A 56,759-nucleotide genomic window follows, 5' to 3' on the forward strand; every position below is an offset into this window, starting at 1 on the left:
CGTGAACACACGTTAAGTGTGTTCACGAAAACTCCGCTTCACCCTACCGTCTCGACATCAGGCGCAAGGTAATCTTGTGAGTGCTCTTAATCAAAAGGAATGATTCATAACGGACGATGAACGGATGAAAGAAATTCTCTGGTACTTCCGTTCACGCGCCGCCGCCTTTACGCATGACGTGGCGATGGTTCCCATCGCCTGGTTCGGCGCCTACTGGCTTCGTTTCAATCTCGAACCGATTCCCGAAGGTTTTTTCAACCAGGCGCTGATATTGCTGCCGGTGGTGTGGAGCGTGCAGGGCGGAATGTTCTGGTATTTCGGACTCTACCGCGGCATCTGGCGGTTTGCCTCGATCCCGGACCTGGTGCGCATTATCAAGGCCGTCGCGGCAGGGGTGGCCGTGGCCGCGGCAGTCAGTTTCATTCTCACCCGTCTGCAAAGCGTTCCTCGTTCGGTTTTTATTCTGGATGGCATCCTGCTTGTGTTGCTATTGGGAGGGCCTAGGTTTGTATATCGCTGGTTCAAGGATCGGCATCTGCACGGTTCTGCCCATGCCTCCAGTCTTTATGCGAATGACGAAATCAAGAATGCGTTGATAGTCGGTGCCGGCAAGGCCGGTGAAATGCTGGTGCGTGATCTGCTCCGCGAGCAGAGTGGTCCTTACTACCCGGTCGCTTTTGTTGATGACGATACCAGCAAAATCGGCAAGGAAATTCATGGTATTCCCGTTACCGGAACCTGTGACGAGGTTCCCGGCATCGTCACGAAACTGGGTGTCGACCTGATTATTATCGCCTTGCCTTCGGCGACGTCACGTCAGATCCGTCGCATTGTCGAGATTTGCGAAACCACTAAGCTGCCTTTCCGCATCCTGCCGCAGCTACAGGATCTTGTCAGCGGCCGGGCGAGCCTCAAGGATTTGCGGGATGTAAAAATTGAGGATCTGCTGGGAAGGGAGCCGGTCAGCCTCGACTGGCGCGCCATTACCGACGCGACGCACGGCAAGACGATTCTTGTCACCGGCGGCGGCGGTTCCATCGGTGCCGAGCTTTGCCGTCAAATTGCCCGGCTCAAGCCAGGGAAACTCGTCATTCTTGAACGTAGCGAGTTCAATTTATACAACATTGATCTTGAATTACGGCGCGACATCCCGGACCTGCCCCTTGCCAGCCTGCTCGGCGATACCAATGATGTTGTGCAGGTGGAAAATATATTGCGCAATTATTCGCCCGCCGTAATTTATCATGCTGCCGCCTACAAACATGTCCCGATTCTCGAGGACCAGACACGCGCTGCCGTAACCAATAATATATTGGGAACGCGCGTGATGGCCGATCTCGCTGACAAATACGGATGCGAATCGTTTGTGATGGTATCCACGGATAAGGCGGTCAATCCCGCCAATGTCATGGGCGCCAGCAAACGTGTGGCCGAAATGTATTGCCAGGGTTTGAATGCCAGATCCAAGACACGCTTCATCACCGTGCGGTTTGGCAATGTCCTTGGTTCTTCCGGCAGTGTTATCCCCTTGTTTCAACAGCAGATTGTGCAAGGCGGCCCTGTCACGGTAACGCATCCGGAAATCTCGCGCTACTTCATGACTATCCCCGAGGCGAGTCAGCTCATTCTTCAGGCGGGTGTAATTGGAAAGGGGGGAGAAATCTTTGTGCTGGATATGGGAGAACCGGTTAAAATTTCCTATCTCGCCGAACAATTGATACGCCTGTCCGGAAAAATCCCCGGTGAGGATATCGAAATTGTCTATACCGGGTTGCGTCCGGGCGAGAAGCTTCACGAAGAACTTTTCCATGATGCGGAAGAACTGGCGGAAACCAGCCACCCCAAAATCCTGTTGGCGCACTGCCGTATGATGGATAAAGACTCGCTTGAGAAATCCTTCGATGTCATGCAGCAGGCTTGTGAGCAAGGAAATGATATCTCTTTGAGAGGCATGCTGGCGGAACTGGTTCCAGAGCATACCGGTCTGGTTGCTTCGCCAACGATTGGGGGCAAAACTGCCGTGGTGGTTCCCTTGAAACAGACAAATTCTCCCTGAGAGAGTCCAGAAACATATACAAATCATTTCGCGGGTAATTCATTCATGAAGTTAACGATCATCGGAACAGGCTACGTTGGCCTGGTAACGGGAGCCTGTTTCGCGGAAATGGGCAACACTGTTACTTGTGTTGACATCGACGAAAAAAAAATAGCTGGCCTCAAAAATGGCATTTTGCCGATATACGAACCGGGCCTGGAATCCATTGTAATAAACAATTACAAAAACGGCCGCCTGCAATTCTGCGCGTCGCTCGCAGATCCATCCGCGAAATCCAGTGTTTATTTTATAGCAGTGGGCACCCCGCCTGGCGAGGACGGTTCGGCGGACCTGCGATATGTTTTGACCGTTGCCCGTGAGATTGGACAGCACATTAACGATTACACCGTTGTGGTGGATAAATCGACCGTCCCGGTAGGCACGGCGGACAAAGTTAATGCTTCCATTCGCAATGAATTAACCAATAGGGGCGTAAAGGTGGCTTATGACGTTGTAAGTAATCCTGAATTTCTCAAAGAGGGTGCGGCGGTTGAGGATTTTATGCGCCCGGACCGCGTCATCATCGGCACCGACAGCGAACAAGTCCGAAAGGTTATGCGCGATCTCTATCTTCCATTCATGCGCAACCATGAGCGTCTGATCTTTATGGGTGTGCGCGATGCCGAGATGAGCAAGTACGCCGGCAATGCCATGCTCGCCACCAAGATCTCATTCATGAATGAGATTGCCAATCTTTGTGAGCGTATGGGGGTCGATATCGAGAACGTCCGCCAGGGCATCGGCTCAGATTCGCGGATTGGGCATTCATTCATCTATCCAGGTGCGGGGTATGGTGGGTCTTGCTTTCCGAAGGACGTCAAGGCGCTGATTCGGATGGCCAAAGATCAGAACTTTGAGCCTATGGTGCTTAATGCTGTGGAACAAAGAAATGAGACTCAAAAGCACGTGTTGTTTGAAAAAATCAGCCAGCGTTTTGGCGCTAAACTCAAAGGTCTGACATTTGGTCTCTGGGGCCTGGCATTCAAGCCAGGCACGGATGACATGCGCGAGGCCCCATCAGTGGTTTTGCTAGAGAAACTCATGAATGCTGGCGCTATCGTGAAGGCCTATGACCCGGTCGCGATGCCGACTGCCAAACGCGAACTACCCAATGAATGGTTTAAGACCGGACAGCTGAAGCTCGTCGATGAGCAATACAGCGCGCTCGATGGGACAGATGCCATGGTTCTTGTGACGGAATGGAAACCTTTCCGTCATCCTGATTTCAGCCGTATCAAGAAGATCATGAAAAACGCTGTGATATTCGACGGCCGCAATCAATATGATCCGACGCTTCTGCGAGAAGCTGGATTTGAGTACAGTGGCATCGGGCGCTGAGCGCTAACAAAATAAATTCACGGGCAGAAGAATGAAAAAAGTTACCAAGGCAGTATTTCCAGTCGCCGGTCTCGGCACACGTTTTCTGCCGGTCACCAAAGCGAGCCCCAAGGAAATGCTTCCCATCGTCGACAAACCGCTTATCCAGTATGCCGCGGAAGAAGCGATTGCTGCCGGTATTGATGAACTGATTTTTGTTACGGGACGAAACAAGCGCTCGATCGAAGATCATTTCGACAAGGCCTATGAATTGGAAGCCGAACTTCAGGCGGACGGTAAGCATGACTTGTTGTCCGTTGTGCAAAACGTTCTTCCCAACCGGGCCTCCTGTGTGTACATACGCCAGACTGAAGCCCTTGGGCTGGGCCATGCGGTCCTGCGCGCCAAGCAGGTAGTGGGTGATGATCCTTTCGCCGTCATACTCGCCGACGACCTCATCCGCAGTGAGCCCGGGACCCTCAAGCAAATGGTGGATCTGTATCAGTCCTGCCAGTGTTCTGTCATTGGGGTCCAGAATGTCTCGCGCGATGAGACTCAAAGTTACGGAATCGTAAAAGCGAAAGCTCAGGGGCCGCGTATTCATATCGTGGAGGGCATCGTGGAAAAACCTTCCCCTGAGAACGCCCCGTCTACGCTGGCGGTGGTTGGCCGGTATATCCTGACGCCACGAATTTTCAGCTTGCTTGAGGGCGTCACACCCGGCACAGGAGGGGAAATCCAACTAACGGACGGTATCGCGGCGCTGCTATCCCACGAGAAAGTGCTGGCCTATGAGTTCATCGGAAAACGTTATGATTGCGGTAGCAAATTCGGCTACCTGCAGGCGACGGTTGAATATGCGCTGGAACATCCCGAGCTCAAGGATAAATTCCATGCCTATCTTAAAAACCTAAAATTTTGATTTTGGTCAAGACTGTTTCCCTGGCTTGATGTAGGTTCCTGCTAGCTGTATGTCGTTGAAGGGCAGGTAGCTTTGGCAAGCGGGGGGCAGATATAATTCGCTGATCCCAGATACCAGCATATCGCCAGTATTCAGGAGAAACTCATGGCTGACAAATTGATGATTGTAATGGTGAACACCGACCCCTCGGACCCGTCCGAATTGGGGGCGCCGTTTTTTCAGGCGACAGTGGCGGCGGCCATGGAGTATGAAGTGGAGGTAATCCTCACCGGGCGCGCGGGTGAGCTGGCTATCAAGGGTGTGGCGGAGAAACTGCATGTACAGGAAGGCAGTCCGAAGTCCGTTTATGACTTCATCAAAGACGCCCATGAAGCGGGCGTGAAGTTCAAGGTATGCACACCGACCCTCGAGCTGTGGGGCAACGAGCTGATCCCCGAGATCGAGGAAACTGTGGGCGGCGCCTATGTCATCAGCCAGGCGATGGACGAGGACGTCGTTACCTTTACTTATTAATCACCTGATTAAAAAATCCAACGTTGAATCCCATTAACGCGCAGCAGGCATGGGAAGTGCTGCAGCGGGCGGACTGTCTCTATTCTCCCGAGAGAGTGGAAGCGGCGCTCGCGGACATGGCCGCGCGCATCAACCAGACCCTTGCCGGTACAGACCCCCTTGTGGTCTGTGTCATGACCGGCGGTGTGGTACCGTTCGGTCAGATCCTTCCCCGGCTGAAATTCCCACTTCAAATTGATTATGTTCATGCCACCCGCTATGGAAAAAAGTTACAAGGTGGCCAGTTGCAGTGGATATCCGGTCCGCATCAAGACCCGCGCGGCCGGGTCGTGCTGCTGATTGACGATATCCTCGATGAGGGCACGACGCTGGCCGGTATCGAGGCGCGCTACCGGGCCGAGGGCGCGCGTGAAGTTTACAAGGCGGCGCTGGTGGTGAAGAGTCGCCCGCGCCAGTATGACGTTAAGGTGGAATTTGCCGGGCTTGAAGTTCCGGATCGCTATGTGTTCGGTTGTGGCATGGACTACAAGGGTTATCTTCGCAACATTCCGGGAATTTACGCCGAGGGCGAGGCGGAGTCTTCGTGAATGTCCTGTGGGTGAGCTGGAAAATATGCGAGTGTCCAATGGACACTCGCATCCGGCGAACGGGCGGCATGGATGCCGCCCTGGAGGATGAGCGAAGCATGGAATGCGCAGCGAATCCTTCACGCCGTCGAGCGAGAGACAGGGACGTCGAACTGGGGGTGCGACAGGGATGTTACGCTGTAGGTAGACAAACGAAGAATAGTCGAAGGGACAATATATGACGGCAGTAGCAATCATCGGTGGCAGTGGCTTGACCAATCTCAAAAACCTGCGCATCACGCGGCGAGAGGTTATACGCACGCCCTATGGTGAGCCATCGGCACCCATGGTTTTCGGGCAACTGGGAGGGCAGGAAGCCGTATTCCTGCCCCGTCACGGGGCCGGGCACACGATCCCGCCGCATGAGGTTAATTACCGCGCCAACATTTGGGCAATCAAACAGACCGGTGTCGACAAGGTAATTGCCGTCAATGCCGTGGGCGGTATCTCACCCGACTATCTGGCTTCAGGTACCTTGGTGGTGCCTGACCAGATTATTGATTACACCTATGGGCGCGCCAATACGTTTTTCGGCAGTGAACACAAAAAGGTGACCCACGTTGATTTTACCTTTCCCTATTGTGAATCGCTGCGTCAGACTGTCATTCAGGCTGCGGCGCGCACCCAGTTCAAGGTGGTGGGGCGGGGAACCTATGGTGCAACCCAGGGCCCCCGCTTCGAAAGCGCGGCGGAAATTCGGCGCATGGAGCGTGACGGGGCAGATGTCGTTGGCATGACAGGCATGCCTGAGGCTGGCCTCGCACGTGAACTGGAGCTTTGTTACGTCTCTATTGCCCTGGTGGTAAACCCGGCGGCCGGCAAGGCCAAGGACACTATCAGCATCAAGGAAATTGAAAAGAATCTGGAAACGGGCATGGTGTCGGTACGTTCACTGTTGGAGCAGGTGATTCCCCTGATTGTTCAGGGCTGACCCGTTGCTTTAGCGGGCGAAACGCGCACCAGTGCGCCAAATTTTGGGTGATCAAAGTATTGGGTCTCCGAAACCTTAATGCGACGGGGCTCATTTAAACGGTACACCGTAGCGTCTTTCTCCGATACCCCGCTGAAAATTCCCCCACTTTGCATTTCACGCAAGCCCAGATTCAGGTCCAGAATCAGGAAACGGCTCAGATAGAACCGCAGCGATCCGTCGAGCCCGCCTTCCACATTGCTGATTTTCACCGGCTTTGACACAGACTTGGCTTCGGCGCTCTGTTGCCAGCGTAGATGCGCCAGGACGTGATGCCGGCCGGATTTTTCCAGCGCCGTTGACGCGGCTGACAAGGGAGAATCCGCCGGGGGTTTTTCGCCGGCGCCTACTGCTTCATTCTTTTGCGCGTTCGCCGGTTTTTCCATGCCACGCGTCCAAAGCTCGCCACCTTCCAGGTCAGACAGCCGATTCTCGAATACGACTATCTCGATCTCATACATATTGGTTGCCGCCGGCGCTGCTTGGAGCGTCGTGACGGGTGCGGTAATCAGAAAAATCATCAGGAATAGTCTTTTCACGGTATTTCCCTTGCTGTGATTAATTTATAGTATCTCTTATTCCCTGCACAATTTCGAGTGATGAGATGACCGTCAGACGCGTACTCAAGATGGGCGATCCGTTGTTGTACCAGAAGGCCGAGCCGGTGCAGCAGTTCAATACGCCGGAACTCGAAATACTCATTGCCGACATGTTTGACACCATGGCCGAGCTGAGCGGCGCGGGTCTCGCGGCGCCTCAGATTGGGGTTTCGCAACGCATAGTGATTTTCGGCGTAGAGGCCAATCCACGTTATCCCCACGTAGAACCGGTGCCGACGACCGTGCTGGTGAATCCGGTGCTGACACCCATCGGCAATGACATGGAAGACGGGTGGGAGGGTTGTCTTAGTGTCCCGGGTTTACGTGGGCTGGTAGCGCGCCATCTCAATCTGCGTTATACCGGCTTCGATCAGCACGGAAAGCCGATCGATCGCACGGTTTCCGGGTTCCACGCACGCGTCGTGCAGCATGAATGCGATCATCTCGACGGGGTCCTGTACCCTATGCGCCTACGCGACATTCGTCTATTGGGTTTTGAAGAGTCCCTGTTTCCCGATCTCTGAGTTATCCGGATTCCGTGGTTTGTGTTTCAGGCGTGAGCTCTGTCAGGAATCGGCTTACAGTGGTGATGCGTGACGTGATATCCGGCATCTCGCCGAGTATTCTGATTCTGTTTGGTCCGTCCAGTTTGTACCGGCGGGGCGCGGATTGGAGCAGGCGCAGAATGGAACCGGGGTCAATATCCGGTTTTTCGATGAAATCAATGCGCGCGCCGCGTGGTCCCGCGTCGATCTTCCGGATTCCCAGAGGCGTGGCCAGTATCTTGAGTTCGGTGGCGTGGAACAGGAGTTTCCCAGATTCGGGCAGTACACCGAAGCGATCGATGATTTCCTCTTTCATCTCCTGAAGCGCATCCAGCTTCCGTACGGCGGACAGGCGTTTGTAAAGCACCAGCCGCATGTGCACATCCGGTAAATAGTTCTCAGGGAAAAGCGCCGGTGCGTGCAAGTTGATTTCAGTTCCACTGTGCAGCGACGTATCCGTTCCCGGCAGTCTCCCGGCCTGCAGTGATTTCACCGCCCGGTTCAGCAGCTCTGAATAGAGCGTAAATCCCACCTCGTCGATCATCCCGCTCTGGGTCTCGCCCAGCAGCTCGCCCGCACCGCGTATCTCCAGATCGTGCGAGGCGAGCGTAAACCCCGCCCCCAGTTCCTCCAATGACTCGATGGCTTCGAGGCGCTTGCTCGCGTCCTCGGAAAGTGCGCGCCGGTCCGCCACCAGCAAGTAGGCATAGGCGCGATGATGCGAGCGACCGACACGACCGCGCAGCTGATGCAGCTGCGCCAGGCCAAATTTATCCGCGCGCTCCATGATAATGGTGTTGGCCGTCGGAACGTCAATACCGGACTCAATGATCGTGGAGCACACCAGCACATTGAAACGCTGATGATAGAAGTCGAGCATGATGTGTTCCAAATCATGTTCCGGCAGTTGACCGTGGCCAACACGGATATTTGCTTCAGGCACAAGCTCCTGAAGTTCTCTGGCGGCCTTGTCGATGGTGCGGACTTCGTTATGAAGGTAATACACCTGACCGCCGCGGCGGATTTCGCGCAGGCAGGCCTCGCGAATGACGGCTCGGTTTTTCTCGCTGATGAAGGTCTTGACCGACAAGCGGCCTTCCGGGGCCGTGGTGATCAGCGAGATATCGCGCAGGCCGGACAGTGACATATTCAGGGTGCGGGGTATGGGCGTGGCCGTCATGGCCAGGATATCGGCCTCGCTGCGCAGTTTTTTCAGGCGCTCCTTCTGGCGCACACCGAATCGGTGCTCCTCATCAAGAATGACAAGCCCCAGGTGCTTGAAACGGACATCGTCCTGCAACAAACGATGGGTGCCGATTACGATGTCCACGGACCCATCTGCGAGCGCGGCAAGTATTCCGCGCTGTTCGCTCTGGCTGCGGACCCGCGATAGCAGCTCGATGCGGAACGGCAGACCCGCGAACCGGTCCTGGAAATTCTGGTAATGCTGTTGCGCCAGCAGGGTGGTTGGCACCAGCACCGCGACTTGGGTCTTGCCCATGGCGGCCACGAAAGCAGCGCGCATGGCGACTTCGGTCTTGCCGAATCCGACGTCGCCACAGACCAGCCGGTCCATGGGTTTGGCGGTTTGCATGTCTTTCAGGACTTCCTGGATGGCGCGTTCCTGGTCGGGTGTTTCCTCAAAAGGGAAGGCGCTGGCGAAGGATTGGTAATGCTCGTCCGGCGGCGGGAAAGCATGGCCTTCACGCGCGGCGCGCAGGGCGTATATTTCCAGTAACTCCGCGGCGGCGTCATGCGCCTTTTCGAGGGCGCGGCGCTTGGCCTTTTCCCAGGCCTCGCCACCGAGCTTGTGCAGCGGGGCGTTTTCCGGGTCGGTGCCCGTATAACGGCTGATCAGGTGCAGCGCCAAAACCGGAATATAAAGTTTATCTTTGTCGGCGTATTCGAGCGCCAGGAATTCGGCAGGCCCGTCGCCGATATCGAGCGTCAGCAAGCCGAGATATCGGCCCACGCCATGATCCTCGTGCACCACTGGATCGCCATTTTTCAGCTCCGCCAGGCTGCGGATGATCGCCTCCGGCTCGCGCTCCGAACGACTCCGCCGGCGGCGCTGCGCAGCGCGTTCACCGTATAGCTGTGCCTCGGTTATGACGGATATTTCCGGCTCCTTGAGCAGCAGGCCTTTTTCCAGATCGGCTACCGTCAGCCCAAGTCTCATTCGCCCCTGAAGGAACATGCCCCATCCAGCGACATCTTCGAGCGGCAGGCTATTCTCCTGAAGCAGGCCTCTCAGCGTTTCGCGTCGGCCCGCGGATTCTGCCACCATCAATACGCGCCCCGGAAAAGTTCGCAAATGCTGAAACAGCGCGCCATAAGGTGAATGGGATTTGTGATCGGCCGGTAACAGCGTTGGCGGGCGTGTGTTGTATTGAGTTATGTTGTTGTTCTGTAATGCTTCTATTGGCTGGTTTTCATCCGTGATGTATTCCTGCATCTCGACTATTGGCCACGCGCTCATATTTCCAAAGAATTCATCCGTGGCAACGAATACCTCGGAGGGTTCCAGCAAGGGTCTTTCCCGGTCATGACGCATTTCGTTGTAGCGCTGACCGGTTTCGCGCTGAAAGTTTTCGGCGATTTCCGTGATCCCGGCTTCCATCAGGCACAGCGCAGACTTCGGAAGGTAATCGAAAATGCTGGCCATATCCGGGAAAAAAAGTGGCAGGTAATAATCCGCTCCCGGCGAGCTGATGCCCTTGCTGATATCGCGGTATAAGGTTACTTTCTGGGGATCACCTTCGAAACGCGCCCGGAAGGTTTGACGAAAGCGCTGGATGGATTCTTCCGTCAGCGGGTATTCACGCGCGGGCAGGAGGCGGATGGCATCGATGGATTTTTCCGAGCGCTGTGTGGCGGCGTCGAACTCGCGGATGGATTCCACCTGATCGCCGAACAGATCGAGGCGATAGGGCCGGTGGCTGCCCATGGGAAATATATCAACCAATCCGCCACGTACGGCAAACTCCCCGGCCTCCATGACCTGTGACACGCTGTGGTAGTTGACGCGCGTCAGCTGTTCGCGCAGTCGCTGAATATCAAGTTGATCACCGACCTTGAGCAGGAAGCTGTGGGCGCTGACGTAATCACGTGGCGAAAGGCGATGTAGCAGCGTGGCCACGGATGCCAGCACCACGCCTTGCCTCAGGTCCGGCAGCCGGTGCAGCGTCTCGAGCCGCTGCGAGATGATGTCCTGATGTGGAGAAAAGATGTCGTAAGGCAGACACTCCCAGTCGGGGAACGGCAGGATGGTCAATTCCGGGGCATAGAAACGAATCTCGTCTTCCAGCCGCTGGGCCGAGAAACTGCTGGCCGTGATGACCAGCACAGGACCACTGTGAGCGGTGGCCGCCGAGGCAATGGCCAGGCCGCGCCCACTACCTGTCAAGCCGCGCCAGCTGAGTCTGCCCCCGGACTCGGTGGGCAAAATTGGCTTCAGGGGCGATGCCAAACGGTTTTTATCGAGAATGGGCAAACGGGCAATCCGCGGACGTACCGCAAGGCCGGCAATTCTACCTCAAGAAGAGGCCAGGATGATCACAGGCCCAATACTCAAAAGTCTTGTCAGGGAGGGGGGTTACGTGCATAATTTAATCCAGCTTAAGAATAACTGTCCCTAAGTAACGGCAGTATATCAACTCAGGAGAATGGCTGAATGGCGACGAAACGTCCGCGCTTTAAGGTTGGTGAAACGGTTTTTTATCCTTCCGCAGGTGTAGGCGTGATTTTAGCAGTCGAAGACATTTATCTATCCGGCCAGGTCGAGTCCTGTTTTGTCATCCGCATTCAGGACACCCAGATGACCGTCAAAGTGCCAAAATCCAATCTCGAAAAAAGCGGCATCCGCCCATTGCTGGACGGGAAAAAGCTCAAGGAATTGTTCAAGATTCTCTCCGCCAAGGGCAAGCGCCGTGTCACCGGTGGCAACTGGGCCGAACGCTGCAAGGACATCGAGCGCCGCATTAACTCCGGCTCCTGCCTCGAGCTCGGCGAAGTGGTGCGTGATTTGACCCGTTGGAAAAAACAATCCGGCCTGTCGTTCGAGGAATCCATGCTGCTGGAAACTGCGAACAGCTATCTCGCGCGCGAAGTGGCCGCCGTGCAGGGCATCGCACCGGACGACGCCAGAGTTCGCATCCTGAGTTATATCGAAGAGCGCGCCTGATTTTTCTCGGGCCGTAATCCTGCTTGACTACTGTTGCCGGAATTTGGGCCCTCATCCCCGCGGGTGGGCAGGGCCGGCGGATGAACTCCTCGGTACCCAAACAGTATCTCCCGCTTCTCGGTCGTCCTGTCATACTGCATACCCTTGAGCGTCTGTGCGCGCATCCGTGCATTCAGGGTGTTCTTGTGGGTGTGGCGCCGGATGACCAGGATTGGCAAAAAATGACCCCCGATCTGAAGCGCTTGTCAAAATTTCTTGGCACCAGCGATGGCGGCGCGTCCCGCGCGCATACGGTATTGAATGGGCTTAAGGCATTGGCAAAACATTCCAAGCCTGATGACTGGGTGCTGGTGCACGATGCGGTGCGGCCGTGCGTACGCAATGGCGATATTGATAAACTGATCTCAGCCGTAAGCGAAGGGGAAGAGGGTGGCTTGCTCGCGTTCCCCGTAACCGACACGGTCAAGCGCGTGGATAATGCCGGGCAGGTGCTGGAAACGGTCAAACGCGACGGCCTCTGGCGCGCGGCCACGCCACAGATGTTCCGGATCAACAAACTGATACCAGCACTTGAGCAGGCCATGAAAACAGGAAAAAATATCACCGACGAAGCCTCGGCGATTGAAGCCGCTGGCGGCCATCCGCGCGTGGTAGTTTGTCACACCGACAATATTAAAATAACGCTCCCGGAAGATTTGGCGCTGGCAGAACTATATATGAAGCAACAGCAGGGAAACGCCTGATGCGTATCGGTCACGGTTACGATGTGCATCCGCTGGTCGCCGGACGAGATTTAGTCCTTGGCGGCGTAAAAATCCCACACAGCAAAGGATTGCAGGGTCATTCCGATGCGGATGTTTTGATCCACGCTATTTGCGACGCCTGCCTCGGCGCCGCCGGGCTCGGCGACATCGGCCGGCACTTTCCCGACACTGACCCGCAGTACAAGAATATTGACAGCCGCAAACTGCTGCGCAAGGTTAAAGAGGCGATCGCCGGACGTGGCTTGAAGGTTGGCAACATCGACAGCACGCTGGTGGCCCAGGCCCCGCGCCTGACCCCACACCTGTCGCAGATGATTCAGAACATCGCCGCGGATCTTGGCATCACGCCGGAGAGTGTGAACATCAAGGCCACTAGTACGGAAAAGCTCGGTTTTGCCGGGCGGGAAGAGGGCATCGGCGCCCATGCGGTTGTGCTTCTGATGACTAAATAATTAATAAATCAAACTCGTTTTAGAAGCACATACACCGCCCCCGTCCCACCGTCGTTGGCGCGGGCGGAGCAGAAGGCGAGGACCTCGCCTTTCTGACGCAGCCACGAGTTGACCTTGCCCTTCAACACCGGTATTTTGCCGATCGATGTGTTTCCCTTGCCGTGAATAATGCGCACCACGCGTTTTTCCTGGTCGCGCGCTTTCTTGAGAAAGGTATTCACGGCCTCGCGCGCCTGGACCGAGGTGGCGCCGTGCAGGTCGAGTTCGGCTTCGATGGCGTATTGGCCGCGGCGCAGTTTGCGGATAACGGAGTGTTGCAAGCCGGGGCGGACGAAGAGCGTTTCGTCGCCGGTTTCGATATCTTCTGCCGGTTCGTAGTCGTCCGACAGTAAACTTTGCATCACCTCGCGCTGATCGCGCAGGGTCTGGTCGGGAACCGGCTTGCGGCCTTTGCGGTGGGGATGAATCTTGTCCTGTTTGACCGGACGGATCTTGCCGACGGCCTTGCGGAACAGGTCGTGCTCGTCGTCATCCTGATGATCGGTAGACATGTGCCAGGCTCCGACTGGTATCCCTCACCCTCGATGCGTTGGGTTTGTGAAGTTCATCCCTGAACTTCACCCTGTGGGCCAGCCTTCGGCTGTCCAATCAGTTCCAAGCGTGGCTTTCCTGCCTCGCTAAGAACTCCAGGGCTTGCCATCCTTGGCAAGCCCGTTCGGCGAACCGCGATTCAATAAATCGCAAACGGTTCGCCTCACCCCGGCGATTTTGTCGTTGCGCTCAACTCAACCTATGAAGCTCATGGACTGGCTTGGCTGCTGGATTTTGGACTGTAAACTGTTTTTTGACAGGTGTCAACAAACAGGCTACAGTGCTTGTCATGATACGGAGCTTCCAGCACAAGGGATTGAAGGAGCTCTATGAGACCGGCCGCAGCGCCAAAGTGCGAGCCGACCTGCGGGAACGATGTTTGCGCCGGTTGGATGCGCTAAACGCGGCTAAGGATTTGAACAAGCTTAATGTGCCGGGCTTTGACTTTCACGGACTGGAAGGAAAACCCAAGCGATACAGTATCCATGTCAACGGCCCGTTCTGTATCACATTCGAGTGGATTGAAGGCGATGCCTGGCGCGTGGATTTGGAAAATTATCACTGAGGTGAACTATGGCTGAATACCTTGTCAAGAACAACCCCAAGCGGCGGCCCACACACCCCGGCGCGATTCTGCGCGAGGACGTATTGCCGGCAATGACGATTTCGGTGAGTGAATTCGCGCGCGGACTCGGCGTTTCGCGCCAGGTGTTGCACAGGATTCTGGCGGAGACACATGGTATCACGCCGGAAATGGCGCTACGCATCGGTGAGTTTCTCGGCAACGGAGCGGAGCTGTGGTTGCGCATGCAGCAGGATTACGATTTGTGGCAGGCACGGGACGCCATGAAACCGACACTCGACCGGATTCGTCGCAACAAGGCAGCGTAACAGCACGCTACTTCAGTTTCTGCAAATAACGATCCGCGTCCAGTGCCGCCATGCAACCGGTGCCGGCGGAGGTGACGGCCTGGCGGTAGACATGGTCCTGCACGTCGCCGGCGGCGAACACGCCGGGGATGCTGGTGGCCGTGGCATCGCCCTGGTCGCCGCACTTGGTCTTGATGTAGCCGCCTTTCATGTCCAGCTGACCTTCAAAAATCGCAGTGTTGGGCGCATGTCCGATGGCGATGAACACGCCTTGCACTTCCAGTTCCTTTTTCTTGCTATTCGAGTCCTTGATGCGCAATTTGGTGACGCCATTCTTTTCGCCGAGAATTTCATCGACCTCGTGATTCCATTCGACGGAGATGTTACCGCCCTTGGTTTTGGCCATGAGCTGGTCGATCAGGATGGCCTCAGCCTTGAATTTGTCGCGCCGGTGCACCACGGTGACATGGGAGGCAATGTTGGAGAGGTATATTGCTTCTTCCACGGCGGTGTTGCCGCCGCCGACCACGGCAACTTTTTGGCCCTTGAAAAAGAATCCGTCGCAAGTGGCGCAGCCGGATACGCCCTTGCCCTTGAAGGCCTCTTCCGAGGGAATGCCCAGGTATTTCGCCGAGGCGCCGGTGGCGACGATCAGGGCGTCGCAGGTGTAGACGCCGGAGTCGCCGGTCAGCCGGAAGGGCTTCTGCTTGAGCTCTACCTTATTAATATGGTCAAAGACGATCTCGGTCTTGAAGCGCTTGGCATGTTTCTGCATGCGTTCCATCAGCGCCGGGCCTTGCAGGCCCTCGACGTCGCCAGGCCAGTTGTCCACGTCGGTGGTGGTCATAAGCTGACCGCCTTGTTCGAGGCCGGTGATGAGGACAGGATTGAGATTGGCGCGCGCGGCATAAACCGCGGCCGCGTAACCGGCCGGACCGGAGCCGAGTATGAGCAGCCGGCAGTGTTTAACCTTATCCATTTTACGGTGACTCCGTTGAGAAACTGGGAAACATTTGATAGACAAACACGACGGAAGTTCTTATGGTGCAGCCTCGAAAAAGAGCCGTAATTTCAGCGTGTATGTTACGCCATTGATGCGACAGCGGTAAAGGAGAAGGCATGCGGATCGGCATCCCCAAGGAAGTAAAAGTGCGCGAAGGTCGCGTGGCCCTGATACCGTCCGCCGCGAGCGAGCTGGTGCGACATGGCCATGAGGTTTTTATTCAGTCGACCGCCGGTGTCGCGAGCGGGTATCCGGATGAGGATTATCAAAGCGCGGGCGCGCAGATCGCGCCGGATGCCGCGGCGCTTTACGGTGGCGTGCAAATGGTGCTCAAGGTCAAAGAACCGGTCGCCTCGGAATACCCGCTCCTGCGCAAAGACCATATTCTGTTTTCGTATCTACATCTTGCGGCCCTGCCGAAGCTGGCGCAGACGCTGAAGGAAAAGGGCCTGACGGCCGTGGCTTTTGAAACCGTCGAGGCCAATGGAAAACTGCCGCTGCTGGCCCCCATGAGCTATATCGCCGGACGTCTCTCGGTACATATCGGCACGACTTTGTTGCATGGCCACGCGGGTGGGCGGGGTGTCATGCTGGGCGGGTTGCCGTCCACCGAACGTGGACATGTCGTGATTCTCGGCGCGGGCGTGGCCGGCGGCAATGCCGCCGCAGTGGCGGCTGCGCTCGGCGCGCAGGTGACGGTGCTGGCACCCTATCGCGAGGAGCTGGAACGCATGCACGCACTCGGCCCGAATGTGACGGCGCTGCCATCCCATGCGCGACAGATACACGAAGCGGTGCTCAGCGCTGATTTACTGATTGGCGCGGTACTGATCCCCGGGGCGAAAGCGCCGAAGCTGGTGACAGCCGACATGGTGCGCCAGATGAAACCGGGCAGTGTGATCATAGACATCTCCGTGGATCAGGGCGGCTGTATCGAAACCATCCGTCCGACGGATTACGACCATCCGACCTATATAGAACATGGCGTGTTGCACTTTGGCGTGACCAACATGCCGGGTGCGGTGCCGCGTACGGCGTCACAAGCGCTGTCGACGGTGCTCACGCCTTACGCGTTGCGGCTCGCGACAGAAGGCGGCTTGAAAGATCCGGCCATTGCCAAAGGCATCAACGTTGCCGGCGGCAAGTTTGTCCACCCGGCGGTTGCCGCGGCGCTGTCCGGCTGAACTTTAATAATTGGCGCAGAACCCTGAAAAATGGGAAAATCCGCCATTCTCGACGGCACTCTAAGGAAGGTTGTGACGCAGGCTACCCGCAACAAGAACAGCCCACCGCTGACACCGCGTATCCTCCGCCTGTTGCGTGAAGCGTCCCTGTATGTCCTTGGGGCCATCGCCATCTATCTGCTGATTTCGCTGTGGACCTATACCACCTCGGACACGTCGTGGTCGCACCGGGGCTCTAATACAACCATTTATAATATCGGCGGTCGGGCCGGGGCCTGGCTTTCGGACGTGTTTTTCAACTTGTTTGGCTACGTGGCATACCTGCTGCCCATCATGATCGCCATTACCGGTTGGCGTATTTATTTACATCGCAAGGACCCGGCACCCACGGGTTTGAAGCATCGCCTTCTGATGACCAGTAGTTTTCTTGCCGCCGTGATCGGGGCCTGCGGGCTGGCCGGATTGCATTTCGCACAGGGCAAGACCGGCATGCCGTTCGCGAGCGGCGGCTGGCTGGGAAATGCCGTGGGACTCGGCATGGCCTCGACCTTCAGTTTCACCGGCGCCACGCTGTTCCTGCTGGCGCTATTTCTTTCAGGCGTGACGATGTTTACAGGCCTGTCCTGGCTCAAGCTGATGGACAGCGTCGGCCACGGAAGCTTTGTGTTTGCTGACTGGCTGTATGAATTCAGCTCCACCCAAATCGACCGCTTTATCGGCATGCGCGCCCGTCGTGCGCGGCGCGAAGTGGTCGCAGAAGATACGAAAGTGCTGGAAAAACATTCCCCGCCTCGCATTGAACCGGTGATTACCAAGCCGGCGCCGAGCCGGCGCGCCGAAAAGGAAAAACAGGTGCCGTTGTTCAATCTTCCGGCGCCGGGCGAGTTACCGCCATTGTCACTGCTTGATCCGGCGGAGAAGGACAAGGCCCCGCAGTTCTCCAAGCAGTCACTCGAAAGCATGGCGCGTTTGCTGGAGAAAAAGCTGCTCGATTTTGACATCGAGGCGCAGGTGGTGGCGGTACATCCGGGTCCGGTGATCACGCTTTTTGAAATTGAGCCGGCACCTGGCATCAAGGCGGCGCAGATCACCAACCTGCAGCGTGATCTGGCACGTTCACTGTCTGTCGTCAGCCTGCGCGTGGTGGAAAACATTCCAGGAAAGACTTCGGTGGGTATCGAGATACCCAATGAGTCTCGCGAAACCATCCGGCTTTCCGAAGTATTATCTTCGCAGGCCTATGAAGAATCGGTTTCGCCGCTGTCGCTGGCGCTGGGCAAGGACATCAGCGGCAATCCGGTGGTGGTGGATTTGTCCAAGATGCCGCATCTCATGATTGCCGGCACCACCGGGTCGGGGAAATCGGTGTGCATCAACTCGTTGATTCTGAGTCTGGTGTATAAATCCACACCGGAAAACGTGCGCATGATCATGATCGATCCCAAAATGCTGGAGCTCGCGGTGTACCAGGGCATCCCGCATTTGTTGGCACCCGTGGTGACGGACATGAAGCAGGCGGCCAATGCCTTCAAGTGGTCTATTGCCGAGATGGAACGGCGTTATCGCCTGATGGCCGCGCTCGGCGTGCGTAATCTTGCAGGCTACAACCGCAAGATTACGGATGCACAGGAGGCCGGCAAACCCATCATGGATCCGCTGGTGCAACCGGGCGAAGAAGCATCAGAACTCAAGCCATTGCCGCTGATCGTCATCATCGTGGACGAGCTGGCGGATATGATGATGGTCGTCGGCAAGAAAGTGGAAGAACTTATCACGCGTCTGGCGCAAAAGGCGCGCGCCGCCGGGTTGCACCTGGTTTTAGCGACGCAACGTCCGTCCGTCGACGTCATTACGGGGCTCATCAAAGCCAATATTCCTGCGCGTATTGCATTTCAGATGTCTGCGCGCGTGGATTCGCGCACCGTGCTCGACATGATGGGCGCTGAACAACTGCTTGGCACCGGAGACATGTTGTACTTGAGCGTGGGCCAACCGTTACAACGCGTGCACGGAGCCTTTGTGGCCGACCACGAGGTGCACAAGGTCGCCGCCTTTTTGAAGAAAAGTGGCGAGCCCGTTTACGATGAGCAGATTCTGGTTGGCGACACCGGCGTAAATGATCAGGGTTTTTTGCATGAAGGCGGCAATGGCAATGGCGGAGTGAATGGTGAGTCAGATCCGCTGTACGACGAAGCGCTCAAGATCGTGACCGAGACTCGGCGCGCCTCTATATCGGGCGTCCAGCGCCGTCTGCGCATCGGTTATAACCGTGCGGCACGGCTGATTGAGGATATGGAGCGCTCCGGTGTTGTCGGGCCGCTGCAACCCAATGGCAGCCGCGAAGTGCTGGCACCGCCACCGCCCCGCGTTGGTTGACTCAGGCCAATTCGCTACCGCATGAAGCGCTTTTTAATCCTGCTGCCCATCCTGTTTTTAACGGGTTTTGCCCAGGCGGCGAATAATCCCAAATCGGGCACGGACAGCCTGCGTCGGTTTTTTAATGAGGTAAACAGTTTCAGTGCCCGCTTCAGTCAGGTGGTGCTCGACGAGCGGCACAGCCCGATCCAGGAGTCCTCCGGTACGCTCTGGATAGAGAGACCGAATAAATTCCGCTGGGATTATGATAAGCCTTACAAGCAACAGATCGTGGCCGATGGCAAGCGCCTCTGGGTTTACGATGTTGGCCTGCAACAGGTGACCGTGCGAGCCCTGTCCAATGGTCTGGGCGATACGCCGGCCATGCTGCTTGCCGGCAAGGGCCGGCTGGATGACAATTTCAAAATCAAGGCGCTCAGCACGCAGAACGATCTCGAGTGGGTACAGTTGACGCCGAAACACAAGGACAGCGGCTATGAGGACATCCGTATTGGGTTCGCGCTGGGCAAGTTACGCGCGCTGGAAATGGTGGATGGTTTCGGGCACGTGACGCGCGTGACGCTCGAATCTCCCAGAGAAAATATACGGATTGAATCAACTCGTTTCAGTTTCACGCCACCCGAAGGCGTGGATGTGGTGGGCGAGTAGGCCATTCCATTCTGAAAGATTCTGATTTATGAGTTTTTGACGCAAAGGCGCAAAGACGCAAAGTTTTTTTGAGGCTTCATTCTCAAACTCTTTTCTTTGCGCCTTCGCGTCTTTGCGACAGACGATCATATAAATCATATATTCATCGTATGGCGATGCAGGACCTGTTTCCGGAAACCCAATCCATGCCGTGGCAACCGCTGGCGGACCGCATACGGCCGCAAAGCTTGGAGGATTTCTACGGTCAGTCGCATCTGCTCGCGCCGGGCAAACCGCTGCGACTGGCCATCGAGGCCGGCATCCTGCATTCGATGATATTTTGGGGCCCGCCCGGCACCGGCAAGACCACGCTGGCGCGCCTGATCGCGAGCCGCACCCAGGCGCATTTCATCGCCATCTCTGCCGTTTTTGCCGGCGTAAAAGAAATTCGCGCGGCTGTCGAAGCAGCCAGGCAAACACGGGCTGAAGGTCATCCAACCGTTCTGTTTGTGGACGAGGTGCATCGCTTCAACAAGGCGCAGCAGGATGGATTCTTGCCCTATGTAGAAGACGGCACGCTGACCTTCATTGGCGCCACCACGGAAAATCCCTCGTTTGAATTGAACAACGCGTTACTCTCGCGTGCGCGCGTCTATGTGCTCAAGGCCCTGACCGAGGACGAGATTCGTCAGGCTATCGACCGGGCGCTGACGGATGAAATTACCGGCCTGGGCGCACAGCATCTGGAAATGTCGACCGAGGCGCGCGATCTGCTGGCGCAGGCGGCCGACGGGGATGCGCGCCGGGCGCTGAATCTGCTCGAGATGGCCTCGGACCTCGCCACGAAACAGCATGACAAACCGACAGTTACCATCGACTTGATCAGGGAGGTGGTCTCAGGCGGTGTACGCCGTTTCGACAAGCAGGGCGAGGCGTTTTTCGATCAGATATCCGCGCTGCATAAATCCGTGCGCGGTTCTGATCCGGACGCTTCCTTATACTGGTTTGCGCGCATGCTTGATGGTGGTTGCGATCCTCTGTATATCGCGCGGCGCATCGTGCGTATGGCCTCGGAAGACATCGGAAATGCCGATCCACGGGCCTTGCAACTGGCCCTGAATGCCTGGGACGTGCAGGAGCGTTTGGGCAGCCCTGAAGGGGAACTCGCCATTGCCCAGGCTGTTGTTTACATGGCCTGTGCTCCCAAAAGCAATGCCGTGTACACAGCCATGGGTAGCGCCATGGACGACGCCAGAAAACAGGGTTCGCTTGAGGTGCCATTGCATCTGCGTAATGCCCCCACGCGTCTGATGAAGGAACTGGGCTACGCCAGGGGCTATCGCTATGCCCACGATGAGACCGAGGCATACGCCGCCGGTGAAAATTATTTTCCGGACAAGCTTGGCAGGCGCCAATATTATTTCCCCACTGAACAGGGATTAGAAGGTAAAATTGCGGAACGTTTGGCATACCTGAAGGGTCTTGACCGTAGCGCCCGCGGGCCAGATGGCATGAAGGAAAAAAAGAAACCGGGAATATAAGGCAAGTAATGAGATGAAAATGATGCACAGGGCTCAATAGTGAAAATTATTCTGATAATACATGGCGTTTACCTCTGGCTAGTAGCATTGCCGATCTTGGCTAACGGCTCAGACTCGACGCCTTCTGTGACACAGGCGCAGATATCAGCACCGAAAGCAGCTCAAAAACCATCCGGCGCTAACTACGAGGCTGGGTTGGCAGCTTATGATGCCGGCGACTACGGCAAGGCACGCCATATATGGAAGCCTCTGGCGGAAACAGGCGACGTGAGCGCGCAGCGTGGCATGGGAAAAATGTATTCAAAGGGGCAAGGTGTTGATCGCGATTTCACTGCGGCGCACAAGTGGTATCGCCCGGCGGCGGAAAAAGGTGATGCTGAGAGCCAATACCGTCTGGCCGTTGGTTATGCGTATGGTTTGGGGGTCAAGAAAGATGAGGCCGCCGCGGCCACGTGGTTGAAGAAAGCCGCCACCAACGGGCAGAAACGCGCGCAGAAGTCATTGGCCAAAGCCTACGAAGACGGTTTGTTCGGTCTGCCGCGCGACCCGGCCCAGGCGAAGTACTGGTACGACAAGGCCAATTCCGGTTCGTGAAAAAACATAGATATTTCCACCCGTGAGGTGCGCATTCCCATGAGACAAGTGCTGGCGATAGCCGCGGGCGGCGCTGTAGGGAGTCTGTTGCGCTTCTGGATGTCAAACTGGGTGCATTCATTTGCTGACCGATCGTTTCCTTATGGCACGCTGGTTGTAAACGTGCTGGGTTGTCTCCTGATGGGATTTTTGTTTGTGCTCTTCATCGATCGACTGAGCGACAACCCGGTGCTGCGTGCCGGCATCCTCATCGGTATCCTGGGCGGATTTACCACGTTCTCGGCGTTTTCCATCGAAACATTCAATCTCATTGATCAAGGTGCCTGGGCTAAAGCCGTGGCGAACATGAGCGGGAGCCTGGTGCTGTGTGTTGGAGCCACCTGGATTGGCGTGTTGCTGGGGAGGCAGGTATGAAGGTAAGCGATATCATCATGGTGCGAATCTATCTGACCGAAGCCGGCGAACTGCAGAAAACTCTGCTTGCCAAGCTGCACGATGAGGAAAAGGTGCGGGGCGTGACCGTGTTCCGCGGCATTTCCGGCTTCGGCCGTTCCGGCATAATGCATTCTTCATCATTACTGGATCTCTCGCTTGATCTGCCCCTGGTCATAGAGTTTTTCGATAAGCCAGAAAAGATAAAACGCATACTGACGCACCTCAGGGAAATCCTGCCTCCCGGACATGTCGTTTCGTGGTATGCGCATGTGAACGAAGGTTGATCAGACGCTCAACTCGGAAGCAACTTTACTGACATGCTAGATCCCAAATTACTCCGGACCAACCTCGATGAAGTGGCGCGCCAGCTTGGACGCCGCGGTTACCGGCTGGACACGCAGGCACTGGCCGTGCTCGAAGAAAAACGCAAGAAGGCGCAGGTGATCGCCCAGCAATTCCAGAATGAGCGCAACACAAAATCCAAAGCGATTGGCGTGGCAAAATTGAAAGGGGAGAACAGTTCACGCCTGATGCAGGAGGTAGCGGACATTGGCGCGGCACTCACGCAATCGGAGACTGAGCTCGAACAGATCCAGAATGACATCAACGAAATAGTGCTCGGTATACCCAACATACCCCATGCCAGCGTGCCGGACGGAAAGGATGAGAACGATAACAAGGAGATCCGGCGTTGGGGCGAGCCGCGCCAATTTGGCTTCACGCCAAGAGATCACGTCGATCTGGGCGCGGCGCTGGGCATGATGGATTTCGACGTGGCAACCAAGATCACCGGCACTCGTTTTGTCGTCATGAGCGGTGCTTTGGCGCGCCTGCACCGTGCGCTCATTCAGTTCATGCTCGACCTGCACACGCGCGAGCACGGCTATACCGAGACCTACGTACCCTACCTGGTGAATGCCAACAGCCTGCGTGGTACCGGCCAGCTACCGAAGTTCGAGCAGGATCTGTTTGCCCTGAACGGCGAGCAACGTTATTACCTGATTCCCACAGCGGAAGTGCCCGTGACCAATATTGTCCGCGATGTAATTGTCGAAGCGGGTCACATGCCCAGGAAATATGTTTGTCATACGCCGTGTTTTCGCAGTGAGGCAGGTTCATACGGGAAGGATACGCGCGGGATGATTCGCCAGCATCAGTTCGAAAAGGTGGAACTGGTACAGGTGGTGCGTCCGCAGGATTCCTATCAGGCGCTGGAAGACCTGACGAACCATGCTGAAACTGTTCTGCAACGTCTTGAGCTGCCGTATCGGACAGTGGCATTGTGCACTGGTGACATGGGTTTCTCGGCCGCCAAAACCTACGATATCGAAGTGTGGTTGCCGGGTCAGAAAAAATACCGCGAGATATCCTCGTGCAGCAACTTCGAGGATTTTCAGGCACGACGCATGCAGGCGCGCTGGCGCAATCCGCAGACCGGCAAGCCAGAACTGGTGCATACGCTCAATGGCTCCGCACTCGCGGTTGGGCGCACATTGGTGGCGATTTTGGAGAATTATCAAGATGATAAGGGCGCGATAAGGGTCCCAAGCGTCTTGCGTCCTTATATGGGTGCTATGGATAAAATCGAGACCGCTCAATGACGTCGTTTATCTGATGATATAATCAGCGGCAAAATTGGGGGAGAGTCTCTGTTCAGGAGACATAATAAAAGTGGTGCCGGATTCCAAACGAACAATAACCCGACTTAGGGCGCTCATTGTCCTTTCATTCATCGTCTATGCGCCTTATTACCTGATATGGCGTTTGGGCACGTTTAACCCGTCAGCCCCGTTTTTTTCATGGCTAATCTGGGGTGCTGAGGTATTCGGTTACCTGACAGCGGTCTTGCATGTTTTTATGGTCAGCCGTCTGACCTCGCCTGAGGCCACCCCCCCGCCGAAGGGCCTGACAGTCGATGTGTTCATCCCCACGTATAACGAGAGCGCCAACCTGCTGCGGCATACGCTGTTGGCCGCTACACGCATGGAATATCCGCATGAAACCTGGTTGCTGGATGACGGCAACCGTCCCGAGATGGCGGCCCTGGCCAAGGAACTGGGGTGTCGTTATCTGACGCGGACTGAAAATATCAATGCCAAGGCAGGTAATTTGAATAATGCGTTGACTCAGAGTCGGGCTGATTTCGTAGCGGTATTTGACGCCGACCATGTACCACACAAAGATTTTCTCAATAAGACATTAGGTTTCTTTCGCGACGAAAAGGTGTCGTTCGTTCAGACGCCGCAGGATTTCTACAACCTCGATTCGTACCAGCACCGACGTCACCGGCGGCTGAGTTATGTCTGGACAGAACAATCCCTGTTTTTCCGCGTGATACAGCGCGGGAAGGACTATTGGAACGCCGCTTACTTTTGTGGCAGCTGTGCCGTGCTGCGGCGCAGCGCCCTGGAAAGCATCGGTGGTTTTGCCACCGGTACCGTGACGGAGGATTTGCATACTTCCATTCGCCTCCACAAGAAAGGATACAAGGCGACCTATTACCCGGAGAGTCTGGCATTCGGACTGGCGCCGGATTCCGTACGCGCTTTTTTGTTGCAGAGACGACGGTGGGGGCAGGGCGCCATGCAGGTTTGGCGCAAGGAAGGTATTTTGTTTGCGCGTGGACTTACATTGCCACAGCGTCTGAATTATCTGGCGTCGGTATTAACCTATTTCGACGGCTGGCAAAAAGCCATATTTTACGCGGCGCCGGCGGTGGTGCTGATGACGGGGGTAATGCCGATCAGTGCGCTCGGAACAGATTTCTTGCTGCATTTCATCCCCTTTTATATCTTGTGTTTTTGGGCCTATGAAGAAGCGGGACGCGGTTATGGCGGCACTCTCCTGACAGAGCAATATAATATGGCGCGCTTTGCCACGTTTGCGCTGGCGACCATCAGTGGTTTTGGGCGACACCTGAAGTTCACCGTGACACAAAAAGTCAGTCTGGAGCAGGATAAGGCCCGCACCGTTATTCCGCAGCTATTCGTGTTGATGCTCAGTATCGCTGCGATAATCATCGGGGCAGTCTTGTGGTCGTCGCAGCAGTATCTGACTCCCGGAGCGTTTTGGGGCAATGTTATCTGGGCGAGCATTAACCTCGGGTTGGCCGGGTCGGTAGTACGCTTCACGTTGTTGCGCAAACACCGGAGACGTGAATATCGATTCCCGATCCCTTTGCCGGCCTTCATTGGCAAGACAGAAGAAGACAGAGTGCTCGGTCTGGTCGAGGATATTTCGGCTGCCGGGTGCCGTTTCATATCTGAAAATCCGGTTACCACGAGTCGCAATGTGAACGGCGAAATCTTTCTGCCCAGCGGGCGGATGACGTTCACGGCCAGCATCAGCCGTCACGAAGCGCCAGTGTCGCCGGCCCCGGACCGTCATGGTAAATCACCTGAATTCGAGAAACGTATATCGCGACAAAAACTTGAATATGGCCTGGCATTCCAGTGGAAATCAGCCAACGACGCTGTTCAATTGGAGAATTTTCTCTACGGATCGGATTTGCAATGGCGGATTCTTGATTTGCAAGAAGGCATAACGACCCCGGTTGACTGGGTCGCCGGTCTGTTTACAACTGCAAAAATGGAAAAAGTTTCCGGAATCTCGACAGGCGAGTGGCTCCCGGTAATTTATCACCAAGCCAGCAAGGGCGGCGTGCAAGACAAATTTGCCGTGCTGTCCAGAACAGACAGGACGCAGCATACTGCCAGAATGATCATGTTCGAGCCTGTCCCGAGAGGTTCACGACTCGAATTTTACATTTTTGGCCAGATGCCTCGGGATCACGTGCAGGGAAAAATTACAGAAGTGAACAAATTACAGGCGACAACCGCGGATGTCTATATTTCCCATGTCATGCTGGATTCCAGGTGATTTAATGAAGCGCCATGACTGTAAATATTTATTTGTGCCACAAACGGTATCATCGATGCCGTTTGTTGTTGCCATATTGGTATCGATTAGTTTGCCATGGTCTAATCAAACCCATGCAAGGGAGTGGCTCGGACTAACCGGGCTGGAGTTGGCGGAACAGAGCAATACCTATGCCTTCGCCGGCGTTGTCGCGCCGCTTGATTCAAACACTGCCCTCGGTCAGGGATGGGTGCAGCGTTACTGGCTCGATTGGGTGAAATACCGTTTCGATTCGGGAGGCGAGGAAGTGCGGGCACGGGCACCTGGTTTTTCGGCCTCGCTGGGTTATCAGCAGAGCAATTCCACAGGTTTCTGGGCTGCTTATGCTGGTGCCGGTTATCGAGACACTACCCTGACGCCCGACAGACCCGCTGTAGAAGTGCGTGGCAGCCATAGTTCTTTGCAATTGCTCGCTGAGCTGGACAGTCGCTTTGCCAAAGACTGGCGTTTTGCCGGAGCGGTCCAATATTCTGCCGGGCCGGACAGTTACTGGTCACGTGCCAAGTTTTTGAATAAATTATCAACTGTCTCTTTTTGGCACGGTATAGAGTTCGTTTTCCAGGGCGACCCAGACTATAAAGCCTACAAGATTGGATTAGTCCTCGATGAATTGCCTGTGGGTAATGGTGTTACTGCCAATTTTAAAGTTGGGGTCAATAAAACAAAGGGTCTCAATACTATCGGCTATGTCGGGATAGAGTTTGTAGGTATTTTTGGAAATAAATAAAAAGCTCAAATCGTTATATCTCTAATGGCTGCCGTGACCAATATCTGCCCCAGTCTTATCGCTGGAATAATTTGTACTTGCTCGATCTTTTCCGTGGCTTGGCAGGATGTGCAGCGCTCTAGCATGTGTGTCTGTTTCTAAGCTATTCTCCTCTCTCCGGAGGGGTGGGTGAGGCGGGAATTCGCGAGAGTCCAGTGGACTCTCGCGCCGCCGAACGCGAGGCAGGAGCCGAGCTGGGGGGCGCGACAGGGACGTTACCCTGTAGGTGGATGAATGAGCCCCACCGATGTAAAGCTCACAATTCAATCTACAGTTAAATAATTGGAGGGGTGGCCGAGCGGTTTAAGGCACCGGTCTTGACGAGGATCGTCGGGAGCGATCCCGGACAGCGGAGCGCAGCGACGCTGGCCCCGAAGGGGCGCCGGACAAGGATGTCCGGCGCAAAACCGGCAGTTCAATTTTTACAGTTAACAATTGGAGAGGTGGCCGAGTGGTTTAAGGCGGCGGTCTTGAAAACCGTTGACGGGTAACCGTCCGGGGGTTCGAATCCCTCCCTCTCCGCCAATTAATCTAGGCAATTACAACATTGGCAGAACATATTTTCCCACGAAATAGGAAACTCGAAAAATATCTACAAACCTGACGACCGGTATAAAGGAAGCATGCGTATTGAGACAAGGGGGCCGAAAGAAGGTGTATGCAATATCTGTGGTACTTACGGTCCACTTACCGAGGATCACACCCCGCCGAAGGGCAGTATCCGTGTCTCGCAGGTTGAGATGCGACATATCACAGGCTTGCTCAGCACAGGGAAAGCGGACCGAGAGTTTCGCCTGTCACAGAATGGAGTCAAATACCGGACCCTCTGCGCACGGTGTAATAACACCTTATTGGGCGCGAATTACGATCCAGCCTTTATTGATTTCACTTCCCAGATCGGCGCATTTTTAAAAAGTAGCCTTGCGCTTCCGCCGACCATGAACGTGAAAGCTAAGCCGCAGAAAATCATGCGTTCCGTGCTCGGTCATATTTCGGCTCAGGGTGTGGATCGTTACAAGAAGGGGCCAAATACTGAACCATTGCGGGATTACATCCTTGACCCGTCTGCGCCATTACCTGCCGCAATTAACATTTATTATTGGATTTACCCATTTCAAAGACAGGTGCTAGTTCGTGACTGCGCGCTGTCTGATCTTAAGGTGGGTCAGCCGGTTGTGATTTGGCTCATGAAATTTTTCCCTGTCACTTTTATGGTCACATGGAACGAACCAGCTGGTTACGCTTTTCGCGTTCCCATCTTATCAACACACAGGACGCTCGGGATTAATGGCGAGGTTGAATTGCCGATCCCCCTGAGGCCGATAGTACATGAGTTTTGGCCCCAAGCGCCGACTCAGTATTCCTTTCTGCTTTATGGCCAGGAAGCCATCTGGGCTATTGGCAGACCAGCATAAGGTGCGTTCTGCATTTTCTACCACTTTACGGATATCCGTAACGGGATAGAACTCTACGCAGCGTGTCAGAGAATCCGGGGTATAATTCACGCATGGATTTTTTCCCAATTTTCCTCAATCTCAGGAAACGTCCCTGTGTCGTCATCGGGGGTGGAGAGGTAGCGTCACGTAAAATATTCCTGTTACTGGATGCCGGGGCGCTGGTCACCGTATTTTCCCCGGCTCTCGGTGAGACAATTCGCAAATGGTCGGATGAGGGAAAGATCAAGCATGTTGCACAGGAATTCCACCCAGAGATGCTGGAGGGGTGCGTGCTCGTGATTGCGGCAACAGACGACGCCTCGGTCAACCGCCAGGTTTCCGAGGCCGCCAAGGCGCGCGGTATCCCGGTGAATGTCGTGGATCAACCGGATCTGTGTACGTTCATCATGCCATCCATCATTGACCGATCGCCTATTACCATAGCGGTTTCCACCGGAGGACGTTCTCCTGTTTTGGCGCGCCTGATCCGCGCGCGCCTGGAATCGATGATCCCCGCCGGTTACGGCAGACTGGCCGGGCAGGTGACCACATTTCGTGAAAAGGTCAAACAGACATTCAAACATCCGCCACGTCGCCGGCAGTTCTGGGAAGAAGTGTTACAGGGTCGCATCGCTGAGCTGGTTTATTCGGGGCAGGACAAGGCCGCGGAGAAAGCGCTGCAGGAGAGAATTGATTCTGCCGACGGGAATAAGCCCCGGATCGGCGAGGTATACCTGGTTGGTGGAGGCCCGGGAGACCCCGATTTGCTGACTTTTCGCGCGCTGCGGTTGATGCAGCAGGCGGATGTGGTTGTCTACGACCGGTTGGTGTCGCCAGCCGTGCTGGAGTTGGTGCGGCGCGATGCCGAACGCATTTACGCCGGTAAGGAGCGCGATAATCATGCGCTTCCGCAGGAGGACATCAATCACCTGCTGGTGCGGCTGGCAAAAGAAGGCAAGTGCGTGGTGCGGCTCAAGGGTGGCGACCCCTTCATCTTTGGCCGCGGTGGTGAGGAAATTGACACGCTGGCAGCCGAAGGCATTCCGTTCCAGGTGGTGCCCGGTATCACTGCCGCCGCTGGATGTGCGGCTTACGCCGGTATTCCCCTCACTCACCGCGACTATGCCCAGTCAGTCGTGTTTGTGACCGGGCATTTGCAGGATGGCACCGTCAATCTGAACTGGAAGGCGTTGGTGCAACCGGACCAGACCATCGTCTTTTATATGGGTCTGCATGGCGTTGAATCAATCTGCCGCGAGCTGATCAAACATGGCCTGCCGGCGAACATGCCGGCGGCACTGGTGCAGCAGGGCACCACACGCAATCAGCGGGTGCTGACCGGCGATCTGAGCAGTCTTCCGGAAATCGTGAAGCAGGCCAAGGTCAAACCACCGACGCTGATTATTGTCGGCGAGGTTATCAAGCTGCACGAGAAATTGAAGTGGTTCCATCCGACGCCTGCCAGCGGAGACCAGTGAGGTCAGTTCGTTTTAGAAACAGGATGCCAGACAACGCTTGATTTTGCATCAAGTGGGCGACATGCTTGTCGACGGCGAGGCCGGTGAGAAAGGCTGTGATTTCTTGCTCACCTATTTCGAGGGGGGGGTAACGCTGCGCACCTAGTCGATCTGTTTGGGTGGCTGGAAAGGAGTGGTGTATTTCTGAACCAGTATCGGGTGTGTGTAATATTGAGTGTCTTGTAAAAACATTAGATTACAGACAATGAAAAAGATTATACGCCTCGCTGGTGTCTTTACACCCGAATTTTCGGGTGTCTATTTTTAGTTAGACCTTCCAAACAGGGCGCGCTATGCGAGAAATTTCTCCAGAGGAAGCCAAAGATAAATTCGGCGTTTTCACTCGCCACCACGAACTAGATCTAGGCGGTGAAAAGCGATTTCGCTTATACAAGAATGATGGCACTGGTTACATTCGGACAGATCGCAGTGAGGCGAAAGGTGAATGGCAGGAAGGGCATTGGCACGACAAAATTATGGAGACTTATATCATTCAGTGCGGATGGATCGGTTTTGCCGAGTTAATCGAAGGGGCCTTGAAGGTTCAGGTGCTTAAGGAAGGGGCAATTGTTACGACTAGGCCCGGAATAAGTCACAACGTGTATATGCCTAATGGAGCGGTAATTCATACGGTGAAGCACGGCATAGGAGAAGGCGAAGATCGCATGCCAGATAAGAACATCACTCAAATGACTAAGGGGCTGTCTGAATCAGCAATTCATACTCTTGCCCGGCAAAACAACGGCAGTACTGCACGGGCCGCGACCACCTACTGTGATGAATATCGTCACTTCGACAACCTGATATGGCAGTTGCCTGGCTGGTCTACAGCTGTGTTTCTAGGTGCAGCAGCGATCTTAGGCCAAGCGAATGTCCAGAGCGCCCAGAAATTGATGCCTGGAACAAACCTAATGATATTCGTTGTCGGCTTCTTGGCGATCGTATTCATGTTCTTGTTGGGGTTAACCCAAGTTCTTGTTCGTTTCCGCCGACATCAACGTCCTCTAAAGATATATTCGCGTACACCTTGGTATTCTTCGGCTTCAACATACCTTCAGTTGTTCGTAACCATTCAAGCGTTCTCGGTATTGTTTCTTCTGTTGGTGATCTCAGGGGTTTCAGCGCCCTGGGCAGGGGTAATCTGCGCTGTTATTACTATTGTGCTCTCCATCATACGAGAGCGTGCACTTCGAAGCAGTAACCGTGCCGGGCAGGTCTAACACGTCGCTCAACCTGACTCGCCACGTCGGCGCTGCGCGCCTCGTGGCTCGCAGGTTAGCTTAGCGTTATGCCGCTAAGCCCGGCGAGGAGAAGTCGAAATGAGGTATTCCCCGAAATATGCAATTCAGGCTGGTGGAGACATGCGTCAGTGGAGCAACCCAGAACGCACTTTCCGCTTCAGCCTGGTTAAAGTTAACTTTGACTGCGAACCCGATGCATACCCGGGCGTTTTGATTCTCACCGATCAGAGCTACAAGGAAGCCTTCGGCGAACGTTCTGTCCTCCAAACATCGGACCCTGACTATGAAGTAGTGAAGAGGCGAATAGAGACTCTTAACACCGAAGTCAACGAAATGCTGAAGTCCGATATTGAAAAATAGCCCGCGTAGGGCGCAATAGCGCAGCGTATTGCGCCGCATGCTTGAGGATGAAATCGTTCGTCCAAGCCCGTTATCGACGTGCCTGGTATCCGGTATTTCACTGCGTTATGTTGTAACGAAGGGCTCATGTCCTACGCCACTATTATTTTAGGGAACCTCTAAATATTTCTTCTCATGTAGGTTGGGTCAAGTTACGTTACGGCGGACCCAACAAAATCACATTGTTCGGTGGGTATCGCTTCGCTCAACCCACCCTACATTTGAATTATTAGAGGTTCCCTTTAGTTAAAGATATCTTGAGCTGTTACTCCGTGGACCTGGCAGCATCTGCTGCTTTTTTCCGTCCCAGCCCCTGTTCCACCGCAATCACGGCGGCTTCCACGCGCGAATGCACCCCCAGTTTTCGCAGGATGGCCTTGACGTGAAGTTTGACGGTGCCGTCCGTAATACTCAGATCGCGGGCAATCATCTTGTTGCTCTGACCCTCGGCGACGTGTCTCAGAATTTCCATCTCGCGCGGAGTCAGGCCTGAAAGCGGCGCGGCGGAGCGTTTAGGTGGTTCGTTCGTCTGGCCCTGCACAATACGCGCGAGCGTTCCGACCATTTCCTTGGCGACCACGTTGTCGCCGCGCAGGGCGGCCTCCAGCGCCGGCACCAGGTCTTCGGGCTCCATGTCCTTGAGCAGATAACCCTCGGCGCCGCCGCGCAGGGCGGCGCGCAGATCGGCATCGTCCCGGCTCATGGTCAGCATGAGTATGGGCACCGTGACATTGCTGGCGCGCAGTTTTTCGAGGGTTTCGATGCCGTTCATCCCGGGCATTTTGATGTCCAGCAGTATGACATCGGGTACGAGTGCCAAAGCCTGTTTGATGCCTTCGTCGCCGCTGCCAACGGATGCTGCTACTTCCACGCCCCGACTGCGCAGCAGCTCCTCAAGGCCCTTGCGGACCAGGGCATGATCATCGATTAGCAGAACGCGCAATCCGGATCCCCTTTGTTCTGTTATTTTGCCGCGGCGGTCTGGTGCGGCGCGAGCGGAAACGATAACACAATACGTGTGCCTTCACCGGGCTCGCTTTCAATGGTGAGTTCGCCTGGCAGACGTTCCGCGCGTTCGCGCATCACGGAAAGCCCGATGTGTTCGCCGGGTCGCGCCTCAGAAACTGCCGCGATGCCCTCGCCATCGTCCTCGATCAGCAGGGTATAGGCCCCACGACTGTCGTTATTGAGCAATATACGGGCGTTGCAGGCGTGGCTGTGCTGGCGGATGTTCGACAGGGCTTCTTTGACGATGTGGAAAATCTGGCTTTCCTGAAGTGGCGTGAGGTTGAGCTTTTGGCATTCGTTGTGAAAATAAACATTGATCCCGGTTTCCTGGCTGAAGCGTTCCACCATGCCGGCCACAGCGGGCACCAGCCCACGCTCATCAATTTTCAACCGGTAATTGGCCAGCAGTTCACGCAGGCTGACATGTGCCTCCTCGATAGCAGTTCGCAGGTGGCGCACCTCGCTTTGGGAGACGCGCAGGTCCTTCTTGTGCAAGGATTCGCCGAGCATTTTGACCTGCAGGCGCATGCTGACCAGTCCCTGCGCCAGTGAATCATGCAATTCATTGCCGATGATGTTGCGCTCTTCCATGATGGCGAGCTGTCGCGCCTGGTTGTCGAGCCGGGATTTTTCGAGCGCCAGGCCAAGATGTTTGCCGATACTGTTCAGCAGATCATGGATATCCTCCCCCAGTGCTGACATGGGCCGGTCAAGGAACAAGTTGTAAACACCCACGATACGATCCTGGTAAGTGACGGGGACCACGACAAATTCCTGGCAGTCCTGATTCAGCATCGGTGTGCCCAGCAGTTTGGCGCAGGGCTGGGTTCCGCGCTGGATACGGATGCCGCCTTCTTTGGCGGCCCAACCGCACTGACACAGGCTGGTATCCATCGAGCGGTCTTTCTCCACCACTTCCGCCGACAGGCCGCGACTGGCGACGAGGCGTGTCTGGCCGTTGTTCGTGAGTATGCGCACGGTCGCGGCGCGCGCATCCACCAGTTCGATGAAGGTGTCGAGGAAACTTTCCAGCAGTTTGTCGAGATCGCCCGGCTGGCTGAGGCTTGAAGCGATGTCGTAAAGAATATCCAGTGACTGGGTTTTGCGCGCCAGTCGCACGGTTTGGGCGCGTACGTGTGAATCCATATCCATGGTCAGCGATTTGAGCTCATCGCTCAGGCGGTTCATGTCTTGCGCCAGCTCGCGAAATTCGCCGTTTTCGGGAACCGGAATGCGAGCCGAAAGGTTACCGCTGCGCATACGCAGCGACCAATTCCGCAGGTGAGCCAAGGGCTCCACCAGATCGTGGCGCACGCGCGCGATAATCAGCCAGATCAGCGCGAGGCCCGTCAGCATCAGCAGACCCAGCAGGGGATAAAGCGCATAGGCATGTTGCGGATAGGCCAGGATAACAAACGCTTCCGCCCCCACGCCGGCAAAGATCAAGGCCAGACCCAACAACGGCAATGACAGGCGATTCAGGAAAAGCCTGTGCGTTTTTCGCTGCCATTCCGTGGCGGGCGGTATTGCCAGCGTGGCCGGCCGGGGAGATCCTGACCTTGTCTGTTCGGGAGAAGTACTCATATATACGCCGCATCCGTGAGCGGCGGGAAACCTTTGATCATTAGATAGATTAGCCTTGGCGCCGGATGGCGTCCAGCCGGATAACGGTAAAACCATACATACCGTGGGTGCCCATGCCAATCAGTATGTCAGCATGCCAACGATCGAGATGAAGAGGTGTTTGTCGAGGGCGCAGGATAAGGACTGTCTCACGCCTGGCCCTCGGTCGGGGGCGAAGCAGCATGCGCCGGATCGTTGGGGTTGACGAAGATGAATTGGCGCTCGCCCGGGCTGATCTCAACAAAATCAAGCGTGGCGCCTGTGATCAGCTCCTTGCTGGAGTTTGAGATGAGCACCTTGATTCCTTCAGATTCGAAATGCACATCATCGGTACCTTCGTCATCAAAGCCCATGCCGTAAACGAACGTACCATCTTCATCTTTGCGCACCGCGATGCGCAGAGACAAGTTTTGTGCGTTGCTGTGTTCCGACGATTGGCGTACTTGCGCGGCGGCTTCTGGAGTGATCTTGATCATAAACGCGTTCTCAGGCGGAGGTGGGTGGCTGGGCGTGACGCTCAATGCGCCCGATTCTGATTCACGGCTTTGTGGCGCTGTTGGCGCACGAAATTGACGAAGCGGGCGGCCCAGTGGTTGTTTTCCAAGTCACGCAGATGCGCATAACAGGCGAACAGATTCTTGTAGACGATGCCATCGTGTTTGCCGTCGATGCCGGTTCCGCGTAGCACGTCATAGGCATATACCGCATCCGGAGGAAGATTTTCCAGACTGGAGTAGTGAAATTCGTGCGCGTGGATTTCAGACGGTGATTGGCCCGATCCTGTGGCAGGCCACAGGCCCCGGCCGGAATCGCGCAGCACGACATAACCGCGTCCCCTGGGCCGGTCATGCATTACGACGTCTCCCGGAATTACCCCTGCCATTTCACAGCGCTTGCCTCGCCAAGTGAGACTGCGCGCGAGGTACATCAACCCGCCACATTCCGCGTAGGCTGGCATACCTGCCTCAATAGCCTGTCGGATATGCTGACGCAGGGAGACGTTGGCCTCCAGCTGCAGCATGGATACTTCAGGAAAACCACCGCCAATGAGCAAGGCATCGACTTCCGGTAATTTTGCATCGTGCAGCGTGTTTATTGGCACGAGATCGGCGCCTGCGGCGCGCAGCGCCTCAAGATCGCCGGGATAATAGAAGGCAAAAGCGGCGTCACGGGCAATGCCAATTCTTACTGGTGTCGCGCGCAGCGCGTTCGGCTCGCCTCCCTCTCCCCCTTGCGGGAGAGGGAATGAGGGTGAGGGGGCGGCAGGGGATGTAAGCGCCGGTGCTTCGGCTGAGACAGCCAGCAGACGATCGAGATCGACCGAATCGGCAATCACGGAGGCTATGGCGTCAATTTTAGCTCTGGCTTCAGTCGCCTCGTTGCTGGGTATCAAACCAAGATGGCGCTCGACAATGGTAAGCCGTTTGTCATGATGCACCGCCCCCAGCACCGGAATGTCCGTGTAATGCTCGATGACGGCGCGCAACTTGGCTTCGTGACGCGAGCCGCCCAGCTGATTGAGAATGACTCCAGCAATGTGAATATCCTTGTCGAACGCCTGATAGCCCAGAATCAGCGGGGCGATGCCGCGGGTCATGCCGCGCGCATCGATGACCAGCACCACGGGAGCTTTCAGCAGGTTGGCCAGCGCCGCATTGCTGTTGCTGCCGTCAAGACTCAAGCCGTCGTACAGCCCCTTGTTGGCTTCAATCAGCGAAATGTCGGCATCCTGGGAACGCGACGAAAATGTGCGCAGTATTTCCTCGCGGCCCATGAGGAAGAAATCGAGATTATGGCAATCGCGGCCGGTGGCCAGCGACAGCCACATGGGATCGATGAAATCGGGGCCTTTCTTGAAGGCTTGCACGGCGAGACCGCGTTGACGCAGGGCGGCGCACAGTCCGATGCTGAGCGTGGTTTTGCCGGAGGATTTGTGGGCGGCGGAGATGAGCAGTCGATTCATGCGGCCGTTTCCCGGAAATTGTTGGCCACGATGCTCACGGATGGGATGGCAGCGTGTTTAGACCAAAACCCTGCCTGTTCGCGAGCTCAGGGATGATGGACGAATCACGCCGCCGCGGTTTCCGATTTGGCCGGTGTGGCCTTGAAGTGCGGGTCAGCGTCTGCATCCGACAAACTGTTCGGCAGGAACGGAAGTATTTTCAGGGCCACGACCACCATGGCCAATGCCAATGCGATACCGCCAATGCCCAGGATTGCTTCTGGCAAGCTCGGCACATAGCTGGCCACAACACCGTCAAAGAAGCTGCTGCTGGCCTCCTTGCCAGTAACGAGGGGCATGGGATAGGCCTGTCCGCCGATGATGGTGACGTACATCTGGGCCAGACCACCGAGAACGATAAGCAGCGATGCCAGTACCACCATGGCACGCGATTTGCCAAGGCGCGAGAACAATATGATGAGCGGAACCACGCTGCCCAGGAAGATCTGGCCGATCCAGAACATTTTCGTGTAAACGCCGCCATGCAACAGGATGAAACCCTCGATGCCATGGCGCTGGGTGATGTACAGATTTGTCAGATGATAGATGGTAACAAAATAAAGCACGGCGGCCACGAACACTCCGAGCAGGCTGCGCAGCCGTTCGAAAACCACGTTGCCCAGTTCCCGCTCGGTCCAGCGCATGGCCGCTAACAGCACGATCATGAAAATGGCCAGTCCATAGGCGAAAGACATGATGATGAACATGGGGGCGATGACAGCCGTGTCGTAGGCGTCGCGCGCGACGAGGAAGCCGAAAATCGAACCGGTACCGGTGGTGAGCGTGAGACGCCAGAGGAACGCGAAAATGCCTGCCGGTTTGGTGTAATCGTTCATGCGGCGTTCCATCATCATCCACAAATAGACAGCGACCACGGCGAAGAAACCGATGTAGAGAAAGATATTCCAGGCAAAGATGGATTTGAAGTTGTAATAGGTCATGGCCTCGATCAGCCGGTCCGGACGCCCGAGGTCCAGCACCAGCACGATCAGGCCGCCCGTGAGCAGGGCGATGGCCAGCAGGCCCGAGAGCCGCGCCAGGGGTTTATAGAGTTGCCGGCCGAAGACCGAGGCGATCGAGGCAACGTTGAGCGCGCCCGAGGCGGCGACTATCAGGAACACGGCGAACACGTGCGGCGTGCCCCAGACGATCTGGTTCGACATGCCGGTCACCCAGTGACCGTTGTGCTCCATGTATAAGGCAGCCAGTCCGCCGGCGAGAATAAAACCACCAAGAATCGCGAGCAGAATATAAAAACCAAAACCGCGGCCTTCCATCGTGTTGAAATGCGCGTGTGCCATGCGTCAGATCCCCCGGTAACGCACGCCGGTGTTGAGGTTCAGGTCCGGTCGTAATTGGGTTGACGATCCCGAGGCCAGATGTTTGCTGATATCGCTGTTTCGGTCTTTGAGGTCACCGAAGACCATGGCCTTGTTGCCATCCTTGTTGCAGGCCTCGACGCAGGCCGGGACTTTCCCGGCGTCTACCCGGTGCACGCACAAGGTGCAGGACTCGACCGTGCCTTTGCCGCGCGGGGCATGCGGTTTCTGGTCGGTGGTGTCCTCGTGCACGAACGAGCGCGCCTTGTACGGACAGGCCATCATGCAGTAACGGCAACCGATGCAAATATGCTTGTCGACCAGCACGATGCCGTCGGCGCGTTTGAACGAAGCGCCGGTGGGGCAGACGTCCACGCACGGCGGTTCTTCGCAATGCTGGCACATGACTGGCAGAGTTTGCACGTAGCCGGTCTGCTTGTCCTTGAGCGTCACTTTGCGAATCCACTGCGCATCGGTGGCGGGGCGATCATGCCCGACAACGCCGTTTTCCTCGTGACAGGCGGTCACGCAGGCGTTGCAGTCGTTGCATTTATTGATATCGACGAGCAGACCCCAGCGTTTCAGGCTGGTGACGGCTTCGTCGGGCGAACGGGCCTGCGCCAGGTCGACCAGACGCAGGCCGGGGGAGAGCGCCATGCCGGCAACCGCGGCACTGCCGATACCGATGAATTCGCGACGGCTGAGGCTCATGGTTGGCCTCCGGGGGCTGCGCTGCCTTTGAAGGGTGCGACGGCTACGGCGTTCTTGTCGCGTTTGTCGGTGTGACAGCTGAAGCAGTCGATCTTGACCGAGGCAAATTCATGACAGGAGGAACAGAAACCATCCTGCCCGAGCACGCTGTTGGTCTTGGGGTCGGCATGACAATCGACGCAGTTTTTCAGGCTATGTTTCGTGGTGCGGATACCCTGATGCATGGTTTTGTCGCGCTGGTGCAGGATGTGTTGCATGTGATTGCGCCGCATGTCCTCGGTCGGCTCCACGCATTTCTCGCCGCGATGAATCTTCACCGTCGGGCCGATGCTCGCAGATTTTCCCGTTTCGGCGGCAAAAGCCACCGGTGTCGAGAGCAGACCGGCGATCATGCCGACAACGAGTCGTTTCATGGCACTTTTCACTTTCAACTTTTCACTTTCCACTTTCCACTGTCGTTCAGTGATCGCCCATACCCATCTTGATGTAGCCGGTCGGACATACGTCGGCGCAAATGTGGCAACCGATGCACAAGTCGTAATCGGTGTACACGTAACGCCCCATGGTCGATTCCGTCTTGGGCGTGCGCTTGACCGCGATTTGCGGGCAGTAGATCACGCAGTTGTCGCATTCGAAGCACATGCCGCAACTCATGCAGCGCTTGGCTTCATCCACGGTCTGTTTTTCGTCCAGGCCGAGCATGCGTTCCTTGAAGTGGCCCAAGACCTCGTTGGCGTCAGGCACCATCTCGGTGCGCTTCAGACGCGGCGTATATTGGAAGTGTCCGAGGAAAAGTTCATTTGACTGACAGACTTCGGCATCCGCACGATCTTCGTAGTTGTGGATGGCGTAACCGCCGACCGACTTGCCTTCCTCAAAAGTGCCCCAGCGCCCGCGGTCAATCGGACGTTCGTCTTCCGGGCCGTCCGGCTTGAATGTCTGCGGCGTCAGGCCGACTTCCTGCAGTTTCTCCAGCAGGTTGAAATGATGCACGTCCACCTTGGGGCGCTTGCTCATTTCCTGTTTCTTGAGGTAATGATCGATGCTTTCCGCTGCGATTGAACCCTGGCCGATCACGGTGGTGAGCAGGTGCGGGCGAATGATGTCGCCGCACACGAAGTGGCCGGGTTTGCCTGGCACCTGGTAGAACTTGTCGGCGTTGATCAGGCCTTTGCCATTGTTGAATTCTTCCATGCCGCGGAAATCACCCATCTGGCCGATGGCAGAGACAATAAGATCCGCTTCCAGATCCTGCTCCGTGCCCGGTTTTTCCACCGCTTTGCCGCTCGAGAAATCGAGCTCGACTACGCGCAGAGCCTTGGCACGGCCCTTGTCGTCGAGAATGACCTTCACCGGCTGCAGCGAACCGCGGATGGTCACACCTTCGCGCTGGGCATCGTCGATTTCGTGCTTGGCGGCGTTCATTTTTTCCACCGGCTGGCGTGAAATCAGCATGACTTCAGCACCTTGCTTCTTGGCGGTGACCGCCACGTCATGGGCGGTCTGGCCCATGATGATATATTCCGGACGCTCGGTTTCAGCCATCTCCTTGATGTAACCCAGACGGCGTGCCACTGAGACCACGTCGATGGAGGTGTCACCACCGCCGATCACGACCACGCGACCGGAAACAGCCTTCAGGCGGCCTTGGTTAAAGGCCTCGAGGAAGGCGACACCGGTAATGCAATTTGGGGCGTCCGCGCCGGGAACCGGCAGGGCGCGGCCGGATTTGCAGCCGATGGCGAACAAGACGGCGTCGTGCTGTTTTTCCACGTCCTGCATGGGCACATCCACGCCAACACGTGTCTTGAGTTTAACCTCTACGCCCATATCAATGATGCGGCCGATTTCACCGTCCAGCGACTCGCGCGGGAGACGATAGCCCGGCACGCCGTACTTCGCCATGCCGCCCAACTGATCATGGTCGTCGTACAGGGTGACCGCGTGCCCCTGGCGGCGCAACTGATAGGCCGCCGCCAGGCCGGCCGGTCCGCCGCCGATGATGGCGACTTTCTTGCCAGTGGATTGCTCGGCTGGTTTGAACGTGTATTTGTTGGCCAGCGCGGTGTCGCCAATGTATTGCTCGACGGCGTTGATGCCGACATAGTCTTCCACCACGTTACGATTGCAACCGGTTTGGCAGGGCGCGGGGCAGACGCGGCCCATCATGGACGGGAAGGGGTTGGCTTCCGTCAGGCGGCGGAAGGCATACTCCTGCATGGTCGTGTCCTTCGACGGTTTCTCGATGCCGCGCACGATATTCAACCAGCCGCGGATGTCCTCGCCCGAGGGACAGCTCGCCTGACAGGGCGGCGTCTTGTGCACGTAGGTCGGGCACTTGTCAGTCTCGTCGGCCGTGAAAATACGGGATTGGAAAGAAGGCCATTCCTGGTCATCGTCCTTGAATTTGCGGAACGTGAAACCTGCCTTAACTTCTTTCGTCTTGTCTGCGGGAGTAGCCATTACGAATCTCCTGTCGTCATTCAGTTACATGTAATACGAAAAATCAGTTCTTGGCGCCCAATTGAATCGCCCTGCTCACCAGTCCGTGCACGCTGCCGATCATGTCCATTGGAAATTTGTAGTAGGGCAGCACCTTGCTGAACTGGCTCTTGCAGATGGCGCAAATGGCGGCAACGTGATTAACGCCATATTCGTCCACTACCTGTTTGAGTGCCTGCATGCGCGGCTGCGCGCCCTTGACGCGCAGTTCCATCAAATCGTCGGTCAGCAATCCGCCGCCACCGCCGCAGCAGAAGGTGTTCTCGTGTATCGTTTCCGGCGCCATGTCGTAAAACTTGTTAACGCTGGCCTTGATGATGGCGCGCGGTATCGTGAACTGTCCGCCCGGTGTATTGCCCATGCGCGAGGCACGTGACACGTTGCAGGAATCGTGGAACGTCACGATCCTGTCGTCGTTGGCCGACTTGTCGAGCGTGAGCGCGCCGCGCTGGATCAGGTCATAGGTGAATTCGCAGATGTGCTGCGGGATGGGATAGCGCTGGTCCAGAAAATCAAACGGACCGATGAGCGTGTTCCAGAAGCTGTAGGCCACACGCCAGGCGTGGCCGCATTCGCCGACGACGATGCGTTTGACCCCGAGATCCAGCGCCGCCTCGCGGATGCGCAGCGCCGCTTTATGCAGGTTATCGCGCGAACCAATAAACATGGAGAAATTGGCGGCCTCGGAGGCATGCGATGACACCGTCCAGGAGATACCGGCCTGATGAAATACCTTGCCGTAGCCGATCAGGCCATCGATGTGCGGCTCGGCGAAGAAATCGGCGGAGGGGGTAATGAGCAGCACCTCGGCGCCTTTGACATCCACCGGATACTTCACGTCCACGCCGGTTTCGGCTTTGACGTCTTCCTCGAGGCCCTCAAGAGTGTTTACCAGCGCCGGTTCCGGTAGTCCGAGGTTGTTGCCGATCTTGTGAACCTTGCCAATGATTTCGTTGCAATATTTTTGGCCCAAGCCGACTTCATCCATGATATCGCGCGCGGCCATGGAGATCTCGGCGGTATCGATGCCGTAGGGGCAGAACACCGAACAGCGGCGGCACTGCGAGCACTGATGAAAGTACGTATACCATTCATCAAGCACGTCCTTGGTCATGTCGCGTGCGCCAACGAGTTTGGGGAAATGCTTTCCGGCGAAGGTGTAGTAACGCCGGTAAACCGAGCGCAGCAAATCCTGGCGCGCCACCGGCATGTTTTTCGGATCGGAGGTGCCGAGATAATAGTGGCACTTGTCGGTGCAGGCGCCGCACTTTACGCAGGAATCGAGAAACACCTGAAGCGCGCGCGATTCGGAGACCAGGTCACCCAGCTTTTTGACGGCGACGTTTTCCCAGTCCGGCACCAGCTCGCCTGGAAAACCGACACTGGCTTGAATGTCCGGTTTGGCCACGTACGGCTTGCTGTTGACCATCGTACCCGGAAGCACATCCGGGATGGTCTGGTATTCGCCAAGGACGGGTGTCTCAAAATTTGCCATGGTTCGCTACCCTGACGCCTTGGTGTTGTCGATTTTGGCGCTCCAGCCGGCGACCCAGCGCTTTTCACGCGGATTGTCCACCTGGTTGCGGGTAGGGCTGAAGAAAACGCCTGGAGCGTGCAGCAGTTTGCTGATGGGGAAAATAATCATCAGCGTGGCGACCAATGTCAGGTGCACCAATAAAACCAGGTCAGCCGGCAAAGGCTGCCAGTTGAGCGTCATCAAGCCCAGAAAAAACGCCTTGAGAGCGACGATGTCCGTGTGAACAATAAATTTCATCACAAGGCCGCTGGCGCCGATGGCGACCAGCAGGGCCAGCATCAAGTGATCGGACGGGCTGCTGATATAGCGCACGCGGTCCACCAGGAAGCGGCGACCCCACAGTCCCAGCAGGCCGAGCACCATACCGTATCCGGTGAAATTAATGAACCACTGGAGCCACGGTAGGAAAAACAGAACCGGCTCGGTGAAGTAACGCAGGTGCCAGACCAGTTCCACGAACAGGCAGAAATGGAAGATCCAGCCGAACAGCCAGGTCCACTTGTTGGACTTGAACAGGCTTTCGAACACGGTGACTTCGCGCACCATGCGCGCTGCCACCCCCAGACGGGTGGTCGGTGCCGGCGTGGTAGGGATTTTTAACGGCTGCGGCGTGCGCGCGTAGATAAAAATCTTGCGTGCCACGCCGATGACGAGGATAGCCGTCGCCACATAAAAGAGCAGCGTATAAATCACTGTCACGATCGACATCGATGACCCCGCTGGTTAGCGGCAGGGGAAAAATCCCCCACCGAGGGTTGTCGAATTAGACGCAGCCGGTCGGCTTGGGCAGGCCGGCGTATTTGCACGCCTGCTTGGCCGGGCCGTACGGGAACAGCTCGTACAGATACTTGCTGTTGCCCTTGTCCGGGCCAAGTTTCTTGCCGATGGCCTTGGTCAGTACGCGCACGGCGGGCGCAATCTGGTATTCCTCGTAATATTCGCGCAGGAAGTTGAGAACTTCCCAGTGGTTCGGTGACAGATCGCAGTTGTCGATCTTGGCCATTTCCTTGGCGATTTCCTCGCTCCAGTCGGTACGGTTGGCGAGATATCCTTCCTCGTCGGTTTCAATGGTCTTACCTGCTACGGTGATAGGCATGTAAACACTCCTCGTCAGTTAAAGTCGTTGATAATAATCAAAGCCAGGCTTGCACGCTGGGGTGTTCCACCGCCAGGTCCACAAACCCGCTGTAATCGACCAGCTTGATACCGTCGATGACCCGGTCCTGCATCCCGCGTGCTTCGATATCGGGATAAAGCGCATAGATCGGATGATTCTTGAGCGCCTGCTCGACCAGTTTGGTACTCACGGTGCCCTTGAGGGCGCCATAGACACCATCCTCGATCAGCAGAACGGCGCATCCTTTTTTGAGGTGCTTGAGGCAGCTCTCCAAGGTGTTACGTTCCGTGGGCGACTTGTTTACGGTATGCAGCATCGTCATTCCCCCTAAAAGCTTAAAATCACGTCTTGCGATTGCATGAGGTCCGTCATTTCCTGCGTACCGATGACCTTCACGGGAACGATGAAGTCCTCCTCTTTCAGGCCGCGGGCATCCATGGACTCCTTTTCCACGTAAAGTTTCTCGATGTCATAACCTTCCAGTGCGCGAAAGGTTGGAGAGAAATTCTTGACGTCGATCGGTTTCGTGTGCTGCCCCTTGACGATCTGGTACACGCCGTCGTCCAGAAACGCCAGGCTCACGTCCTGATCGAATGCCGCCGCGATCAACACCACTTCCAGCGACTCCAGGGCGTAAATCGTGCCATAAGGCGCCTTGCGGTTGATGTACAGGAACTTTTTTACCTTGCCGCCCGCGTCCTCTTCCATATCAATTCCACCAGTTGCTTCAGTCATTCTACTAGCCTCGATAGTTCCGGGTTAATCGCCAAAGGTTACCAGCCGGTCCGACTGGATTCCCGTTTCGATCAACTGGCCCAGGCCGGAAATGCGAAAACCTTCCTGCAGGTTTTCGTCCTTGATGCCCCGGCGCAGTGCCGCCGCCACGCAGACTACCAGATCGATGTGGTGATCCTTGGCCAGTTTCTGCCAGCGGTTGACGATATGACGGTCATCCGTCGGCGGCTCAGTCAACCGGCTCGAGTTGTAAACGCCGTCATGATAGAAGAACACGCGATGAATCTTGTGCCCCTTTTCAATTGCGGCCTTGGTAAAAAGATAAGCCGTATCCGACGCCTGATGCGTATACGGCCCCTCGTTAATCAAAATACCCAACTTCATCATCGCTCCCCTTGATATTTATCAACACCCCGACGGTTTACGGGCCGACGCCGGGAAAACCCGGCGTCGATTGTGGCAACAGCGTTTACGCTACGGGCTAAAAACGGATATGTGCCGACTGATTCAGCATGTGACGTGAACCACGCCAGTTGTCGATGTGGAACTTGGTAAACGGCAGTTCCGTCAGCTCAAAGAACCGCGGCCAGCCGATGCGTTCCACCCACTCGCCGACGCGTTCCCAATCTTTGGCGTCCTGCTTGTAGACCTTGAGAATTTTCTTGACGATGGTACCCACTTCCGGCCAGCGCGGCGGATTGTTCGGGATACCCGCGGCCACGAGTTTATGGAACATCGGCTTGGAGCGCGCATTGGAGTTTTTACCGCCGACCCAGATGGCGAGCTTGGAGTGTTCGGGGTCGTTGATCTGCATCGGCGGGCAGGGCGGAAAGCACGCGCCACAGCAGATGCATTTTTTTTCGTCGACTTCAAGCGAGGGCTTGCCGTTGACCATGGCCGGACGAATTGCCGCCACCGGGCAGCGCGCCACCACGGAAGGACGCTCGCACACGTTGGCCACGAGATCATGATTGATCTTCGGCGGCTTGGTGTGCTGCACGTTGATGGCGATGTCGCCCTGACCGCCGCAGTTGATCTGGCAGCAGGAGGTGGTGATGTGCACGCGGTTCGGCATGTCTTCCTTGATGAACTCATCATGCAGGTCGTCCATCAGCGCCTTCACCACGCCCGAAGCGTCGGTGCCCGGGATGTCGCAATGCAGCCAGCCCTGGGTGTGGGAAATCATGGTCACCGAGTTGCCGGTGCCGCCGACTGGGTAGCCGGCCTCTTCAAACGCCTTGATCAGCGGTTCGACCTTGTCGGCGCTGGAGAGCGAGATTTCCATATTCGAACGGATGGTAAACCGCACATATCCTTCGCCGAGTTTGTCGATGATGTCGCACAGCAGGTTGATCTCGTAGGGACCAAGTTGACGCTGGGTGCCGACGCGCACCGTCCAGATTTCGTCGCCGCTCTTGGCGACGTGATGCAGAACGCCAGGACGGGGACGGTCGTGATACGCCCAGTTTCCGTAGTTTCTGATCATCAGGGGATGCATATATTGGAACGCATCCGGGCACCCGGTCTCAATCGGTGGGCGCATTTTTGGTGCTTCTGCCATGGGTCAGTTCTCCAAAACGTTTGTTCGACGTGTATGCAATGTTTTGCCGGATCCGGATCAGCCTGCTGCCTGCTGCTTGCGCTTCTTCCACTTTTCGGCTTCCTGATCCCACTCGTCCAGGCGGACGTAGGAGCTGGTGCGTGGCTGGTTGATCATGTTCGGATCCACCTCGAGGCCGATGCCTTCCAGAAAGTTAACCAAGCCGATGCGCTCGATCATTTCGCCACAACGCTCGTGCTCCAGGCCGTTCTCGGCCCAGAAGTCGATGGTGCTGGCGGCAATCTCGCGAATCCGCTCGTAATCCGCGTCGGTATCGAGCTTCATGAACGGAATAATGACGGTGCCAAAGGTGTCGCCGATCTTCAGCGTGCGCTTGCCGCCGATGAGCAGGGTGATGCCCTTGTCGTCGCCGGGCTTGAGTGCCTTGGTCATGACGTTAATGCAATGCATGCAGCGCACGCAGTTGCGGTTGTCCACGTCCAAGGTGTCGTCGTCGTTCAGTGACAACGCCTTGGTCGGGCAGCGGTTCACAACATTGTCGATGACATACTTGCGGCTCTTGCTCTTGATGAAGGTTTTGACTTCCTTCTGGTCGACCTTCATGTCGTCGCGCCAGGTGCCGATGACAGCAAAGTCGGCGCGCTGGATCGAGTTCATGCAGTCGTTCGGACAGCCCGATACCTTGAACTTGAATTTGTAGGGCAGGGCCGGACGATGCATGTCGTCGATGAAGTTGTTCACCAGAACGCGATGGATTTTCTGCTCGTTGGCGTTCGACTGCTCGCAACGTGCCGCGCCGACGCAGGACATGGCGGTGCGCACACAGGGGCCGGCGCCGCCGAGGTCCCAGCCGTATTCGTTGATCTCGTCGAAGAAGTGCTGCGTGTTCTCGCTGGTGGTACCGATGAACATGATGTTGCCGGTCTGGCCGTGGAACGCGATCAGACCCGAGCCCCATTTATTCCAGGAGTCGGATAACTGACGCAGCATTTTGGTGGTGTAGTGATTGCCGGCAGGCGGCTGAACGCGGAGGGTGTGGAATTCTTTGGCTTCGGGGAACATGGGCTTGCCATCCTTCCCCATCAGCTCGGTGAAGCGGGGAATGATGCCACCGCCGTAACCGAATACGGATACTGTTCCGCCTTTCCAATAGCCTTTACGAGTGGTGTAGGAGTGTTCGAGCTGCCCCAGCAGGTCGACCATCATGTTGTTGTTGTGCGCCAGACGTTTCAGTCCGGTCACGAAGCTGGGCCACGGTCCGCTCTCCAGCTGATCCAGCATCGGTGTCTTGTGGAACGGCTTGGTGGATTTCTTTTCCTTCGGGATGAAGGACGAATGTTTATCCGGATTCTTCGGTTGATTCTGGGCCATTTAAACTACCTCCTGCGCGTCGGAAGGATATAATACGGTCTTCAAGCGGTTATCTCGCTGAAAGGCTATCGTTTCTGTTAATTCAATTCTTGCGAAGGGTCAGTCTAAACGGGACCCCTAATAAAAAAATCACTCGTTAGAGAGAGCCTTCCCGGGTTTGTCCCTCCCGAAAGGGATATAAGAAGCAGTGCGAAGGTCTCCACCGGAAAGCGTGTAATATACAACTAATTGATTTAAAGTACTAATGTCGCAGGAAAACCCCTCATAATATAATTTGATCAAGACGAATAGCAGCGGCGTTTTTGATTTAAATATTTGCCAGACGTTCCCATTACTACCCTTAGTCACGCACAGGATTTCGCACATTGAATAATCCCGCCGATGTTGCTCGTGCCAGCGAAGCGCCGGAAAGCAGCCCCTTCAGCCTGCAATACAGTGCGGCGTATCAGCGTTGGCGTGATGCCAAGCTGAAATCGTATCCCGCCACGGCGGATGACCTGGTAGTGGAAGTTGCTAACCCCCTGGTGCTGACAAATGCCGAGGCCGGAGCGATGTTGAGTGCCTGCAGAAAAACCAACATGGTCATCTATGCAAGCCAGGCGAGCCGGGAAGACAAGGAAATTCCGCGCGCCGTAAGCGAGCGTTTCGGTTTGCACCGCTTCGACAGCAACATGCTCGCGGACGATGATGGCATTACTTCGCTGCAAGTGGCGGAGGAGAAGTCGCAGCGTGGCTATATCCCGTATTCCAGCAAGCGCCTCCTGTGGCACACGGACGGCTATTACAATAGTGCCGAGAGGCGCATTCGCGCGTTTGCATTGCATTGCGTTTCGCCGGCGGCGGAAGGCGGCGATAACAGTCTGCTGGACCACGAGGCTGCCTACATCTTGATGCGTGATGCCAATCCGGAATATATCCACGCGCTGATGGCACCGGACGCCATGACCATTCCCGCCAACACGGAAGCCGGCGCGGAAACGCGTCCGGCGGTGACCGGACCGGTGTTTTCCGTCGATCCTGCCGGCGGCAATCTGCACATGCGCTATACCGCGCGCACGCGCTCCATTGAATGGAAGCAGGACGCGGCTACGCGGGAGGCGGTGCAGTTTCTGGAGAAGCTGCTGGCCGGCGAGTCGCCATTCATATTCCGACATCGAATGACAGCCGGGCAGGGCCTGATGTGCAACAACGTGCTGCATAACCGCACGGCCTTTGCGGATGATATCGACAGGGGAATCGCTAGACTGGTGTACCGGGCGCGCTATTATGACCGCATCCGCGGGACAAATTTGAACGAAGTTTTCACCCCCTTTCCATCTCTCCCCCGTAAAGGGGGAGAGGAAGTCGGTAGAGAACCTTGAATATGGTCTGGCCATGTTGCACCTGAGCGAAATACTTTTGCAGCATCACGACATCGCGACGTTTGAACAACTGTTGGAAGTGGTGCGTAGCCGCGCGCAATCGGAAATGTTTTTTCGCATCGATATCAAGCCGACTTATCCGGACACACCGGCAAATTGGGAAGATCAGCTCGAAGGCGCTTTCGTCGGCATCCATTCCATTACCAGATAATTTTTATGAAATACCTTAAAGATGAAAGTTTCACGACAGACATGGACAGCGCAGAGGATTCTCAGGAATCCTCTGTCTTGCTCGAAGCCCAGCTGGCCGAGTTCAGGCGCCAAATGCTGGAGCTGCCACCCAACTACGATCCACTCTCGCGCGCTGACCTGCTGTTGCAAATCGGACGCACGCTGATACGGCTGGAAAAAAACCAGGACGCCTGGGACGCCGGGCGCGAGGCCTTCGATATTTTCACGGTGCGCGAAGCCTGGGAGGGCGCGGTGCAGGCCTGCGACATCCTGTTTCTGTCGGAGCAACCGGAATCGCTCGCGGCGCTCGGGCAGGGGATTTGGCTCACGGTTACCTTTCCCATGGACCCCGAGCTGTCGGTGGCGATGTTGCAACACGTGGTGGATGAAACTCCAGCGGACTCCGACGGCGCCGCGGTGGCGGCGACGGTGGCGCATTACCTCGTGGACTTGCGCGCCGAGGGGCGCCAACGTGAAGACCTGATGTTTTACAGCAACCAGCTTCTGGCAACGGTAGCGCGGCGGCACAGCGACGCGCACGACCAGGAGGCTTTTAGCCGCTGGTTCAAGAAACTCGAGCTCGACGATCCGGCGAAATTCCTGCCACGTCTGCGTAATGTCGTGGACGTGCTGGTGCAGGATGAGTGGTGGATCGACCGCGATGCCATACGCGAGAAGCTCCCGGTTAACTGACGACTCGCGGAAATGTTCTGGCAAGAAGCCAAAGATAATGAGCGTTATATCGTCCCGGACGATATCGTGGATCTGGTCTTCAGCATCCAGTGTCGCACCCTGCCGGTGGACCATTCCTACTCGTTGTCACAAGCCATTTCCAAAGCGCTCCCCTGGTTTGCGGCTGAAGCGCATGCCGGGCTTCATACCATCCACGGAGCGGAGTCGGGCAATGGCTGGATGCGCCCGGAAGATCCCAACGCCTTGCTGCATTTGTCACGCCGCACCAAGCTCATGCTGCGCCTGCCCAAGCAGCGCATCGAGGATGCCTGCAAATTGACCGGGCAGACGCTGGATATCGGCGGGAATTCAATGCAAGTGGGAAAGGCCGTGGTCAAACCGCTCAGCCCGATTACGACACTTTTCTCACGCTATATTGTTGCCAGCGAAAGCCTGGACGAAACGGCTTTCATGCGCGAGGCACAGTCACTGCTGGCAAATATCGGGGTCAATCCGATAAAAATGCTATGTGGCATCGAGCGGGTAATCAGCACGCCTGCCAGGAAAATACGTACCCGTAGCCTGATGCTCGCGGACTTGGCCGTGGAGGAATCGGTCAGGCTCCAGCAGCGCGGTTTGGGCCCGGAGCGAACGCTTGGCTGCGGGCTGTTTCTCCCGCACAAGGATATTCATGAAGTCCGGCCTGACTTGGATTAAGCCTCATCGCTTTGTATTATTCGTTTTTTCGACGTCATTAAAAACATCTGCCTGAAATTTGAGGGGAACTTATATGAGTTATGAGTTTAACGGCAAGACCATCGACACCGATGCCAACGGTTATCTGAAAAACGCCGAAGACTGGAACAAGGAACTGGCCGAGCATATTGCCACGTCGGAAGGCATTTCGCTGACACCAAAGCACTGGGATCTCATCGACTACCTGCGGGATATGTATCTCAGCCACGGTGGTGAGCAGCCCAACACGCGTCATATTGTGAAGGCGATGTCGGACAAGTGGGGCACCAATGCCAGTCAGAAGGATATTTACGATTTGTTCCCGAAGGACCCGAGCAAGCAGGGCGGACGCATCGCCGGTTTGCCCGAGTCGCGCCGCAAGGGCGGATATTAAAAATCAGCAGCAAGTTACAAGTTGCAAGTGGCAAGGTAGAATCGTTTTTTACTCGCCACTTTAAACTTGCTACTGGCTACTGCTGGTGTTAACCACCCTTGTCGATACGGAAACGCTGTCACGGCACCTGGACGACCCGCGCTGGGTCGTCGTGGATTGCCGTTTTGCCCTGACAGACCCGGAAGCCGGACGGCGCGCTTATGCCGTCGGGCACATTCCCGGCGCGCGCTACGCACACCTCAACGAGGATCTGTCGTCTCCCGTTACACGCAACAGCGGTCGGCATCCGCTTCCCTTTCCCAATACGTTAGCGGAAAAACTCAGCCGTTGGGGCATCGATAAAAACAGCCAGGTTGTTGTGTATGACGATTCCTTCGGCGCCATGGCGGCGCGGCTGTGGTGGCTGCTGCGTTGGCTTGGACATGAGACCGTGGCGGTGCTCGATGCCGGTTACCCGAAGTGGGTGCGCGAGAAGCGTCCGGTGACGACTGAATTGCCCGAGATCAAGGCAACACAATTCCATCCGACGATTAATAACGGTTTGTGGGTTGACGCCGATCATGTATTGGAAATGACACGCGACATGAAAGGGCTTCTGATCGACGCACGCGCCGAGGAGCGTTTCCGTGGCGAGGTCGAACCACTGGACAAGGTGGCGGGCCATATTCCTGGCGCGAACAATATGCCTTATGAAGACAATCTCGACATCAGCAGCGAATTCATGTCTGATGAAGCCTTGCGCGAGCATTATCTGGCGCTGCTGGACAAGACGCCGCCGGACAAAGTCGTGCACATGTGCGGGTCGGGCGTGACCGCCTGCCACAGCATCCTCGCCATGGAGCACGCCGGGCTTTCAGGCGCAAAATTGTATCCCGGCAGCTGGAGCGAGTGGATCGCCGACCCGAAGCGCCCGGTTGCCAAAGGCGAGTAAAAATTTCAATTGAAGTCACAATCGAGCCATGAAACGCGTAGATGATTTTCGTCTGAGACTCGGCAAGCATGAGTTGGTGCCGATCATGGCCGGCGGCATGGGCGTTGATATCTCGACCGCGGAGCTGGCGCTGGTAGCCGCGCGCCTGGGCGGGATCGGCCATATTTCGGATGCCATGGTCCCTACCGTTTCCGATCGTCGGTTCAAAACCGGCTTCGTGAAGGAAAAACAGAAGAAGTACAAATACAACGTTGCCAACCGCGACAAGTCGGACGTGCATTTCAATCTTGAACGCCTGGCCGAGGCCACCAAGCTGCACGTGGGCCGCACCATGGAAGCCAAAAAGGGTGATGGCCTGATTTTCATCAACACCATGGAAAAGCTCACCATGAACAGTCCGCGCGAAACCCTGCGCGTGCGCATTACCGCGGCCATGGACGCGGGCATCGATGGCGTCACGCTGAGCGCCGGGTTGCATCTGGGATCGCTCGCGCTGGTGCAGGACCATCCGCGCTTCCGCGACGTGAAGTTCGGGATTATCGTATCTTCGCTGCGCGCGTTGCTGTTGTTCCTGCGCAAGAGCGCGCGCCTCAACCGCCTGCCGGATTACATCATCGTGGAAGGCCCGCTGGCGGGCGGCCATCTCGGTTTTGGCATGGACTGGGTGCAGTACGACCTTAAGACCATCGTTAACGAGATACATCAGTATCTCAAGCAGGAAAATCTCGACATCCCCGTGATCCCGGCCGGCGGTATCTTCACCGGCAGCGACGCGGTGGAATTTTTCGAGGCTGGTGCGGCGGCGGTACAGTTGGCAACGCGCTTCACCGTGACGAAGGAATGCGGTCTGCCAGACAAGGTCAAGCAGGAATATTTCAAGGCCAAAGAGGAAGACATCGAGGTCAACCTGATCTCGCCCACCGGCTATCCGATGCGCATGCTGAAGAACAGCCCGGCGATCGGCGCCGGCATCCGCCCGAATTGCGAAGCCTACGGTTATCTACTGGATGGATCAGGCAACTGCGCCTATATCGAGGCCTACAATCGCGAGCTGGACAAGCATCCGGACGAGGAGGACATTTCGGTCAAGGACAAGACCTGTCTTTGTACGCACATGCGCAACTTCGATTGCTGGACCTGCGGGCACTACACCTACCGACTCAAGGACACATCGCGCCGGTTACCGAATGGGAGCTACCAGCTCCTGAACGCGGAGGACGTGTTCAAGGATTATTTGTACAGCAAGGATCATCTCATCGCCTTGCCGGCAGCCTGAAATCCACGACGCTGATTTTCAGCGATCGATGACCTCGCGCGATTTGTCATGCGCGGGATCCTTGGCAGGCAGGGTATCGCCGACCCATTCGCCTTTTTTCCAGCCTGGCACCGGGGTGGAGCATTCATTTTTTGGTACAAAGCGAGAGCGTTGCACCAGCTTCATCTTGTGGATGTAGCGAGGGCAGTTGGCAAAAACTTCGCGCGCCCGCACATGCACGATGAACTGTGCCTCGGGGTATTCCTTCATGAGCGGATCTTCCTGGCTAATCGTCGCCTCGCCGTTCAGGCGCATGCGTTTCTGATTCTCGAAATCTATAAACAGCATGCCCACCTGGCGGGTTCGGAGAATATTCCCCATGGTGAGATACATGCCATTGCCGTCGTAGTTGGGAAAGGCGAGGGATGCTCATCCACGACGCGCACTAAACCGGGTGCACCGGCTTTGTAGGAGCAATTCGCATGACCGCGCTCATCCACGGTGGCAATGAAGAACATGTCCAGACACTCGATAAAGTCTTTATCGCTTGGCTGGAGACTGTCTTGCACGATGGCCTCGTCGAGGCGATCGGCTAGACGACGGGTATCGAATTCATCCTGAAGCTGACGACTGCCGTCGTGATAGATATCTGACACAGCGCCTCCTTGCCCTTACGGGAATCAGGCCTGTGAAGGCCTGAGAGTTTCTCCCTGATGCAGCGCCATCGTCGCTGGCGCTTTTCTATTTATGTATTTTGTCGGTATGGCTCTTGGTGCCCTCGGCGATGCGGTCCATGACTGCGAACAGCACACCGGATACGATCAACACAAAATGGATGCCAACCTTCCATGCCAGCTGCTTGTCCGCCACCGTCCAGCCAGCCGCGTCGCTGCCAACACCGATGTTGGAGACATTTACAAAGGCCTTCAAGAGTTCGATGGCGGAGATCGCCACGATCGAGGCGATGAGTTTTACCTTAAGGCCTGAGAAATCCACCTTGCCCATCCAGCTGGGTCGGTCCTCGTGGCCGGCGGTATCAATCTTGGAGACGAAGTTCTCATAGCCGCTGAAGATAATGATGAGCAGCAGGTTGGCCACCAGCGACATGTCCACCAGCGTCAGGATGGCCAGGATAACTGCGCTTTCGCTCATGGTGAAGATATTCGGCAGCATGTGAAAGAAATCCTGACCGAATTTGACCAGCAGCAGGGCGATGGAGGCCACCAGAGCCAGATAAAACGGAGCCAACAGCCAGCGGCTGTTGAATATCACGACTTCTATAGCGTGCTCGACTCTTTTCATGTGAATGAATGATTAGTTATGTACGGGTGAATCGCTGGGCGGCATTATGTCGGGATTGCCAGAACAATCAAGCCGTATATGAAATTTTCACCGCAGAGGGCGCAGAGATCGCGGAGCTTGTTCAGTTAATACCCGCGATTTTCTCTGCGTTCCCCGCGCTCTCTGCGGTAGACACTCATATATCAGACATTCCTTATTTTTTGTCCAGCTTCAGCGAAGCCGAGTTGATGCAATAGCGCAGGCCAGTCGGGTTCGGTCCGTCGGGGAAGACATGCCCCAGGTGCGCGCCGCACTGGTTGCAATGCACCTCGGTGCGTTTCATGAAAAAGCTGACATCTTCCTGCTCGGCGACATTTTCGGATTTCAGCGGGGAGTGAAAGCTGGGCCAGCCGGTGCCGGAATCGAACTTGGTGTCCGAGCTGAACAGCTCAGCGCCGCAACAGCTGCATTGGTAGGTGCCCTTGTCCTTGCAGTCGTGATAGACGCCACTAAAGGCGCGCTCGGTGCCTTTCTGGCGCGTGACCTTGTATTGCTCCCCCGTGAGGATTTTTTTCCATTCGTCGTCGTTCTTGTGGATCTTGTATTTCATGGCAGCGTCTCCGTGGCCTAGATGTCGCCCCACATGCGGATCAGGTTCATGTAGGCGGTGTTGACCTGAGTGGTTTCTCCCGCGTCGGGTGAAATTCTGAGCAGCTTTTCCCGCGCTTGATGAAGTTCATACAACAGCTCGCGCCGTGCCGGGTCGCGCACCAGGCTTTGCACCCAGGTGACGGCCACGAGGCGCTCGCCGCGCGTGACCTTGTTCACGTGATGCAGACTGGAAGCGGGATACATCACGCCATCACCGGCGGCAAACTTGACCGCGTTGTCGCCGAAGGCGGTGCGAATGACGAGCTCGCCGCCATCGTACTGATCCGGCTCGTTCAGAAAAACCGTGATGGCGATATCCGAGCGGTACAGCACGCCGTCGGCGCCCATGATGGGATTGTCCAGATGATCGCCATAAGCCATGCCTGATTTGTAGCGCGCGTAGTAAGGCGCGGCCACGCGCAGGGGCAGAGCGCCGGCGCGGTACACGGGGTGTTGCACCAGCGCACCCATCACAAGGTTGTTCAGCAGGTCCATCTGCTTCGCGCCCTTATCCAGCTCCTGATTGTGCTTGACGCGTTGGGCCATCTGTCCGGCAGAAAGTTTCCCGTCCACGAATTTCGCATCGGCCAGCAGTTTGTGCACGGTATCGAGCTGATTCGGGTCGAGGACGGCAGGGAGGCGGAGCATCATGATGGGTTCCTGATGTTTGCCGGGATTATAGGGGAGGCCGACAAAATGTTAAAAAAACCAGTTAGCAGGTCCCCTCTCCCCTTGCGGGAGGTGAGGCGGGGTTATCATGAATGTCCAGTGGACATTCATGCCGCCGAACGGGCGCAAATGGTTCTTTTGCGCCCCGGCGGGAACAGTTAGGGTGAGGGGGATCACCCCTCATCCCCACCAGTTTCCTGCCGGGGTGCGCGAACCGCCCGCGCACCCGCTCGAGGGCGCGGATGTCCACCGGACATCCGCGACACCTCCCTCTCGCCTCCCGCGAGGGGAGAGGGAGGCGAGCCGTTGCGCGCTGCACGCGCACTTCCTTCTATCGGTAAAAAAGCGAGAGTCCGCCCAGCAGGATCATCCACGACACGACCTTTCTGAACATCTGTTCGTTGATATGCAGGTGCAACTGGTTGCTGAACCATAAGGTAACGGCGAGAAACGGCGCGCTGACCGCCATCATCCACAGGATTTCCCCGGTGTAGGTGCCGTGGACGGCGTACTCGGTCGCGCGCAGGCAGTTCATGGAAAGAAAAAAAGCGAAGGCGTAATGCCGTACGGTATTCTTATCGTGGTAGGTCGCGAGCAGCCGCGTCATGGCAATCGGCCCGCTAATGCCGAACAGCGCCTGCGACGTGCCTGCCAGTGTGTCCATCGCACGCAGGCCTGCTGGATTGAATTTCGCCCGGTGCGGCGCGATCACCATGAACAGCCCCGCCGCCGTAATCCCCGCCGCCAGCAGTACCCGGAACGTATCCGACGAAACGTTATAGAAGAGTGTGAATCCCACCACCGCACCCGTGAACGCGAAAACCAGCATGCCACCGAGAAATTTCCGGTCGACCTTTTTCGGCGAGCGCATGATACCGATGGTCGCTACCAGCACCTGCGGCAGAACCGAATAGACGACCAGTGTTTTAACGGGGAAAAGAAAACTTAACAACGGAATCATCAAAATCGTCCCGGCGAGACCGAAGACGATTTCAAATGTGTAGGTAAGGGCGCAGACGAGAGTGAGGATGATGAGGGCGGACATTTAGTTCACGCGAAACATACCCAAGTTGTTGCAATATATTTGATTCCTTTCGCCATTGTTACGGCACGATGAATATGCGTCCAGAACGGCGGGAATAGCACCAGCTTGCCTTCCTCGGGTTTGACCGAAATTTCCTGCAACGGGAATTCGGTCTCGCCGCCGGGGCCTTCGACGTCGTTGAGATACCAGATGGCGACCAACTGGCGCTGGCTGAATTCACCCGGGCCGCCGTCCACGTGCCAGTGGTAATACTCGCCCGGCTGGTAGCGCTGCATGTTGTAGCCGATATCCTTGAATGAGTTGGCGGCAAAGAACGGGAAGGTCTGGCCGATTTCATTGAAGTGCCTGGCCAGCGATTGCATCAGTGCCTGGTCCACGTCCTTCCAGTCGGCGCGCCCGCTGATGCGAAGGTCAGTGGTTTTCTTGACGCTGATTTCCTCGGACTGGCTTTGGCCGATGCGCCCGGCGTATTGCTGGTAGGGGTTGGCCTCGAAGCGCTGGATCATGTCACGGCACAGCTCGCCCGGCAGGGCGTTTTTGATCTCGTATATAAAGGAGAGCGGC

At 56.2% G+C, this 56,759-nt stretch carries 59 protein-coding genes and 1 tRNA gene (1 of these 60 running past the window's edge); 34 read left to right on the forward strand and 26 right to left on the reverse strand.

Annotated elements, in window-relative coordinates; genetic code table 11:
- Positions 1-124: 124 nt before the first annotated feature.
- The 6 genes from NUV55_RS01095 (at position 125) to NUV55_RS01120 (ending at position 6,404) form a co-directional block, all read left to right on the forward strand.
- Positions 125-2,056, forward strand: coding sequence for a nucleoside-diphosphate sugar epimerase/dehydratase (locus NUV55_RS01095; RefSeq protein WP_296669625.1), 1,932 nt, complete (start codon positions 125-127; stop codon positions 2,054-2,056).
- 45 nt (positions 2,057-2,101) lie between these two features.
- Positions 2,102-3,433, forward strand: coding sequence for a UDP-glucose/GDP-mannose dehydrogenase family protein (locus tag NUV55_RS01100; RefSeq protein ID WP_296669627.1), 1,332 nt, complete (start codon positions 2,102-2,104; stop codon positions 3,431-3,433).
- A 31-nt stretch (positions 3,434-3,464) separates the two neighbouring features.
- Positions 3,465-4,334 (forward strand): UTP--glucose-1-phosphate uridylyltransferase GalU, encoded by an 870-nt coding sequence (galU, locus tag NUV55_RS01105; RefSeq protein ID WP_296669628.1) that lies wholly within the window; start codon positions 3,465-3,467, stop codon positions 4,332-4,334.
- 144 nt (positions 4,335-4,478) lie between these two features.
- The gene (locus tag NUV55_RS01110) at positions 4,479-4,847 is read left to right on the forward strand and encodes a DsrE/DsrF/DrsH-like family protein (RefSeq protein ID WP_296669631.1); all 369 of its coding nucleotides are present in this window, start codon (positions 4,479-4,481) and stop codon (positions 4,845-4,847) included.
- A gap of 23 nt (positions 4,848-4,870) precedes the next feature.
- Positions 4,871-5,434: a hypoxanthine-guanine phosphoribosyltransferase gene (locus NUV55_RS01115; RefSeq protein WP_296669633.1), complete on the forward strand. Its 564-nt coding sequence runs from the start codon at positions 4,871-4,873 to the stop codon at positions 5,432-5,434.
- 217 nt (positions 5,435-5,651) lie between these two features.
- Positions 5,652-6,404, forward strand: coding sequence for an S-methyl-5'-thioinosine phosphorylase (locus NUV55_RS01120; RefSeq protein WP_296669634.1), 753 nt, complete (start codon positions 5,652-5,654; stop codon positions 6,402-6,404).
- On the opposite strand, the gene NUV55_RS01125 is transcribed toward NUV55_RS01120, so the two are convergent.
- Positions 6,395-6,982 carry a CsiV family protein gene (locus NUV55_RS01125; protein WP_296669636.1) on the reverse strand — a complete coding sequence of 196 codons (588 nt, stop codon included), beginning with the start codon at positions 6,980-6,982 and terminating at the stop codon, positions 6,395-6,397. The two genes, NUV55_RS01120 and NUV55_RS01125, sit on opposite strands and share 10 nt — an antisense overlap.
- A 65-nt stretch (positions 6,983-7,047) precedes the next feature.
- On the opposite strand from NUV55_RS01125, the gene def reads away from it, so the two are divergent.
- Complete coding sequence (gene def / locus NUV55_RS01130; protein ID WP_296669638.1) at positions 7,048-7,566, forward strand: peptide deformylase; 519 nt, start codon at positions 7,048-7,050, stop codon at positions 7,564-7,566.
- A gap of 1 nt (position 7,567) precedes the next feature.
- Here the strand turns inward: def and mfd are convergent, their stop codons facing one another.
- Positions 7,568-11,032, reverse strand: coding sequence for a transcription-repair coupling factor (mfd, locus tag NUV55_RS01135; protein WP_296669640.1), 3,465 nt, complete (start codon positions 11,030-11,032; stop codon positions 7,568-7,570).
- A gap of 228 nt (positions 11,033-11,260) precedes the next feature.
- Between mfd and NUV55_RS01140 the strand changes: the two genes are divergently transcribed.
- Genes NUV55_RS01140 through ispF form a run of 3 tightly spaced genes read left to right on the forward strand, consistent with a single transcriptional unit; the run spans position 11,261 to position 12,986 of the window.
- Positions 11,261-11,770: a CarD family transcriptional regulator gene (locus NUV55_RS01140; protein ID WP_096360391.1), complete on the forward strand. Its 510-nt coding sequence runs from the start codon at positions 11,261-11,263 to the stop codon at positions 11,768-11,770.
- Positions 11,771-11,811: 41 nt separating this feature from the next.
- On the forward strand, positions 11,812-12,513 hold the full coding sequence (gene ispD / locus NUV55_RS01145; protein ID WP_367280314.1) for a 2-C-methyl-D-erythritol 4-phosphate cytidylyltransferase: 702 nt from the start codon (positions 11,812-11,814) through the stop codon (positions 12,511-12,513).
- On the forward strand, positions 12,513-12,986 hold the full coding sequence (gene ispF, locus NUV55_RS01150; RefSeq protein ID WP_296669645.1) for a 2-C-methyl-D-erythritol 2,4-cyclodiphosphate synthase: 474 nt from the start codon (positions 12,513-12,515) through the stop codon (positions 12,984-12,986). The genes ispD and ispF overlap by 1 nt, the downstream gene beginning before the upstream one ends.
- An 8-nt stretch (positions 12,987-12,994) precedes the next feature.
- Here the strand turns inward: ispF and NUV55_RS01155 are convergent, their stop codons facing one another.
- Positions 12,995-13,537, reverse strand: a complete 543-nt coding sequence (locus NUV55_RS01155; RefSeq protein ID WP_296669647.1) for a Smr/MutS family protein — start codon at positions 13,535-13,537, stop codon at positions 12,995-12,997.
- 329 nt (positions 13,538-13,866) lie between these two features.
- On the opposite strand from NUV55_RS01155, the gene NUV55_RS01160 reads away from it, so the two are divergent.
- Both NUV55_RS01160 and NUV55_RS01165 read left to right on the forward strand, forming a co-directional pair.
- On the forward strand, positions 13,867-14,142 hold the full coding sequence (locus NUV55_RS01160; RefSeq protein WP_296669648.1) for a type II toxin-antitoxin system RelE/ParE family toxin: 276 nt from the start codon (positions 13,867-13,869) through the stop codon (positions 14,140-14,142).
- A gap of 8 nt (positions 14,143-14,150) precedes the next feature.
- A complete protein-coding gene (locus NUV55_RS01165; protein ID WP_296669650.1) occupies positions 14,151-14,468 on the forward strand; it encodes a HigA family addiction module antitoxin in 318 nt (105 codons plus the stop codon).
- Between the two features lie 7 nt (positions 14,469-14,475).
- On the opposite strand, the gene trxB is transcribed toward NUV55_RS01165, so the two are convergent.
- Entirely contained in the window at positions 14,476-15,426 is a 951-nt protein-coding gene (gene trxB / locus NUV55_RS01170) for a thioredoxin-disulfide reductase (RefSeq protein ID WP_296669651.1), read from the reverse strand.
- A 140-nt stretch (positions 15,427-15,566) separates the two neighbouring features.
- Between trxB and ald the strand changes: the two genes are divergently transcribed.
- From ald to NUV55_RS01245, 15 genes are all read left to right on the forward strand, one after another.
- On the forward strand, positions 15,567-16,634 hold the full coding sequence (gene ald / locus NUV55_RS01175; protein ID WP_296669653.1) for an alanine dehydrogenase: 1,068 nt from the start codon (positions 15,567-15,569) through the stop codon (positions 16,632-16,634).
- 30 nt (positions 16,635-16,664) lie between these two features.
- Complete coding sequence (locus tag NUV55_RS01180; RefSeq protein WP_296669655.1) at positions 16,665-19,010, forward strand: DNA translocase FtsK; 2,346 nt, start codon at positions 16,665-16,667, stop codon at positions 19,008-19,010.
- A 21-nt stretch (positions 19,011-19,031) separates the two neighbouring features.
- Entirely contained in the window at positions 19,032-19,658 is a 627-nt protein-coding gene (gene lolA / locus NUV55_RS01185; RefSeq protein ID WP_296669657.1) for an outer membrane lipoprotein chaperone LolA, read from the forward strand.
- Between the two features lie 155 nt (positions 19,659-19,813).
- A complete protein-coding gene (locus tag NUV55_RS01190) occupies positions 19,814-21,178 on the forward strand; it encodes a replication-associated recombination protein A (RefSeq protein WP_296669658.1) in 1,365 nt (454 codons plus the stop codon).
- 195 nt (positions 21,179-21,373) lie between these two features.
- Complete coding sequence (locus tag NUV55_RS01195) at positions 21,374-21,772, forward strand: tetratricopeptide repeat protein (RefSeq protein WP_296669660.1); 399 nt, start codon at positions 21,374-21,376, stop codon at positions 21,770-21,772.
- A gap of 39 nt (positions 21,773-21,811) precedes the next feature.
- Entirely contained in the window at positions 21,812-22,186 is a 375-nt protein-coding gene (crcB, locus tag NUV55_RS01200; protein ID WP_296669661.1) for a fluoride efflux transporter CrcB, read from the forward strand.
- Positions 22,183-22,491 carry a DUF190 domain-containing protein gene (locus NUV55_RS01205; protein ID WP_296669662.1) on the forward strand — a complete coding sequence of 103 codons (309 nt, stop codon included), beginning with the start codon at positions 22,183-22,185 and terminating at the stop codon, positions 22,489-22,491. Before crcB ends, NUV55_RS01205 begins: the two co-directional genes overlap by 4 nt.
- 33 nt (positions 22,492-22,524) lie before the next feature.
- Positions 22,525-23,808, forward strand: a complete 1,284-nt coding sequence (serS, locus tag NUV55_RS01210) for a serine--tRNA ligase (RefSeq protein WP_296669664.1) — start codon at positions 22,525-22,527, stop codon at positions 23,806-23,808.
- Positions 23,809-24,064: 256 nt separating this feature from the next.
- Positions 24,065-26,086, forward strand: coding sequence for a glycosyltransferase (locus NUV55_RS01215; protein WP_296669666.1), 2,022 nt, complete (start codon positions 24,065-24,067; stop codon positions 26,084-26,086).
- A gap of 4 nt (positions 26,087-26,090) precedes the next feature.
- Positions 26,091-26,852 (forward strand): cellulose biosynthesis protein BcsS, encoded by a 762-nt coding sequence (bcsS, locus tag NUV55_RS01220; RefSeq protein WP_296669668.1) that lies wholly within the window; start codon positions 26,091-26,093, stop codon positions 26,850-26,852.
- Between the two features lie 476 nt (positions 26,853-27,328).
- A tRNA-Ser gene (locus NUV55_RS01225) sits at positions 27,329-27,416 on the forward strand.
- Positions 27,417-27,514: 98 nt separating this feature from the next.
- Positions 27,515-28,306: a hypothetical protein gene (locus NUV55_RS01230; RefSeq protein ID WP_296669669.1), complete on the forward strand. Its 792-nt coding sequence runs from the start codon at positions 27,515-27,517 to the stop codon at positions 28,304-28,306.
- Between the two features lie 92 nt (positions 28,307-28,398).
- Entirely contained in the window at positions 28,399-29,805 is a 1,407-nt protein-coding gene (gene cysG / locus NUV55_RS01235) for a siroheme synthase CysG (protein WP_296669672.1), read from the forward strand.
- A gap of 332 nt (positions 29,806-30,137) precedes the next feature.
- Positions 30,138-31,064 carry a hypothetical protein gene (locus NUV55_RS01240; RefSeq protein ID WP_296669673.1) on the forward strand — a complete coding sequence of 309 codons (927 nt, stop codon included), beginning with the start codon at positions 30,138-30,140 and terminating at the stop codon, positions 31,062-31,064.
- A gap of 99 nt (positions 31,065-31,163) precedes the next feature.
- Positions 31,164-31,445 carry a hypothetical protein gene (locus tag NUV55_RS01245; RefSeq protein ID WP_296669675.1) on the forward strand — a complete coding sequence of 94 codons (282 nt, stop codon included), beginning with the start codon at positions 31,164-31,166 and terminating at the stop codon, positions 31,443-31,445.
- A 304-nt stretch (positions 31,446-31,749) separates the two neighbouring features.
- On the opposite strand, the gene NUV55_RS01250 is transcribed toward NUV55_RS01245, so the two are convergent.
- From NUV55_RS01250 to dsrA, 16 genes are all read right to left on the reverse strand, one after another.
- Entirely contained in the window at positions 31,750-32,427 is a 678-nt protein-coding gene (locus NUV55_RS01250; protein ID WP_296669677.1) for a response regulator, read from the reverse strand.
- A 20-nt stretch (positions 32,428-32,447) separates the two neighbouring features.
- Entirely contained in the window at positions 32,448-34,076 is a 1,629-nt protein-coding gene (locus NUV55_RS01255) for an ATP-binding protein (RefSeq protein ID WP_296669679.1), read from the reverse strand.
- 188 nt (positions 34,077-34,264) lie between these two features.
- A complete protein-coding gene (locus tag NUV55_RS01260; RefSeq protein WP_296669681.1) occupies positions 34,265-34,591 on the reverse strand; it encodes an iron-sulfur cluster assembly accessory protein in 327 nt (108 codons plus the stop codon).
- Between the two features lie 41 nt (positions 34,592-34,632).
- Positions 34,633-36,078: a cobyrinate a,c-diamide synthase gene (locus NUV55_RS01265; protein ID WP_296669682.1), complete on the reverse strand. Its 1,446-nt coding sequence runs from the start codon at positions 36,076-36,078 to the stop codon at positions 34,633-34,635.
- A 104-nt stretch (positions 36,079-36,182) separates the two neighbouring features.
- The gene (gene nrfD, locus NUV55_RS01270; RefSeq protein WP_296669684.1) at positions 36,183-37,418 is read right to left on the reverse strand and encodes an NrfD/PsrC family molybdoenzyme membrane anchor subunit; all 1,236 of its coding nucleotides are present in this window, start codon (positions 37,416-37,418) and stop codon (positions 36,183-36,185) included.
- 3 nt (positions 37,419-37,421) lie between these two features.
- Positions 37,422-38,147, reverse strand: a complete 726-nt coding sequence (gene dsrO / locus NUV55_RS01275) for a sulfate reduction electron transfer complex DsrMKJOP subunit DsrO (protein ID WP_296669686.1) — start codon at positions 38,145-38,147, stop codon at positions 37,422-37,424.
- Positions 38,144-38,560, reverse strand: a complete 417-nt coding sequence (locus NUV55_RS01280; protein WP_296669687.1) for a hypothetical protein — start codon at positions 38,558-38,560, stop codon at positions 38,144-38,146. The genes dsrO and NUV55_RS01280 overlap by 4 nt, the downstream gene beginning before the upstream one ends.
- A gap of 46 nt (positions 38,561-38,606) precedes the next feature.
- A complete protein-coding gene (locus NUV55_RS01285) occupies positions 38,607-40,610 on the reverse strand; it encodes an NAD(P)-binding protein (RefSeq protein WP_296669689.1) in 2,004 nt (667 codons plus the stop codon).
- Between the two features lie 43 nt (positions 40,611-40,653).
- A complete protein-coding gene (gene dsrK / locus NUV55_RS01290) occupies positions 40,654-42,144 on the reverse strand; it encodes a sulfate reduction electron transfer complex DsrMKJOP subunit DsrK (protein WP_296669691.1) in 1,491 nt (496 codons plus the stop codon).
- A 6-nt stretch (positions 42,145-42,150) separates the two neighbouring features.
- A complete protein-coding gene (locus NUV55_RS01295; protein WP_296669692.1) occupies positions 42,151-42,894 on the reverse strand; it encodes a respiratory nitrate reductase subunit gamma in 744 nt (247 codons plus the stop codon).
- A gap of 55 nt (positions 42,895-42,949) precedes the next feature.
- Positions 42,950-43,282, reverse strand: coding sequence for a TusE/DsrC/DsvC family sulfur relay protein (locus tag NUV55_RS01300; RefSeq protein WP_296669694.1), 333 nt, complete (start codon positions 43,280-43,282; stop codon positions 42,950-42,952).
- 37 nt (positions 43,283-43,319) lie between these two features.
- A complete protein-coding gene (tusB, locus tag NUV55_RS01305; protein ID WP_296669695.1) occupies positions 43,320-43,619 on the reverse strand; it encodes a sulfurtransferase complex subunit TusB in 300 nt (99 codons plus the stop codon).
- Between the two features lie 11 nt (positions 43,620-43,630).
- On the reverse strand, positions 43,631-44,038 hold the full coding sequence (tusC, locus tag NUV55_RS01310; protein ID WP_296669697.1) for a sulfurtransferase complex subunit TusC: 408 nt from the start codon (positions 44,036-44,038) through the stop codon (positions 43,631-43,633).
- 24 nt (positions 44,039-44,062) lie between these two features.
- Positions 44,063-44,422, reverse strand: coding sequence for a sulfurtransferase complex subunit TusD (gene tusD, locus NUV55_RS01315; protein ID WP_296669699.1), 360 nt, complete (start codon positions 44,420-44,422; stop codon positions 44,063-44,065).
- A 97-nt stretch (positions 44,423-44,519) separates the two neighbouring features.
- Positions 44,520-45,599 carry a dissimilatory-type sulfite reductase subunit beta gene (gene dsrB, locus NUV55_RS01320; protein ID WP_296669700.1) on the reverse strand — a complete coding sequence of 360 codons (1,080 nt, stop codon included), beginning with the start codon at positions 45,597-45,599 and terminating at the stop codon, positions 44,520-44,522.
- 57 nt (positions 45,600-45,656) lie between these two features.
- The gene (gene dsrA / locus NUV55_RS01325) at positions 45,657-46,880 is read right to left on the reverse strand and encodes a dissimilatory-type sulfite reductase subunit alpha (protein ID WP_367280315.1); all 1,224 of its coding nucleotides are present in this window, start codon (positions 46,878-46,880) and stop codon (positions 45,657-45,659) included.
- 455 nt (positions 46,881-47,335) lie between these two features.
- Between dsrA and NUV55_RS01330 the strand changes: the two genes are divergently transcribed.
- The 7 genes from NUV55_RS01330 (at position 47,336) to NUV55_RS01360 (ending at position 52,570) form a co-directional block, all read left to right on the forward strand.
- Positions 47,336-48,331 carry a TauD/TfdA family dioxygenase gene (locus NUV55_RS01330; RefSeq protein ID WP_296669704.1) on the forward strand — a complete coding sequence of 332 codons (996 nt, stop codon included), beginning with the start codon at positions 47,336-47,338 and terminating at the stop codon, positions 48,329-48,331.
- A gap of 13 nt (positions 48,332-48,344) precedes the next feature.
- The gene (locus NUV55_RS01335; protein ID WP_296669706.1) at positions 48,345-48,542 is read left to right on the forward strand and encodes a hypothetical protein; all 198 of its coding nucleotides are present in this window, start codon (positions 48,345-48,347) and stop codon (positions 48,540-48,542) included.
- A gap of 5 nt (positions 48,543-48,547) precedes the next feature.
- Entirely contained in the window at positions 48,548-49,255 is a 708-nt protein-coding gene (locus NUV55_RS01340) for a hypothetical protein (protein ID WP_296669708.1), read from the forward strand.
- Positions 49,256-49,267: 12 nt separating this feature from the next.
- Positions 49,268-49,951 (forward strand): type I-MYXAN CRISPR-associated protein Cas6/Cmx6, encoded by a 684-nt coding sequence (cas6, locus tag NUV55_RS01345; RefSeq protein WP_296669709.1) that lies wholly within the window; start codon positions 49,268-49,270, stop codon positions 49,949-49,951.
- A gap of 73 nt (positions 49,952-50,024) precedes the next feature.
- Positions 50,025-50,363, forward strand: coding sequence for a TusE/DsrC/DsvC family sulfur relay protein (locus NUV55_RS01350; protein ID WP_296669710.1), 339 nt, complete (start codon positions 50,025-50,027; stop codon positions 50,361-50,363).
- An 82-nt stretch (positions 50,364-50,445) separates the two neighbouring features.
- Entirely contained in the window at positions 50,446-51,294 is an 849-nt protein-coding gene (locus NUV55_RS01355; RefSeq protein ID WP_367280316.1) for a sulfurtransferase, read from the forward strand.
- A gap of 28 nt (positions 51,295-51,322) precedes the next feature.
- Positions 51,323-52,570 (forward strand): nitronate monooxygenase, encoded by a 1,248-nt coding sequence (locus tag NUV55_RS01360; RefSeq protein WP_296669714.1) that lies wholly within the window; start codon positions 51,323-51,325, stop codon positions 52,568-52,570.
- A gap of 18 nt (positions 52,571-52,588) precedes the next feature.
- Here the strand turns inward: NUV55_RS01360 and NUV55_RS01365 are convergent, their stop codons facing one another.
- The 6 genes from NUV55_RS01365 to NUV55_RS01390 all read right to left on the reverse strand — a co-directional run.
- Positions 52,589-52,942, reverse strand: a complete 354-nt coding sequence (locus NUV55_RS01365; RefSeq protein WP_296669715.1) for a pyridoxamine 5'-phosphate oxidase family protein — start codon at positions 52,940-52,942, stop codon at positions 52,589-52,591.
- Positions 52,943-53,290: 348 nt separating this feature from the next.
- Positions 53,291-53,851 (reverse strand): TIGR00645 family protein, encoded by a 561-nt coding sequence (locus NUV55_RS01370; RefSeq protein WP_296669718.1) that lies wholly within the window; start codon positions 53,849-53,851, stop codon positions 53,291-53,293.
- 193 nt (positions 53,852-54,044) lie between these two features.
- Entirely contained in the window at positions 54,045-54,440 is a 396-nt protein-coding gene (gene msrB / locus NUV55_RS01375) for a peptide-methionine (R)-S-oxide reductase MsrB (protein ID WP_296669720.1), read from the reverse strand.
- A gap of 17 nt (positions 54,441-54,457) precedes the next feature.
- Positions 54,458-55,132 carry a Fe2+-dependent dioxygenase gene (locus NUV55_RS01380; RefSeq protein WP_296669721.1) on the reverse strand — a complete coding sequence of 225 codons (675 nt, stop codon included), beginning with the start codon at positions 55,130-55,132 and terminating at the stop codon, positions 54,458-54,460.
- Positions 55,133-55,481: 349 nt separating this feature from the next.
- Complete coding sequence (locus NUV55_RS01385) at positions 55,482-56,195, reverse strand: sulfite exporter TauE/SafE family protein (RefSeq protein WP_296669723.1); 714 nt, start codon at positions 56,193-56,195, stop codon at positions 55,482-55,484.
- Positions 56,196-56,200: 5 nt separating this feature from the next.
- Positions 56,201-56,759, reverse strand: partial view of a 2OG-Fe(II) oxygenase gene (locus NUV55_RS01390; RefSeq protein WP_296669725.1) — the 3' portion only. It continues 14 nt past the right edge of the window; only the last 559 of its 573 coding nucleotides appear in the window; its start codon lies off the right edge, out of view; its stop codon occupies positions 56,201-56,203.

The sequence above is a fragment of the Sulfuricaulis sp. genome, from assembly GCF_024653915.1.
Taxonomy (GTDB): Bacteria; Pseudomonadota; Gammaproteobacteria; order Acidiferrobacterales; family Sulfurifustaceae; genus Sulfuricaulis.

Coding starts and splice junctions, on each gene's coding strand:
- NUV55_RS01120 (WP_296669634.1), top strand. CDS start 5,652: ATGACGGCAGTAGCAATCATCGGTGGCAGTGGCTTGACCAATCTCAAA.
- NUV55_RS01110 (WP_296669631.1), top strand. CDS start 4,479: ATGGCTGACAAATTGATGATTGTAATGGTGAACACCGACCCCTCGGAC.
- crcB (WP_296669661.1), top strand. CDS start 21,812: ATGAGACAAGTGCTGGCGATAGCCGCGGGCGGCGCTGTAGGGAGTCTG.
- NUV55_RS01260 (WP_296669681.1), bottom strand. CDS start 34,591: ATGATCAAGATCACTCCAGAAGCCGCCGCGCAAGTACGCCAATCGTCG.
- cas6 (WP_296669709.1), top strand. CDS start 49,268: ATGTTCTGGCAAGAAGCCAAAGATAATGAGCGTTATATCGTCCCGGAC.
- cysG (WP_296669672.1), top strand. CDS start 28,399: ATGGATTTTTTCCCAATTTTCCTCAATCTCAGGAAACGTCCCTGTGTC.
- NUV55_RS01190 (WP_296669658.1), top strand. CDS start 19,814: ATGCAGGACCTGTTTCCGGAAACCCAATCCATGCCGTGGCAACCGCTG.
- NUV55_RS01340 (WP_296669708.1), top strand. CDS start 48,548: ATGAAATACCTTAAAGATGAAAGTTTCACGACAGACATGGACAGCGCA.
- lolA (WP_296669657.1), top strand. CDS start 19,032: ATGAAGCGCTTTTTAATCCTGCTGCCCATCCTGTTTTTAACGGGTTTT.
- NUV55_RS01350 (WP_296669710.1), top strand. CDS start 50,025: ATGAGTTATGAGTTTAACGGCAAGACCATCGACACCGATGCCAACGGT.
- NUV55_RS01245 (WP_296669675.1), top strand. CDS start 31,164: ATGAGGTATTCCCCGAAATATGCAATTCAGGCTGGTGGAGACATGCGT.
- nrfD (WP_296669684.1), bottom strand. CDS start 37,418: ATGGCACACGCGCATTTCAACACGATGGAAGGCCGCGGTTTTGGTTTT.
- dsrK (WP_296669691.1), bottom strand. CDS start 42,144: ATGGCAAATTTTGAGACACCCGTCCTTGGCGAATACCAGACCATCCCG.
- NUV55_RS01140 (WP_096360391.1), top strand. CDS start 11,261: ATGGCGACGAAACGTCCGCGCTTTAAGGTTGGTGAAACGGTTTTTTAT.
- NUV55_RS01155 (WP_296669647.1), bottom strand. CDS start 13,537: ATGTCTACCGATCATCAGGATGACGACGAGCACGACCTGTTCCGCAAG.
- NUV55_RS01370 (WP_296669718.1), bottom strand. CDS start 53,851: ATGAAAAGAGTCGAGCACGCTATAGAAGTCGTGATATTCAACAGCCGC.
- NUV55_RS01285 (WP_296669689.1), bottom strand. CDS start 40,610: ATGGCTACTCCCGCAGACAAGACGAAAGAAGTTAAGGCAGGTTTCACG.
- NUV55_RS01380 (WP_296669721.1), bottom strand. CDS start 55,132: ATGATGCTCCGCCTCCCTGCCGTCCTCGACCCGAATCAGCTCGATACC.
- dsrA (WP_367280315.1), bottom strand. CDS start 46,880: ATGCTGGATCAGCTGGAGAGCGGACCGTGGCCCAGCTTCGTGACCGGA.
- tusC (WP_296669697.1), bottom strand. CDS start 44,038: ATGACTGAAGCAACTGGTGGAATTGATATGGAAGAGGACGCGGGCGGC.
- dsrO (WP_296669686.1), bottom strand. CDS start 38,147: ATGAGCCTCAGCCGTCGCGAATTCATCGGTATCGGCAGTGCCGCGGTT.
- tusB (WP_296669695.1), bottom strand. CDS start 43,619: ATGCTGCATACCGTAAACAAGTCGCCCACGGAACGTAACACCTTGGAG.
- def (WP_296669638.1), top strand. CDS start 7,048: ATGACCGTCAGACGCGTACTCAAGATGGGCGATCCGTTGTTGTACCAG.
- bcsS (WP_296669668.1), top strand. CDS start 26,091: ATGAAGCGCCATGACTGTAAATATTTATTTGTGCCACAAACGGTATCA.
- NUV55_RS01215 (WP_296669666.1), top strand. CDS start 24,065: ATGGTCAGCCGTCTGACCTCGCCTGAGGCCACCCCCCCGCCGAAGGGC.
- serS (WP_296669664.1), top strand. CDS start 22,525: ATGCTAGATCCCAAATTACTCCGGACCAACCTCGATGAAGTGGCGCGC.
- ispF (WP_296669645.1), top strand. CDS start 12,513: ATGCGTATCGGTCACGGTTACGATGTGCATCCGCTGGTCGCCGGACGA.
- NUV55_RS01165 (WP_296669650.1), top strand. CDS start 14,151: ATGGCTGAATACCTTGTCAAGAACAACCCCAAGCGGCGGCCCACACAC.
- NUV55_RS01180 (WP_296669655.1), top strand. CDS start 16,665: ATGGGAAAATCCGCCATTCTCGACGGCACTCTAAGGAAGGTTGTGACG.
- trxB (WP_296669651.1), bottom strand. CDS start 15,426: ATGGATAAGGTTAAACACTGCCGGCTGCTCATACTCGGCTCCGGTCCG.
- NUV55_RS01160 (WP_296669648.1), top strand. CDS start 13,867: ATGATACGGAGCTTCCAGCACAAGGGATTGAAGGAGCTCTATGAGACC.
- galU (WP_296669628.1), top strand. CDS start 3,465: ATGAAAAAAGTTACCAAGGCAGTATTTCCAGTCGCCGGTCTCGGCACA.
- NUV55_RS01265 (WP_296669682.1), bottom strand. CDS start 36,078: ATGAATCGACTGCTCATCTCCGCCGCCCACAAATCCTCCGGCAAAACC.
- NUV55_RS01295 (WP_296669692.1), bottom strand. CDS start 42,894: ATGTCGATCGTGACAGTGATTTATACGCTGCTCTTTTATGTGGCGACG.
- NUV55_RS01100 (WP_296669627.1), top strand. CDS start 2,102: ATGAAGTTAACGATCATCGGAACAGGCTACGTTGGCCTGGTAACGGGA.
- ald (WP_296669653.1), top strand. CDS start 15,567: ATGCGGATCGGCATCCCCAAGGAAGTAAAAGTGCGCGAAGGTCGCGTG.
- NUV55_RS01300 (WP_296669694.1), bottom strand. CDS start 43,282: ATGCCTATCACCGTAGCAGGTAAGACCATTGAAACCGACGAGGAAGGA.
- dsrB (WP_296669700.1), bottom strand. CDS start 45,599: ATGGCAGAAGCACCAAAAATGCGCCCACCGATTGAGACCGGGTGCCCG.
- NUV55_RS01365 (WP_296669715.1), bottom strand. CDS start 52,942: ATGTATCTCACCATGGGGAATATTCTCCGAACCCGCCAGGTGGGCATG.
- NUV55_RS01360 (WP_296669714.1), top strand. CDS start 51,323: ATGAAACGCGTAGATGATTTTCGTCTGAGACTCGGCAAGCATGAGTTG.
- NUV55_RS01280 (WP_296669687.1), bottom strand. CDS start 38,560: ATGAAACGACTCGTTGTCGGCATGATCGCCGGTCTGCTCTCGACACCG.
- msrB (WP_296669720.1), bottom strand. CDS start 54,440: ATGAAATACAAGATCCACAAGAACGACGACGAATGGAAAAAAATCCTC.
- NUV55_RS01230 (WP_296669669.1), top strand. CDS start 27,515: ATGCGTATTGAGACAAGGGGGCCGAAAGAAGGTGTATGCAATATCTGT.
- NUV55_RS01255 (WP_296669679.1), bottom strand. CDS start 34,076: ATGAGTACTTCTCCCGAACAGACAAGGTCAGGATCTCCCCGGCCGGCC.
- NUV55_RS01205 (WP_296669662.1), top strand. CDS start 22,183: ATGAAGGTAAGCGATATCATCATGGTGCGAATCTATCTGACCGAAGCC.
- NUV55_RS01095 (WP_296669625.1), top strand. CDS start 125: ATGAAAGAAATTCTCTGGTACTTCCGTTCACGCGCCGCCGCCTTTACG.
- tusD (WP_296669699.1), bottom strand. CDS start 44,422: ATGAAGTTGGGTATTTTGATTAACGAGGGGCCGTATACGCATCAGGCG.
- NUV55_RS01335 (WP_296669706.1), top strand. CDS start 48,345: ATGTTGCACCTGAGCGAAATACTTTTGCAGCATCACGACATCGCGACG.
- NUV55_RS01240 (WP_296669673.1), top strand. CDS start 30,138: ATGCGAGAAATTTCTCCAGAGGAAGCCAAAGATAAATTCGGCGTTTTC.
- NUV55_RS01385 (WP_296669723.1), bottom strand. CDS start 56,195: ATGTCCGCCCTCATCATCCTCACTCTCGTCTGCGCCCTTACCTACACA.